Consider the following 57,671-nt stretch of genomic DNA (forward strand, 5'->3'; position numbering starts at 1 on the left):
AGAATCTCAAACAGCCTTTTTTGAAAAGCCCTACCAGGTCACGCCCCAATCAGATCGCATGGGATGCAGATTGAAAGGGAAACCCATTCACTTAAAGCAAAAGCTTGAATTGATTTCAGAAGCTGTTGCCTTTGGCTCTGTTCAAATCCCTCCTGACGGCCAGCCAATTATACTGCTGGCAGATCGCCAAACAACAGGCGGATACCCAAGAATTGGAGAAGTGGCAACAGTAGATCTACCGCTCATTGCGCAGGCGATGCCTGGTGCGAACCTGTATTTTGAGCAAATCGACCATCATGAAGCAGAACAAGCACTATTCAAGCAAGAAGCGGAAATAAGGGAACTGACCGCAAGAGTAAAGCTGGAAGCATTTTCGTTTTAGAAAAGGTGAGGAACATGCAAAACACAAATAAAACCGTTGTGAAATCAATGGAAATTTTGCGGCTTTTTATCACACACGAACAATTAACGTTAAATGAGATGATTGAGCGAGCCCAAATGCCAAAAACATCTGTACACCGAATGGCGAGCTCATTAGCGGATATGGGGTTATTAGAAAAGCATGATTCAGGTGTTTACCGGTTAGGATTGATGTTCCTTGAATATGGTCAGCTTGTAGCCGACCGCCTTGATATTCGGAGGATTGCGAAGCCCTTTATGGAAAGCTTGCGAGATGAAGTGGGAGAAGCCGTACAGCTCATTATTCGTGAAGGAGACGAAGCCATTTACGTAGAAAAAATCGAAGGTACGCAGCCTGTACGGCTCTACACCGCCGTCGGCAGGCGATCTCCACTATATGCTGGAGCCTGTGCGAGAAGTATTCTGTCCTTTTTGCCAGAGAAAGAGAGACTGGCCTATATTGACTCGATCGAGCTAGGGAAAATCGGAATTGGAACCATTACAGATAAAGAAGTCCTGCGGAACATACTCGAAGAATCAAATAAACGGGGCTATACGTTAAGCTATTCAGAGCTTGAAAACTATACAGCTGCTATTGGAGCGCCTATTTTCAATCATCTCGGAGAAGTGGCCGCAGGCATTAGCATTGCAGGGTTTGAAGCAGGATATCAAAAGGAACGCCTGCCTTACTTAATTGAGCAGGTCAAAAAAGCCGCCAGCGGTATTTCGAGAGAACTAGGTTTTTCATCTAAACAAATAAAAAGCCAATGACCGTCAAGATCATTGGCTTTTCTGTATGATTGATTAGAAAGTTTTTCCTAAAGCTTTTGCACGTTCAATGGCATCTGCTTTAATTTGTTCTGCTTTCGCAGGCTCAGCATTGTGACCTTCAACAATAAGACCTTCGAAAGAAGGAATTCCGAAGAAGCTCGCAATTGTTCCAAGGTAACGGTGGCCTGCTTCAAGCTCAGCAGCAGGACCTTCAGAGTAGTATCCGCCACGTGCTTGGATGTGTAGCGCTTTTTTGTCTGTTAATAAACCAACAGGACCTTGCTCTGTATATTTGAATGTTTTACCAGCTACAGCAACAGAGTCGATGTATGCTTTAAGAACTGGTGGGAATGAGAAGTTCCAAAGTGGTGAAACAAATACATATTTGTCAGCAGAAACGAATTGATCGCTTAATTCGTTTAGGCGAGCAACTTTTGCTTGCTCTTCAGCTGAAAGTGTATCGAAGCCAGCACCAGATTGTAGCTTGCCCCAGCCAGCGAATACATCTGCGTCAATGTGAGGAATGTTTTCTTTGTACAAATCAATATGTACAATCTCGTCACTTGGGTTTGCTTCCTTATAAGATTCGATAAATGCTTTAGCAGTAGCCATACTGTAAGAAACTGTTTCATCATGTGGATGTGCAGTGATGTATAAAACTTTTGCCATAATTCATTCAATCCTTTCTGTTTCAGTGATTTTTTTTAGCGTATCCCAAAGATACACTGAATATGTGGCATCTTTAATCATATTGGAATGCTATGAAAAAGATGTAACAAGCACAGTTACATGAAAACTGATATTTTCATTGTAATCACAATGTAGTTTGAAGTCAAGGTATAAAGTCTCGAAATCAAGATAAAAAGTTTGTAAATTTTTCTGGAACACGTTGAAACAAGGATTTAAGCATAAAAAGCCTACTCCTATTGAACAAAAAATCGATCGAGATCGCAAGTAAAGAGTTTGTAAAGGCGTCTCATCCTGTGGATTTGAAAAAAAGATGAATGCTCCTAAGCCATCTGCTACAAGCATCTATTCTCATTTTTCGTATATATAAGAGAAGGCAGGAGAGAGTGAGGGATAAGAGTGGGACGATCCTATGTTGCGATTGGAGATTCCTTAACGGTTGGGGTGGGGGCACGTTTATTTGGCGGAGGCTTTGCCGAGCGGTTAAGGGCGATGCTTGAAAAAAAGCTGCATACGCCGGTCGAGCTGTCCGTTTTTGCGAAATCAGGGTTAACGACGGAGGAAATCTTACAGCTCTTCAAGCGGTCTGATGTGAGACGTGCTATTGCAAAAGCGGACATCATCACCATTACAGGCTGCGGGAATGATCTTGTTCAAGCTGTTCAGCAGTATGAAGAAGGTGGAGATGAAAAGAAACTGCTGCAAGCGTCCATGCATTGTCAGTCGAATTTTAGCAAGATGATTCAAGAAATCGCTCAGATCAAAAAAGGGCAGCATCAGCCATACTGCGTGTATTTATTGAATTTATATAATCCTTTTCCACAAATACCGATAGCCGAGCGATGGCTGCAGCAGTACAACCATCATCTTCGATTGCTGGCAGCTAGTCCGCATGTAGAAGTTGTGGATGTTTACCACGCATTTGAAGGACATGAAAGAGCTTACTTATCGATTGATCAATTCCATCCGAACCATAAAGGATATGAAGCAATGGCAGAAGCATTGTTTCAACAATCCTCTAAACAGCTGTAATCCGGTGGGATTGCAGTTTTTTTCATTCTTTTAAATGAAGGGCTGTTTCGATATGATAAAAGAAACGAAGACAAAAGAGGTGTATACATGAAGGAGATCAACGCGTATTTTCATGAAATGAAAGGAACAGCTTATGAGGTGGGAAAGCAGCAGGCTGTCTGGCTTAAAGAGAACCCTTTGCTAAAGACACAATATATTCGATCAGAACCGGTGGCAAAAGAGGCTGTGAAGGAAACAAAGCAGCTGCTTCGTCCCTATCTTCCTCAGTTAGATGAAGAGATCGCGGGGTTTTGTGATGAACTGAAATTGGATGAAACTTATTTGACCTTTTACTATTCATCGCATCTTCAGCCAGGCTGCTCCCATTGCGTGATGCAGGGAAAAAAGACGACAGATCAACAAACGGTGTTGCTGCGTAACTATGACTTTTCCCCGATATTTGATGATATGCGCCTTGTGTCTACACATGTAGAAGGCTTGGCCGTTCATACAGGCTCGTCACTGCTGTTGTTTGGCAGGTCTGACGGGATGAATGAGCATGGGCTTTCTGTGACATTCTCTGCATGCGGGCCGCCAATTGGCAATGAACCCGGCTTAAAGCCTCCAGCCGTTGCTGGTTTGCAAGTATATCATGTGATTCGATCTGTTTTGGAATACTGTGAAACAGTTGAGGAAGCCATTCGTTCTATACAGGAAATGCCTGTTGCCTCAAATGTGCACCTCATGCTTGCCGATCGAAAAGGAGAGGCGGCTGCAATTGAAATGATGGACGGACAAAAAGCTGTTAGAAGACCGGAGCGTGGTTATATTGCAGCAACGAATCATCCGCTTGCTGATCAAACGGTAAAAGGGATGACCAAACACCATTCTGTCGTCAGGTACGAAATGTTAATGGAGGCTTTAGAAGAACAACGATCAAGCGATTCTCTCGTCAAGCTATTTCAGACAGAATATCCAGATGGTCTGACTGTGCACAATTATGAGGAGTTGTTTGGGACAATGCGAACTGTCATGTTCCGGCCGGAGGAAGGGACGATGGATTATTGCTTTGGCTCTCCAGTATACAACCGAACTTATTCATTAAGAGCTGGGGGCACACTGCCCTTCCGTGAACAAAAGGTTCAATTTCATCAAAAGGAGTATGGACCATCATTTTGGAAAAACGTATGACCGGGACATGGTCTTTCATTTTTGTCACAGTCAATGTGCCAAAGTCAGATGAACTAAAGATTGCATCGCTTGTTGAAAGCGTTTTATATTAAAGTGTGACAATAGACCTATGTAAGCAGAAGGAGGCATTTCATGTACATAACGGCACGAGAACAGAAAGTGATCAAATATATGATTCAGCAAAATCGTTATGTCACCATTCGTGAGATAGCCGATTCTGTCCAGGTGAGTACAAGAACCATCCATAGAGAAATCAAATCTATTAAACCTATTTTAAAGAATTACCACCTTTCGCTAGACAAACAGCCGGGGAAAGGCTTGAAGGCGGTTGGCGAACAGGAGGATAAACAGCGGCTTCTTGCTCATATTTCAAATGAGGATCAAATCGAATATAGTTCTGATGAACGGAAGCTCTTAATCCTGTGTGCGCTGCTTGAAGCGAAGGAACCGGTTAAATTATATACACTCGCAGCCGACCTGCAGGTAACAAATGCGACCATCAGCTACGATTTAGATGAGCTGACGGACTGGATCGCTCCTTACGGCTTGCAGCTTATTCGAAAGCGCGGGTACGGCATTGAATTAAAAGGGCCTGAGGAAGCAAAACGAAAAATTGTTGGCAATCTCATTGTTGATCGACTCGACATTCAATTATTTTTGGAAACGATTGAAATGAATATCAAACATCGAACGAAGGCGACGGAAAAGGTGTTTGGCGTTGTCAGCAGAGGACAGCTGCTCAAGGTAGAAAGACTGCTCTTTCATTTGAAAAATCGACTGTCGCTCTCATTGTCTGATAGTGCATATATTGCACTTGTCGTTCACTTAACGTATGCCATCGAACGCATTCAGCTTGGCGAAACCATTCGCATGGAAGAAGAAGAGCTGCTTGAACTAAAGCGGACGAAAGAGTTTCAATCATCACAGCGAATCGCAAGAGCACTTGAACGAATGTTTAATGTAGAGATTCCTGAAGCAGAGGTCGGATATATGACCATCCACCTGCGCAGTGCAAATCGCAGCTTTCAGGCAGAATATCGCATTGATGAGATTGAGCTTGATATAGCACTGAGAACGAAAAAGCTCATTGATTTTATTTCAAATAAAACGGGCTATCATTTAAATGAAAATGATTCATTGTACGAGGGACTCGTGTCTCATCTCGAACCTGCGATGAACCGTTTAAAGGAAAAGATGAGAATTTATAACCCGCTCACACAGCAAATTAAAAAAGACTACTTTTTGCTTTTCATGGCGATTGAAGAAGGAGTCGAGCGTTTCTTTCCGGAGATTGAATTTCCAGAGGATGAAATTGCCTTTATTGTGCTGCACTTTGGCTCAGTGCTTGAAATCAAAAAAGAAGAAACAAAGATTCATGCATTGGTCGTTTGCTCAAGCGGAATCGGTTCCTCTAAAATGCTCGCATCACGGTTGAAAAAAGAGCTGCCAGAGATCGCTAAATTCGATTTATCTTCCTTGATGGAGCTAAAGGAAATTGATGCCGCGAGCTATGACATGATTGTATCGACGGTTCCTATTCCCTATGATCATATCGATTACATCATGGTCAGTCCGCTTTTAAACGAGGATGACGCCTTGCGTGTGAAGGCTCATATTAAACGAAAGATTCCTTATATGATAGAGAAAAAAAGAACGAAAGAATCTGTAACAGAACCCGTGCAAGAAACCATTGATATGATGGCGGTTACAGAGCAGGTGACGAACTATATGTCTGTGATTCGCGGCATTTTGTCTCATTTTACAATCGAAAATAAGAAGACGCTGCCGCATCATGAGGCAACAATCAGACAGCTGCTTCGTCAGATTGAAAGTGAAGGATATGTAAAACATGCGGACAATGTCACAACTAGCTTACTTGAACGTGAACAGCAAGGCGGTTTAGGCATTCCAGGTACTACGTTTGCTCTTTTTCACTTAAAGCATGAACTCATCAAAGAGCCAATCTTTCATATCTATGATCTTGATGAGGCATACGAGGTCAAAAGCATGGATGGCGGTCAGCAGATGATGTCACGCATGCTTATGATGCTGGCGCCGCTAGAGCTTGGCAAGGAAGGCTCTGAAATGTTTAGTCTGATCAGTTCATCCATCATTGAAAGTGAAGAGAGCATGGCGCTGTATGGACATGGGGCAAAGGAAGAGATTGAACAAAAATTACATCAGCTTTTCTATCAATTTGTAAAAGAGGCAAAGTGGTAAGAAAAAGGCCGAGAGTTTATTCGCTTCTCGGCTTTTTTGCTGTGACACAGACAACGAGGGTTGGACGAATTTCCTCGTACTGAACAGAAAAATGGTCAAACCCCGCAAACTGTAAGTCATTCAGTATGTTTTCACCCATCTCTTTTGTTCGATTGGCGTCAGCCCCTTTTTCTCTTGGCTGCATCACAATGCGATTTTTCCGCCCGGCTTTAAGGTGTGATAAAGATTGAGTAAGCCGGTCTTTGGGTCATCCCAAATCGTGTAATTGTTAACAGAAAGCACTTTGTCATACTGCTCTCCCGGCAGACGTGTTTTCTCAATTTTCCCAACATACAGCCGGACCTGTTCGCCTTTTGAACGTTTGCTGACGCGGGACTGTGCTTGCTCCTGCATGGTCGAGGAAGCATCCAGCCCATCAATGTGAAGATGAAGATCTTCGTAATGCTTAAGCATATGTTTCATGCTATAGCCGGGGCCATAGCCTATCTCTAAAATATGTTCACCATCATCAAGCTCTAAATGGCGGATCGCCCACTGATTCAATGCTCTATTTTCATTTGCCATAATGAAGCCTGCGATCCTTCCAAGCCAGCCTTTTGGTCTGCTAAAGGTTTTCGAAAGGGTTGACAGCATATGAGAACGCTCCTTTTTGATGATCATGTAACCGATTTTTCCTATGTTGAAACATGACCACCTGTTTTTCAAAACGCATTCGTACAGCATAGGGATGTTTGAGTGGAAAAATGCAGTGGTAATGAAAGGATACATCAACAAATCAAGGAGGAGCTTACACATGAATTTACGTGAATATTTAACAAATGGCATTCCGCGTCAAACACAGGATCAGCAGCCAGGCAGTGAAAGGGAAATGAATCCTGCGCCGATCTTTGAGGACGAATCATATCAAGGGTCTGGCAAGCTCAAAGGGAAAGTAGCACTGATTACAGGCGGAGATAGTGGAATTGGACGTGCTGTATCTGTTGCCTATGCAAAAGAAGGAGCACATGTCGCCATTGTGTACTTAAATGAACATGAGGATGCAGAGGATACGAAAAAGCGTGTAGAGCAGGAAGGCGTCAAATGCTTGACGATTGCAGGAGATGTCGGAGACGAAGCCTTTTGCGAGGAAGCGGTAGAAAAAACGGTTGAAGCTTTTGGTCAATTAGATATATTAGTGAATAATGCGGCTGAACAGCATCCGAAAGAACGTATTCAAGATATCTCTAGTGAACAGCTTCACCAAACCTTTAGAACCAACTTCTATTCCTATTTTTATTTTACGAAGAAGGCACTTGATTACTTAAAACCGGGAAGTTCAATTATTAATACAACATCCATTAATCCATATCGAGGTAACGCAGTGCTCATCGATTATACAGCGACGAAAGGGGCCATCAACGGCTTTACTCGTTCTATGGCACAGTCGCTTGTGAAAGATGGGATTCGGGTGAACGGTGTAGCGCCTGGTCCAATTTGGACGCCGCTCATTCCATCTACATTTGACGAAGACAGTGTGGAAAGCTTCGGGGCAGAAACCCCAATGGGAAGACCAGGACAGCCTGTTGAGCATGTCGGCTGCTTCGTGCTGCTTGCCTCTGACGAATCGTCTTATATGACGGGCCAGACACTTCACGTCAATGGCGGTTCCTTTATGAATACATGATCAACAGCGCCACCGCCCAGCTTTGATTGGGCGGTGTGTTTAGTATTTCTTGCGATTTTTCTGCACAGATGTGACAGACCATACGATAATGCCCACAACAGCTGCTGCAATGACAAGTGAAACCAAATGAAACATCGTTTCATGATGCATGTTCGACTTCTCCCTTCATTGAACCTGTTTTCTATAGCATCAGCTAGAAGCTCTCTTTTTATGAAAAACACATTTCTTTGTTTAATGAATGGATTGTCGTGGAAACCTATGAGTACGGATGAAATTTTGAAGGAGTGAAGATATATGTCACAGGAAGAGTTAAAGCAAAAGGTTCTAAACCTATTAGATGAGCAAAAGGTCGGAACACTAGCGACTGTTGAACAGAATCAGCCGCATACCCGCTACATGACTTTTTTCCATGAAGGGCTGACGCTATATACACCAACGAGCAAAGAAACACATAAAGCAGACGAAATTGAAAAAAACCCGAATGTTCATATTCTCATTGGATATACAGGCGAAGGATTCGGTGATACCTATGTAGAAATTGCAGGCACCGCTACATTAACAGATGATCCAGAGCTGGTCGACCGCCTTTGGTCAAATGAGATGGAGAAATGGTTTAAAGGCAAAGGCGATCCAAACCTAGTGATTCTGAAGATTGAACCAACCTCCATCCGTTATATGAATGAAGGAAGCGGTACACCAGCAGAATTATCGCTGTAACACTTGCGTATTTTAGGGGAACGTGATATAGTTTTATATTAAGTGTTGAAATAAGCAAATAAATAAAGAAAGTAAACTTTCTTTTTTCTATGACATAATGAGAAGCAATAGAGCTTCTACTTGATAAGAACGAGACGCTGTCAAAGCGAACAAACTTATTCTTTTCCTTCTGCACCGCCCCCCTATAAAAAGCGGAAGAATGGAAAAAAGACGTTTTGATTTACAATTCACACTGGCGCGGCTTCGGAGCCGTAAGGACGAATGAGAGGTAGGGCTTTCGTTGTCTTGTTATCCAGAACTTCCATGGCGTTTACTTTCAAACGTAGGTTCACTCGGAACACATATGACACACTGATATGATCGAATCTTGATTCATAAACTCCGTGACGGAGATCACAAATTGATTATTTATTTGCATGAAAAGAGTAAGAAGCAGGCTGCCATCTATTTGGCAGCCTTTTTAAGTGGGTCAAACAATAGGATCCCGAGACCGATGATCCCGAGGAAAGGAAAGATGAAGGTAGAAAAAATACGCATAGCGTCCCCGCCAAAAGGATTCGCCATCAAAAATAGAACAGCCAACAAACAGGTGATAGCAGTCAATAGGACATGCTTCATCATCACTCACTTCTTCCTTTCTTCTGATTCCGCCAAATCCGCTCAATAAAAAAGAACATCACCGCAAACAAAATAGAAAAGATGAGCATGTCCAGTAGTGTCACGCCTTTATCTGGGTGCACAATACCAAACCAAATCAATTGTAGAACAAAAGAGACAGCAAAATAAAGAATGGGTTCTTTCATCATTTTCCTCTTTTCACTTATTTTTTTGACCTTGTAGCCACAGCATCCAAATGAAGAAGGAACCAATGGCACATGAGAGCAAGGTGACGGGCGGCAAGGTGTGCCAGCGAGTCAGCCCCTTTACAAAGCACATATAAAAAAAGAAAATGGAAATGGATACGAGCAGCCATTGCTTGAACCAACGGGGAACACGCAGCCATGCTACTAGAATGATAGATGATAGCTTATCCAATGGAATAACTCCTTTTTTGAATCTGATTGGATTTTATCGCAAAAAACCAAATCTGTAAAATATGGATTTTGTGTAGCTGAATGGTATTCCTCTGGCGCTTGAAACATTCTCGGTGCACTCACGTATAAGGTAAAGGAACCTCATGAATGGCAATTGAAAAAAATACCATTGATTTCAATTGCCATTCATGAACAAAAACCTGTACTGCTGGATGTGACTGTTTCAAACGGAGAGCAGTCCATCGCAAAAACGGTCAGTCAATTCATCCGTGATCATATGCAGATCGCAGCAGGAACTCAAATCACGATTCAAACAAAGAAAGAAGATCTGGATAGAGAAATGTCCCTGTTACAAGAGAAACAAGGAAGTGCAAAAGTGACCAATGTTGCCTTTGCTGGGGTGATCGGCCATCTCCCGTTAGCGATTATTCAGGTGGAGAGAAATGGCATGCTGTATGAAGTGAAACAGCCAATCGATCCAATCACTAGCGTTTTGCCCGGTGATGAACTATGGGTGGCGTATCACGAAATGACGCGTCAAGCAACCATTGTGAAATATGCATCGATTTAAAAAAGCGTTCCTTTACAGGAGCGCTTTTTCGATTAAGACTTTGTATCAAATTGGCGAAGCACCTTATCATAGGCGAAGTTGCCAAAAGGGATGAATGCCGCAAAAAAACCGGCGATGGACCATTTTAAATGCCAGCGAACTTTAAATGTCACATATGCCAAAACGAGCATATAGATCACAAACAATCCGCCATGAAGAGAGCCCACAATGGTGACTGCCATCGGAATATCCGCAAAATATTTTAGAGGCATGGCAATTAAAAGAAGGGTTAAAAGAGACATACCCTCAATAAAACCCGCCTGTCTCAGACGGCTAATACTTGTATGCATATACAAATCCTCCTGTATAAAAGCTAGTTTCTCATCTTCTAATATAAACGAAAGATGTCTGAACATGCTAAAATCTACGAAAAATTCAAAATATGTTCAAGTAATGCTTAAAAAATGGGAAAAATGAAGAAGCGGTTAACCTTTGGTTGTTTCAGAGAGTACTTGCTTTAAGTGCGCCACATCATGTAATAAGTGGTCTGTCATCGTTTGAACGGCTTCCGTGGAACGGCGCTCTTTGATCTCATCGAAAATGGCTGCATGCTCCCTTTGAATTGTCTCAGCACGCGTCCCGCCGCTAAAATGGAAGATGCGGCAAAAATGAATGAGTGCATTCACGTGATTCAATTGTTTACATAAGCGGTCATTGTGACTGGATAGAATGATTTTTTGGTGAAAGGTTTCGTGTAACTGGACGATGTCTTTAGATGGCCGCTGCTGCTTTATCGCTTCGTCTGCCTGCGTGAGAACCTGCTCAATTCCATCAATCTCTTTTTGTGTGGCTTCCTTGCAAGCAAGCTGAACAGCAAGTGTTTCTAAGGCCATCCGAATTTGATAAAGTTCTTCAACATCTCTTTCCGTTAACGTATAGACGGAGTAGCCTGATTTATGATGAGCGATTAATAGCTCGTCCTTTTCTAAAAGCCTCATCGCCTCTCTGACCGGCGATCGGCTTACTCCAAATTGCTTGGCAAGCTGTGTTTCATTGATGCGCTCACCTGGCTGGAATTGCCCGTCAAATATCATTTGCTTCAGCTGTTCATAAAATTGCATGTGATACGGTGTTGATTTTTCAATCTCGAATGAATTCATCCCATCATTCCCTCTTTACTCATGATCTTTTGTCTCATGTTATCCAAGTTCCTGCCCCTAAGCAAGCCCGCATCAAAAAGTCAATATCGTACAATCGAAGAGAAAAACGGTGTGCTACACTAATGATCAGTTCAGTGAAAAGAGGGGAACGAAATGAAAACACAAGAAGAACGAACTGTGCACTTTGACCAAGACTTGCAAATAGAAGCGTATCGCTTTCATGGCATCATGCAAAAATTCCCAAATCATTTTCATACATACTATGTGATTGGATTTATTGAAAGCGGTCAAAGACGTTTAATCTGCCAAAATCAAGAATACATCATTGAAAAGGGAGATATTCTTCTTTTCAATCCATATGATAATCACGCATGTGAACAAATTGATCACAAGACGTTAGATTATCGCTGCTTAAATATTGAAGCAGACGTGATGGAGAAGATGTTTCAGCACAAGCCGCATTTTAAAGCCCCTGTGTTTTCACAAAGTGACCTGACAAAGCCGTTATATGAGCTTCATCAAATGATCACAGAAGAAGCTCCTGCTTTGAATAAACAGGAAACCTTCTATTTTTTCATGAAGCAGCTGATCGGAGCCTATGCTGATATGCCAGAGAAAAAAGCGTCAGCATCGCATACTAATGAACAGAAAGTCCAAGACGTACAGGAATATATCGAGGCGCACCTCACGGAAAATATATCGTTAGACGAATTAGGTGAGCTTGTGTCAATGAACAAATACTCACTGCTTCGAGCTTTTACAAAGTTCAGAGGGACCACGCCTTATCGTTATTTACAGACAGTCAGAGTGAACTATGCGAAGGAACTTCTCGCCCAAGGATTGAAGCCTGTAGATGCGGCTGTCTCCGCTGGATTTTCTGACCAAAGTCATTTGAGTCATTTCTTTTCAGAATTTATTGGGCTCACGCCAGGACAATATCAGCAAATCTTTGCAAAGCAGGTAACAGCTGATGAAAAATAAACAGCTGCTTGGTCATCTAGCGGCCATGTTTACCATTTTTTTATGGGGATCTACCTTTATATCAACCAAAATATTATTAACGGCTTTTTCTCCGACAGAGATTTTATTTCTTCGTTTTTTCATTGGGTATCTTGCCCTTATGATTATCTATCCGGTGACCATGAAGGTACGCCATAAAAAGCATGAAGGGATGTTTGCGCTTGCAGGGCTGTGCGGGGTGGTCTTGTACTATTTTTTAGAAAATGTTGCACTTACTTATACGTTTGCTTCAAATGCGGGTGTCATCAGCTCGGTTGTGCCATTCTTCTCTTTTTTATTGGCTTATTTTTTGTTAAAAGATGAGCCGTTGCATATCCAATTTTTCATTGGCTTTTTCATCGCTATGATGGGGATTGTTCTGATTAGCTTTAACGGGATGACGACGTTCCAATTGAATCCACTCGGTGATGTTCTAGCATTAACTGCTACGATTGTCTGGGCCTTCTATTCTATTTTATCGAAGATGATCAACCAATATGGCTACCATATCATTCAGGTGACAAGGCGTGTCTTTTTTTACGGATTGCTATGGATGATCCCGCTGCTATGGCATTTTAAGATTCGTTTAGACTGGGAGCGATTGACGAATCCATCGCTTGCCTTTCACTTGCTATTTTTAGGTCTTTTCGCCTCCGCGGTTTGTTTCCTGACATGGAGCTTTTCGGTGAAAACGCTGGGTGTGGTGAAATCAAGTGTGTACATTTATGGGGTTCCCATTATCACGATGGTCATTTCAATGATCGTTCTAAAAGAGAGATTGACCCTCTTGTCAGTGCTTGGAACTGCACTGACGTTAGGAGGCTTGCTTCTTTCAGATAAAAAAGACAAGGGGAAAAAGAAACAGAAAGCCCCGATGCTTTTGCAGGATAAAAAGGCGCTTTAATCAAAAAAGCGCTTTTTGTCCATTGAAAGAACATGTACTCTCTAGTAAACTCAACTTAACTAGTCGACGGTCGACCAATCATAAGGGGGAAAAATCAATGAAGCATTTTTCAATTGCAGTGATACCAGGTGATGGGATCGGGAAAGAAGTAGTACCTGAAGCAGTACGAGTATTGAAAGCGATATCAGAAGTGCATGGCAGCCTGTCTTTTTCCTTTCAGGATTTTCCTTGGAGCTGTGAATATTATTTAGAGCATGGCGAAATGATGCCGAAGGATGGATTGGATCAACTGAAGGCCTTTGACAGCATTTTTTTAGGGGCTGTCGGAGATGCCAACTTAGTGCCTGATCATGTCTCACTTTGGGGATTGCTCATTAAAATTAGACGAGAATTTGAGCAGGTGATTAACGTCAGACCTGCAAAACAGCTGAGCGGCATTCGCTCACCACTTGCCCAGCCAAAGGATTTCGATCTTCTTGTTGTGAGAGAAAATGGTGAAGGTGAATACAGTGAAATTGGGGGCCGCATCTATCAAGGGGAAGATCAGCTCGCCATTCAAAATGCTGTTTTCTCTAGAAAAGGGACAGAGCGTGCCATGCGCTTTGCTTTTCAACTAGCAGAAAAGAGACGAAAGCATGTAACAAGCGCAACAAAATCCAATGGCATCGTCCATACAATGCCATTTTGGGATGAAGTGTTTCAAGCCGTATCAAAGGAATACCCAGAGGTGGCAGCAGACTCGCAGCATATTGATGCGCTCTCAGCCTTCTTTGTGACAAGACCTGAAAAATTCGATGTCATTGTGGCCAGTAATTTATTTGGCGATATTTTGACTGATCTTGGTGCAGCCATTATGGGAAGTATTGGCGTGGCGCCAGCTGCCAACATCAATGTGAATGGCAAATATCCATCCATGTTTGAGCCGGTACACGGATCAGCTCCAGACATTGCGGGAAAAGGGATCGCCAACCCAATCGGTCAAATTTGGACCGCTAAACTTATGCTTGATCATTTCGGAGAGGAAGAGCTGGGCGCACACCTCCTCGAAACCATCGAATCGGTCACAGCAGACGGCTTTTTAACCGCAGATATTGGCGGAGCCTATCAAACAAAAGAGGTCACAAACGAAATCATCAAACGATTGAAGAAATAACTCGTCATTAGAACCGCGTCTCCACGTCTGCTATAATAAAAGGATGGATAGAAGAAAGAGATGTGAAATCTAGTGTCAAAAACAGTTGTATTAGCAGAGAAACCTTCAGTAGGGCGTGACCTTGCGCGTGTGCTGAAGTGTCATAAAAAAGGAAATGGCTATTTAGAAGGAGATCAATACATTGTGACGTGGGCGCTTGGCCATTTGGTGACACTGGCTGATCCAGAGGGCTATGGAAAAGAATTTCAATCCTGGCGTTTAGAGGATTTACCGATCATTCCAGAGCCGCTCAAGCTTGTGGTGATGAAAAAGACAGGCAAACAGTTCCAAGCGGTAAAGGCGCAGCTTGCGAGAAAAGATGTAAAAGACATTGTCATCGCAACAGATGCTGGACGCGAGGGGGAGCTTGTCGCAAGATGGATTCTTGAAAAAGCGCATGTGAAAAAGCCGTTAAAACGACTATGGATCTCATCTGTCACGGACAAAGCGATTCAAGAAGGATTCAAACGATTAAAAGACGGCAGAGAATATGATAACCTGTATCGCTCAGCGGTCGCACGTGCAGAGGCAGATTGGATTGTAGGGATCAACGCGACAAGAGCGCTGACGACCAAGTTCAATGCACAGCTCTCCTGCGGACGGGTGCAAACACCAACCGTTGCCATGATCGCAAAGCGAGAGGAAGACATTCAGCAATTTCAGCCGAAGCCGTTCTTTGGGCTGACTGCACAAGTAGACGGACTCACGTTGACATGGCAGGATGCCAAAACAAAGCAAAACCGCACATTCCAGGAGGATCTGATCAAGGAGCGCTTGGCAGGCTGCAAAGGAAAACCGGCAGTGATTGACGCGTTGAAAAAAGCAGCCAAAAAGGCCTTTGCTCCAGGGTTATATGACCTGACAGAATTGCAGCGTGATGCCCACAAACGCTATGGCTTTTCGGCAAAAGAAACATTGTCTACTCTTCAGCGGCTGTATGAGCAGCATAAGCTCGTCACTTACCCGCGTACAGATTCCCGTTTTATTTCAGCGGATATCATTCCCACATTAAAGGATCGGTTAAAAGGAATGAACGTCAGACCATATGCGCAGCATGTGAACCGTATTTTACAATCAGGTATTAAAGCGCACAAAGGCTTCGTCAACGATGCCAAAGTGTCGGATCACCATGCGATCATTCCAACCGAGGAAGAGCTGTATCCTGGTGCATTAAGTGATAAAGAGCGTAAATTATATGACCTGATTGCCAAACGATTCCTTGCGGTTCTTATGAACCCTTTTGAGTACGAGGAAACAACGGTTATCGCAAAGATAGGCAGTGAAACATTCACAGCAAAAGGGAAAATCGTTCAATCAGCTGGCTGGAAAGCCGTGTACGATGATTCCTATGAAGACGAGGAATCAGCCGAAGCAGATCAGCATCTGCCGCTACTCTCAGAAGGCCAGTCCCTTGAAGTACGACTTCTGAAAGAAACAAAAGGAGAAACGAAGCCTCCTGCCCGTTTTAATGAAGCGACCCTTTTATCTGCTATGGAGAATCCAGCGGCATTTATGCAGAACCAGGAAAAGGACTTAGTGAAAACCCTTGGTGAAACCGGTGGTCTAGGGACGGTAGCAACAAGAGCTGATATCATTGAAAAGCTCTTTAATAGCTTTTTAATTGAGAAAAAAGGCAAAGACATCTTCATCACATCGAAAGGGAAACAGCTGCTCTCTTTAGTGCCTGAAGACTTGAAGTCTCCTGCTTTAACAGCAGAATGGGAACAAAAGCTTTCGAAAATTGCGAAAGGCCAATTGAAAGCTTCTCAATTCATGAGTGAAATGAAGTCATATGCAAAACAAGCTGTATCTGAAATCAAACAGACGAACCAAACCTTTAGGCATGACAACGTTACTGGAACCCATTGTCCGGATTGCGGAAAACTTATGCTGAAAGTGAACGGAAAAAATGGCACAATGCTTGTCTGTCAGGACAGAGAATGCGGACACAGAAAAAACGTGGCGAAGAAAACAAATGCACGCTGCCCGAACTGTCATAAAAAACTCGAGCTGCGCGGAGAAGGCGATGGCAAAATCTTTGCTTGTGTGTGCGGTCATAGAGAAAAGCTGTCTGTTTTCGAAAAACGCAAATCACAATCCAATCAAAAACGAGCTAGTAAGCATGATGTATCTAAATATATGAAGAAACAAAAGAAAGTGGAAGAGCCGATCAATAACGCACTAGCTGAACAATTAAAGAAATTAAAATTAGATCAATAGTTGTGTAAAAACCCATGCGAGGCCGCATGGGTTTTTCAGTGCAATCAAGCATATCGGCATATTTTTTTTCTGAAAATGGGAATGCATATGCGAAAAGACTCGTAATTTGGTATAAAATATTTATTTGAATTTAAACAGAAACGCTCTATAATAAATCGTTAGATGCTAAGAGAACTGGGAGTTGAAAGGGGGACACGAATGGATACACCCATACATCGTACGGCTATCGTTATATTCATTGTCATTCTACTAGGCGGATGTACCTGGAACCAGGAGAAAGAGCCAGCTCATCCAGAATCAGCACAGCCTGTATTGCCAGGAGAATATTTCATCAATCACCACTTAATGACAGATCAGGGCATGATCCGCACCTCTTTTGCAGAGCAGAACCTCTATTTATCTGAATCGCTTGGACTTTGGATGGATTATCTTGTTCTAAAAAAAGATCAAGCCTCTTTTGATCAACAGGTAGACGTTCTGCACACTCAATTCTTACTAGATCATGATCTCCTCAGCTGGCAAATTGAATCTCATCAAAAAAGTAAGGTCAATGCTTTAGTCGATGATTTACGTGTAGTGGCAGCACTTCAAAAGGCAGATCAATTGTGGCAGAAGTCAGCATATGAGACCACAGCGAAAGAAATCGCACAAGCGTTAAAAGACAACAACATGTTCAAGGGCATACTCACCGATTATTATGATGCATCGACAAAGCAAACTTCACACACAATCACACTCTCATATATGGACCCAAAAGCAATCAAAGAATTGGTATCCCTCCAAATATTCACGAAACAAACGATGAGCAACCAATTGGCCATTCTAAAAAATGCACCGAGACAAAAAGGATTCTTTCCTAAATCCTATGACATAGCGAAAAAAGCCTACTCATTTGATCGAGAAATCAACTTGATTGATCAACTTTATACGGCTCTCCATGCCGAACGTGCACAGGTTGATACATCTGCGATCATGAAATGGCTGAAAACAAATTTTCAAGAAGAAGGAAAATTGTACGGACGATATGAACTAAGCACTTTGAAGCCAGCTGTGACGTATGAATCGCCCTCGGTATATGCACTGGTGATCTTATATGCTCTCAATCAAAACGAGCTGGATTTTGCAAAAGATGTCTATTACCGAATGAAAGAATTACAAATCCAAGATCCTCTTAAGCCCTATTACGGAGGATACATGAACGAAAAAGACACACACTCTTTTGATAACTTATTGCCTCTTATTGCAGAAAGGGAGCTTCTAAATGAATCGGTTATTCAGTAACACGTATCGCTTGTATTATTCTCTGCTCCTCACGTTTGCAGGTCTTATTTTGTTTATGGGCTACTTAAACGTACATGATGCGGAGAGTTTCATGATCATCGCGCTGACATTTGTCGTGTTAGGATGCGGCATTTTATTTGGTATTTTACCAGCATTAACTTTTACCTTACTTATTTTGTTTTTTATAGGAAGCGTCATGTTCTTTTCAGAGCTTAGACTCACGAATCTGCTCTTTTCCAATCAAACATTGCAAGATGTTGTGATCTGGGGTGTGGCACTTCTCTTTTTCGCTATTTCAGCAGGGAACATGCATGAGCGTATCAAGACGATGCGTCACACCATTGAACAACAAAAGCAGGCCATCAAACAATTTGTGGCGATTGACTCAACAACAGGATTTGACAATGCAGAGCGGATGAAGCTGGAGTTGTCCGAGGAAATGAAACGGGCAGAACGATACAAACAGCCATTTGTCTTTATCCTTCTTCATATGCACTACGCAGCGGAATTCAAATCATTATATGGAGAAAAAGAAATGCAGCACCTTTTTCAGCAATTGAGTATCAAGATCCGCGAGAGTGTGAGAGAAACCGATAAGAAATTTCGAATATCTGAAGAACGAATGGGTCTGATGCTCACCCACACACCTGAAGAAAACGTCTCTGTCGTCCTTGATAAGCTAAAGGATAAACTGCAAACGCATGTCTTACTGAACGGTCGTGGAGTGACCCTGACATTCCATGTCTGTCATTTAACAAGCAGCTCGGACTATCGAACACCAGAGCAATTTTTAGAAGAACTAGAAAACGAGATGATAATGAATGAACTTTAATCCTTTGATGAAATGCGGTTTGTTGATTGCTCTTTTTTCGATGCTCTCGTTCAAACATATAGCTTTAGCCGATGCTCTTGTCACGCAGCCGGATACCCTCATTATTTATTCGACAGAATCGGGGGAAGCGACTCCAGCTGTTCATATGCTTGATTTACTCGTCGGTCATTTTTCCAAACAAACGACAGTTTTATCAGATGAACAAACCGCTGAAAAAAAGCTCAATGAATTTCAGCAAGTCATCTATATCGGTGAAGTAAAGAAAACCTTACCAAAACAAACCATTCGTGCGATCAACGAATCAAAACGTCTAATGGCCATTGGATACAATGCGGAACAGCTTCGCACGTTCTCCAAGCTCACTTTTCAAAAACAAGATCACACCAGTCAAATCAAACATACACATGATCAGACCTACCGTCAGCTGGAGAGAGGTATTACAGCACTAACGGTTCAAGGGGCAGATCTGCGAAGTGAATTTCTATTGAAGAAAAATCAAGCTGCTCTGCCATTTGTGGTTCAAACAAAAGAAAGTGCGGCATATATCGGAATTTTAGATGTAGTGCAGCACAACAAGCTTCTTGCAAAAGTGCTAGAAACACTCCTGCCGTCTTCTGATCAAATGACGACAAAATACTTACGGCTGGGGAATATCAGTCCAGCCACTGACGAGAAGAAGCTGCTTGAACTTGGACAATACGTATCCGCCCGGCATATTCCTTTTCTGATAGCGGTGACCCCAGTATGGATTGATTCGGCAACAGGTGATGAAGTGACACTGAGTGAACGGCCTCAGCTTGTGCATGCGTTAAAACAATTGCAAAGCAATGGAGCTAGCGTGATCCTTCATGGATTCAGCCGTACGTACCGAACCGAGGAATCTGGTCAAGGCTTTGAGTTTTGGGATGCAAAGTACGATCAGGCCATTACTTCAAATGAACCGAATGAAGCCGAAAAGAAGCTGAGTAAAAGCCATTTTCCGAATGAAAAAGACTTCGATGCTTATACCAAATCCGCTCTGCACCAAGAAGTCATCTATACAGAGGAAAAGCTGACAAAAGGCATTGAGCTTCTAACGCAGCAAGGACTATATCCACTTGCATTCGAGGTGCCGCATGATGCCATATCTCAACAAGGCTATCAAGTGATTTCTCGGCATGTTTCAAGTCTTTTTGGGCAGGTGCAGCTTTCGGACCGCACATCGAAAACAAGTGGTGCACCGCCATTTATGACGACACCAGCCATGCTCCATGGCATGACCTTATATCCTGAACAGCGTGTAGATACAGCGTCTGACCAAGAGAATTCAAACGTTCTGACGGAACAAACGATTCAATCCATGCAGCATCTTCAATCTGCCACGATTGGGATGTCCTATGATGTGGAATCGGGGGTAGATGGTTTACAGGATCTGATGACACAGATGGAGGCGATCCCTTCTAGTGAATGGCTGGATTTAAAGAAAACAAAACAGACTGTCCAAACCGCACATGTACAGATCAAAACTTCAGGTAATGGACATATTCAAGTACAGCAATCCAACATAGCAGAAACAAAAACTGTCAAGAGAAGCGGTATGGAAAATATGCTGCGAATTCTCACAGTGGTGGTGCTGCTATTTATTGTGGCATTTGCTTTTTACACATTGTATTTAAGGCTGACAATGAAAAAACGAATTTTTAAGGAGAGAAAATCAGGTGGCTGATGTTTTATTTTATCTTTCATTAATACTGATTTGGATCATGCTCCTATACCATATGTTTCTGATGCAGGGCGGCTTTCAGCACTATCTAACCTACGAAAAAGAGCTGCCTAAATGGACGAAACAAGGGAAAGAGCTGCCGACAGTCAGCATCCTTATTCCTGCTCATAATGAAGAGGTGGTCATTCGGCAAACGTTAAAAGCCATGGTTCAACTATCCTATCCAAAACATCTTCTTGAAATCATTGTAATTAATGACAATTCCTCTGATCGCACAGGAGACATCGTACAATCATTCAGTGAGCAATATGATCATGTCCATATGATTGAAACGAAGCCGCCATTTGCAGGAAAGGGGAAATCCTCTGCGCTGAATGAAGGCTTGAAGGCTTCTACAGGAGAAATGATTTGTGTATATGATGCAGATAACACGCCTGAACAAAAGGCTGTCTATCATTTAGTTCTTGGGTTATTGAATGATCCAAAAGCTGGCGCTGTTGTCGGGAAATTCAGGGTCATCAATGCAGCCAAAAACCTGCTTACCAAATTTATTAATATTGAGACCATCTGCTTTCAATGGATGGCGCAGGGCGGGAGATGGAAGTGGTTTGGCATTGCGACAATACCAGGCACAAACTTCGCGATCCGCCGGCACATCTTGGAAGAGCTTGGAGGCTGGGATGTGCATGCTTTGGCCGAGGACACCGAATTAACGATCCGTGTATATAACCTTGGATATATAATTCGATTTTTCCCTGCTGCGATCACCTGGGAACAAGAGCCTGAGACATGGAAGGTCTGGTGGCGGCAGCGAACGCGCTGGGCTAGAGGCAATCAATATGTCGTACTTAAATTTTTAAGGCAGTTTATGAAGCTGAAACGAAAACGAATGATTTTCGATTTATTTTATTTTTTCTTTACGTATTTCTTGTTTTTCTTCGGTGTGCTGCTTTCAAATGGCATATTTATCGTGAACTTATTTGTTGACCTTCACTTATCTGTAGGGGCTGTCGCACTGATTCTATGGGGATTAGCCTTCTTCCTCTTTCTAACAGAAGTGATGATTACATTGAGTATTGAGAAAACAGAGCTGACCAAACAGAACATTCTCATTGTGGCTCTCATGTACTTCACCTATTCTCAAGTATGGATTGCGCTTGTTGTGTACTCCTTATGTGTAGAGGCAAAGAGCCGAGTATTGAAACAAGAAGTGAAATGGTACAAAACTGAGCGTTACGATCAACAACAAAAGAAAAGCGGGTGACAAATTGAAATCGGTAAAATGGATAATTTTTATATTGGCATTATCCCTTGCCATTCAGCCTTTTTTCATGGCAGGTCAAGCAATGGCGCAATCAGATCAAGTGCAGGTGAAAGATGATTGGGTACGTTCATCAAAAGGAAGTAAAGCAGAAACGCAGCATCTAACAGAAGATGTGGTGACCTTATACGGACAAGAAGACCGCACTGAATTTTCCTATCAAGTTGAGAAAGAAAAAGTAGAGTCTAGCACTCTTACATTGAATATAGAGGCTTCACCATTACTCATTTCACCATCCTCATTCACTGTTATGGTTGATGGAGAGATTGAAAAGACCATCCCTGTATCAGGGAAAAACCAAAAGAAATCGATTCAAATCAAATTAAACAAAGCGCAATTGAAAAAAGGATCTCATCGGATTCAGCTCGCATTTTACGGTGTCTTAAAAGAAGGTGTGTGTATCAATCAAGAGACACCTGCCAATTGGCTGAAGGTATATCCTGAAAGTAAGCTGGCATTCAAAGGCATTCAAACGAAAGACCTCACATTAGACAGCTTCCCATCACCTTTCATTCAAACAGGTGATCAGAAAGAGCAAACAAATATTGTGCTTCCAAATACACCAGATGAGGCTGAATTAGAAGCAGCCATCAAGGTATACCGTACGTTGAAAAACAAAGACCGCCTAGCGGACATCAAACTCATTCAGGAGAAGGACAGCAAGCAAATCGCGCATCCAACCATTGCTATTGGGGCGAAAAGAAGCTGGGATGGAAGGATCAAATCGATTGAACAAACTGCGAAAATCAAAACAGAAAGTAATCATCTCACGTTAGCGGTAAGAACCCTGACAGCAAAGAAAAAAGAACAGCCCGTCTTATTTGTCACAGCTGACCAGCCAAGAACAATTGCTGAAAAAATCAATGTTCTCACTCAACCAGAACTGACAGGTCAACTTACTGGTACGGACTTAATGCTTCAAAAGGTCGCAGCTAAAACCTCTAAGCCATCTCACCATATCCGTTTAAAAGATTTTGGCGGAGATGATGTCACTGTTGGGACCAAAAAGACGGCTTCTGATCACTACTATTATCCGAGAGCATTGATTGCTAACCGAAAATCAGGCGCCAAGCTAAATCTGTCATTTAAAAAATCTGATGCAGCGAACAAAGCAGAACGCCTAACTGTTATGATCAATGACGAACCGCACGACGTACCATTAACAAAACTAGGAAACAAAGATGAGAATGGATTCTATCATGTGTCTATTCCAGTCGATTCACACGTACTTCAAAAAAATGAATATATTGATTTGCAATTTGTCACAACTGGTTTTAAAAACATGGAATCCTGCAGACATACGGATGAAGAAGGCTGGATTTTCATTGACAAGAACAGTTCTCTTCAAATTCCAGAAGGAACAACTAGTGATACACCGGATTTAGCTGTATGGCCGCTTCCTTTCACTTCAAAGGCTCAGCAAGAAAAAACATTGATCATCATGCCGGATCAAATCAACCGTGAAACGATCAATCAAATGGCGATGCTCACAGAATCATTTAGTCAGCCAGCAGCTGCTCAATATCATTTGATCAAAGCCTCTAATGTGACAAACGAACAATTGAAGAATCACTCTCTCATTTTCATCGGGGGCATTCAAACGTTCTCTCTTTTAAAAGAAAAAGCGAATGATCTGATCGTTCCGACGAAAAAGGAACAATATGATGTATCCTCTTTTGGCATGATCAACGAAACAACTGCTCGTATTGTATGGACGCAGCCATCTGTTTGGAATAAAGAACAGACAATGATAGTCTTTTCAGGAATGAATGCAGCTGAAGCTGATGTGTCAAATGAAGTGATTCATTTCCTCCAAACAAATACAGAGACCGCAACAGTTGCGATAGAGAGCAAAAACAAAGACATGTTCTCTAATCATCAAACGATCAGCAGCACATCAAGCAATCTGAAAATAGGTGAAAAACAAAGCAGCAGTGAGTCTTGGATCTACTTTGTATGTATAGCTGCGCTCATCATTTTTGTGCTAGTGATGATTATCTATTTCTTACGAAAAAACCGCAAAAAGACTGAGTCATAAACGATCAAAAGACCTTGAAAAAATCTCTTTACTTTGGTGTCGAACGGGAGTATGATCTCTTTTATAAAAGACCAATCGCTGAATCATTTCGATGAGCGGGGGAACCAATTGTGGTATAAAAACCACGTGGGGTGAATCCTTTTCAGGTAGGGCAAAGTCTCATGCGCCCGAATCCGTCAGCTAACCTCGTAAGCGTTAAAGAGAGCAAAGACCAACCTGTGATCTAAACAATAGGCACAGGGGCATTCTATTGCCTCTGTGTCTTTTTGGTGATCGATCTTTTGTAACTTAAATCGTTTGACACTAAAGGAGCGGGCATCACATGTACAGTTTGATGAAGCGTATTTTAATTGGTAGACCATTAAAATCACAGGCAGCAGGAGAACAAAAACTATCAAAAATCAAAGCTTTGGCATTATTGTCATCAGACGCATTGTCATCAGTTGCATACGGTACAGAACAAATCTTGATTGTTCTATCAGTCGTCAGTGCGGCAGCGTTTTGGTACTCACTCCCGATTGCAGGTTGTGTATTCATTCTTTTAATGGCGTTAATTCTATCTTACCGCCAGATTATCTATGCTTATCCAGAAGGCGGCGGGGCATATGTCGTCTCTAGCAGGAACTTAGGTGAAAAACCAGGGCTGATCGCTGGTGGATCATTGCTGGTAGATTATATTTTGACTGTAGCAGTGAGCATTTCAGCGGGTACCGATGCCATTACATCAGCTTTTCCAGCACTATATCCATATCACGTCTTGATTTCAATTGTATTGGTCATAGTGATTATGGTGCTCAACCTTCGTGGGTTGACGGAATCGGCATCTATTCTGGCTTATCCTGTATACCTGTTTGTATTTTCACTTCTCATTTTAATTGGAGTCGGCGGCTTTAAACTATTAACAGGGCAAGTGCCGCCAGCACCTGAGCATACAGCATTTGGCACACATGTGTCAGGCATTACATTATTTCTTTTATTAAAAGCATTTTCGTCTGGCTGTTCTGCTCTGACTGGAGTAGAAGCCATTTCAAATACGATTCCATCCTTTAGAAAACCAGCTGCACAAAATGCAGCGAGAACATTACTGATGATGGGGGGATTACTGGCCGTTCTCTTTTTAGGTGTGACACTGCTTGCATTTGGTTTTGGCATCTCGCCAAAGCCAGAAGAAACGGTTGTGTCACAAATTGCATCAGACACATTTGGACGTACGTTTTTCTATTATGTTATTCAGGCTGTCACGGCGTTAATTTTGATATTAGCGGCAAATACCGGCTTTTCAGCCTTTCCTTTATTGGCTGTCAACTTAGCAAAAGATAAATATATGCCGCGCATGTTTACAGTAAGAGGAGATCGACTTGGTTACTCCAATGGCATTATCTTTTTAGGCGTAGCCTCCATGCTGCTTATTTGGCTGTTTGATGGGAAAACTGAACACCTGATTCCGTTATATGCTGTTGGTGTATTTATTCCATTTACCTTGTCTCAGACCGGTATGTGTGTCAAATGGATTCGTGAAAAACCACAGGGCTGGAAAATGAAAATGCCAATTAATATACTGGGAGCACTTATTTCTTTCACGGTTCTCATGATTCTCATTTTGACCAAGTTCCACCTTGTATGGCCAGTTTTTATTTTCATGCCAATCGTTCTATTTATGTTTCATTCCATCAAAAAGCATTACCTGTCTGTAGGAGAACAACTACGTTTATTGAATGAAACAGAGCCTGTTGAGATCAAAGGAAATGTGGTCATCGTACCAATAGCAGGTGTAACACGTGTCGTCGAACAATCTGTTCAATATGCAAAATCCTTATCAGAGCAGGTCATAGCGGTTCACGTCTCCTTTGATAAAGAGAAAGACAAGAGGATTGAAGCAGATTGGGAAAAGCTGAATAGTGATGTGCGTCTTGTGATTTTACATTCGTCTTATCGAAGTCTCATTCACCCTCTTGATAAATTTCTTGAAACGATTGAGGCAAAAGCAAATGCGCATCAATACAAAGTGATGGTGCTCGTGCCTCAATTTATCCCGAAAAAAAGATGGCATACCATCTTGCATAATCAATCTGCTTTTTTATTAAGATTCCGTTTGTTATGGAAGCGGGATATTATTGTCGCCACCCTTCCATATCATTTTAAAAAGTAACAGGAGCAAGTTGAAACGTTTGACCAAAAGGGTGCGGTGGTATGGAGTAAGAAAAAAGGAGTTTTCTCACATGCCGCAAAGAACCGCAGGAAAAGAAGTAACAGCGCTACTGGAAGAGTGGGGCGTGAAACATATTTATGGAATGCCCGGCGACAGTATAAACGAATTGATTGAAGAACTAAGGCATGAATCAAGCCAAATACAATTCATACAAACGAGACATGAAGAAGTGGCAGCACTTTCAGCAGCAGCTGATGCCAAACTAACTGGTAAACTCGGTGTTTGCTTATCAATTGCTGGACCAGGTGCTGTCCACTTATTAAATGGACTATATGATGCAAAAGCAGATGGTGCCCCCGTTTTAGCGATTGCAGGGCAGGTTGCTTCGACCGAAGTAGGCAGAGACGCATTTCAAGAAATCAAATTAGAGCGGATGTTTGACGACGTAGCTGTTTTCAATCAGCAGGTACAAACAGCAGAGGCTATGCCAGACTTATTAAATCAAGCCATCAAAGCAGCTTATACTCATAAAGGCGTGGCGGTTCTCACTGTATCAGATGATTTATTTTCTCAAAAAATTAAGCGTAAACCTGTTTATACATCTCCTCTTTATGTAGAGGGGGAGGTGAGGCCAAAGAAAGATCAACTGTTAAAGGCTGCTCAGCTCATTAACAATGCGAAGAAGCCAGTCATCTTAGCAGGTAAAGGATTAAGAAATGCGAAAGAAGAGCTTCTTTCATTTGCAGAAAAGGCTGCTGCACCTATCGTAATCACACTTCCTGCAAAAGGAATTGTTCCAGACAGGCATCCGTACTTCTTAGGAAACCTAGGTCAAATTGGAACGAAGCCGGCATATGAAGCGATGGAAGAATGTGATCTCTTAATCATGCTTGGAACCTCCTTCCCATATAGGGACTACTTACCGGAGGATATACCTGCTATTCAATTGGACATAAAGCCAGATCAAATTGGTAAAAGGTATCCGGTAGAAGTGGGAATAGTAAGTGACAGCAAAAGTGGTTTGCATGAATTGACCTCCTATATTGAATACAAAGAGCAGCGTGGTTTTCTTGAAGCTTGCACAGAGCATATGATGAAGTGGCGAGAAGAAATGGATAAGGAAAAATCCGTTGCAACATCACCACTTAAACCGCAGCAAGTCATCGCTAGATTAGAAGAAGCAGTCGAAGACGATGCCATTCTTTCAGTTGATGTCGGTAATGTGACTGTATGGATGGCACGTCATTTCGAAATGAAAAAACAAGATTTTATTATTTCAAGTTGGCTTGCAACAATGGGCTGTGGTTTACCTGGGGCGATTTCAGCTAAGTTAAACGAACCGAACCGCCAAGCCATTGCTGTCTGTGGTGACGGAGGCTTCACAATGGTCATGCAAGACTTCGTCACAGCTGTAAAGTATAACCTGCCGATCGTTGTCGTGATCTTAAACAACAACAACCTTGGAATGATTGAATATGAACAACAGGTAAAGGGAAACATCAATTACGGTATAGCGCTAGAAGATATTGACTTTGCAAAATTTGCAGAAGCATGTGGCGGCAAAGGAATCTCAGTGTCATCACATGAAGAACTTGCACCAGCCTTTGATACAGCACTTCAATCGGATAAACCAGTCATTATTGATGTCGCTGTAACCAATGAACCGCCATTACCTGGGAAAATTACGTATACACAAGCAGCAGGCTTTAGTAAGTACTTATTGAAAAAATTCTTTGAAAAAGGTGAACTGGATATCCCTCCACTCAAGAAAAGTCTAAAACGCTTTTTCTAAACACACCGTAGTCGGTCCTCTGAAAAGGGGGCTGACTTTTTTTGTGATGAATAAGCAAAATCATTTCAATTGTCACTTGTTTTATTTTCTCTAAAAATATTAGGTAATTATTTTTGTAACTTATAGCCTATTTTTCCAATTAGCTGAGAAAGGTAAAATAGACTTTATGATCAATAATGGAGGGAGTGGCTTTTTCTGGGCAAGATACTTGATGCAAAAGCACTAACAAGTGCCATGGATACAAGAGCAAAACATTATCAGGCACTCCGTGAAGAAATGACTGATTTGAAAAAAGCCTTACAGGGCGTGGCAAACCTTGGTGATGATTTCACTGGAAAAGGCGCCGATAACATTAAAAGCTTTTATAAAGAACTAGCTGGAAATGTAGACATGTTTATCACCTTCATTGATAAGCAAAAAGCCTTTCATGAAGGTGTTTCTGGTACACTTGATGATACGAGCTTTGGCGGCGATACCTTTGTGGAGGAACACTTTTTAGATAACGCTGTTCACATGGGAATCAAAAATGCCAAAAGCATTGTAAAAGATCAAAAAAAGGCACTTAAAACCATTTTTCAAGACATTGATGACCTCATTTCTTTGGAGGTATTTGATAGCAAAACCATTGATGAAAAGATCGAAGATGCAGAAGACGAACGGAAAAAGACGGTTAAAGATTTGATAGAGCTTGATCAAAATTTAAAAGATGAATATGCTTTGTCAGAGACAGAACAGAAGGCTACAATGGCATTGTACGCAGAAATGATGAATGCGACAAATGACGGAAAATCCATTTCGCCTATGAATTTTGACAAGAAAGCGTATCAAAATAGTGAAATTTACAAGGCAAAAAGCGATATTGAGAAGCAAACTACTGAATATCTTAAAATTAAAGAAGAACAAGAAGAAGCCCGCGAGATCGCGAAGGAACAAGAAGCCCTCGCCAACCGTCCTTGGTATGAGAAAGCACTTGATTATGGCGGAAATATCGTCAATGAACTGACAGGCGTAAACGATGCAAAACGTGCCGCCACCGGTGTAGACCCGATCACAGGAGAACAGCTCACCGCAGGCCAGCGAGTCGCCGCAGGCGGTATGGCCGCAGCAGGCTACATCCCAATCGTCGGCTGGGCAGGCCGTATTTTTAAAGGGGGTAAAGCCGTCTATAAAACCACCCAAGCCACATCAGCCGCAGTCAGAGCAGTCGACATTTACAAGACATCACAAAAGGCCTTTGACGCCTTAAAAACATCCCAAAAAGGCTTATATGGCCTCACCGCAACCAACGGCTTCAGCGAAGCGATTACGGGTCGTGACATGTTTGGAAACAAGGTCTCGAAAGAACAGCAGGAAGCAAGTATGAACGCTGCACTTGGAATGCTTTTACCGTTTGGAGCGAAAGGGTTTCATGGGAAGATGTGGGTTAAGAGTACAAATAATGCTTTGAGTAATAAAAAAGTAGCGGTAGGAGAAGAGATTATTACTCAAAGGGTACAGAAAGTAGAATTTGATTTAACTGCAAAAATTACACCTTATAAATCTTTAAATAGGAGTCAGCAGAAAAAAATAAAAGAAAAGATTGAAAATCGTACAGTCACAAAGGAAGAATACAAAAGATATCAATGGGATAGAAGATTTTCAAAAAGAAGGGCAACGGGGGTTACTGAATTCTGGAAGCAAGAGAAGAAAAGAATTTTAGATGGAGAATCTACAACAAGGAATTGGACTATTGAACAAAAACAAGAGATTTTAAAAAGTAAAAAACCTCAATATAATGGGAAATCAATAATTGGACATCATACTTATAATGCTATGAATTATCCACATATTTGTAATAGGGGAGAATTAATTTATCCTGTTACTAGTAGAGAACATTTAAAGGGTTGGCATGGAGGGAGCTATAGCAAAAATGCCCCTGGTAGACCTGTTAATCCAAACTATTTAGAGGAATTTTAGCAAGGAGGAAAGATAGATGAGTAAATTAGCAATTAAAATCAGTCCTCAAGGTCCAACTAATAAACTTGTAGTACCGTTAAGAAAGTACACTGGTTTAGGGATTACAGAGATAAAAGATAAGATGGAAAACAAAGATTTCTTTGCTGAAACGGATGCAAATGATATTGATAATATGGAAATTTTAAAAGAGTTAGTTGATCATTTATTGAATCTAGGTGCAGTTGTGAAAATATATGATAGTGATGAATATGGTGAAGGAATATTTGATTATCAAGAAATTCCTTACGAAGAATTTATAAATAATATTGATCGATTAAAAGAAATAATGGAAGAATTACAGGATTACGATGATGCTATGTCTGAAGAATGAAGTTTGAGCAATGAATATTTCATTAATGCACACTATGAATAGTTAAAGGAACTTTTAATTTCAAAACCTTTTGTAATTAGAGCTTAAACGACATTAAATCATGTTCTCGAACAAACGAAAGTGAATATGGGGATTTTATTTTAGTGGCAGATGATTCTCGTTTTAGATTGTGCGTAGAGCGAACAGAATTTTATGAGTGAGATATTTGGGGGCAAAAATAGTAAATATGAAAGTTATAAACTGTAAGGAGTTTACATGCGGATGATATATTGACAAAGAAGTTCATTATAGAAAGTGGTACCGAGTTTGAAGAATTTCTAGAGTATGGAGGTCCCTACGAACTAGCGATTGTAGAATATACCCAAGATGGTAAAGAAAAACTATTTACGGGCTTAGCTTATGATAAATATGAAAACGGAAATATTCAAAGTTATTTCTATGTAGAGCAAGGTGTTAAGCAGGGAAAGTATGTTGAATTTTACTCAAATGGAAATGTGAAAGAGCAAAAGGCAGAACCCAGTGAATCAGATTTAACATATGCTGAAAAGTTCAATGATTGATTAATGTTCAAATGAATTATTTGTTAAGAAACTTTAAAATGAAAAAAAGTACTATTATCAAAAAAGCAGGTAGAAATCATTTCAGATCAAAAAGGAGAATCAACCATGCTATGGATTTTCACACAAAACCAGCAAAGCCTGGTCCAAGTCAATGAAGTCACAGTACAGGGGAAAAAAATTGAAGGGATCATGGGAAATGATTCTTGGACAAAGATACTCGGCAAGTATGACTCAAATGATCGAGCAGCAGAGATCCTTCAAGACATTGTGAAGACGATTGAAGAAAATCAAGGTGCATCTATTACATACCGAATGCCACATCAATAATAAAGAAACCACCTTTCCATCGTGAAAGGGTGGTTTTTGTTTATGATGGTGTTTTTGTAAAGGCCAAGAATAAAGGAATGCCTGTGCCGACAAGTGTTGTGGCAAAAAGGAACATACCGCAAATGAATAGAAAATGACTGGCTGAAAAGACGAGTGCCAGAATCAGAAAAACGATGCTGAGTCCTGCCATGCTGTATGATGGGACAAAACGGCGTTTGTATGTGGATTTCTTTGTTAAAAATGAGAAGAAAATGCCAAATAATAAAGGGACAATCCATAAGTAAAATAAAATAATAAGAGACATACATCATACCTCGATTTTTCCTTCTATTTTATCAGATGCCGATCACAACGGATACCATAAAGCTTCACTTTGTAAAATCATTCATGTAATTGACACAATTAAGTGGACTGATTCATCGAATGCGCTTTTTGTTCCATATATTCAGGCTGTAAAAGTGCGTACACACAATGATCGGTAAAGCGGTCGCCCAGCCATTCACATTGTCTTAAAATGCCTTCAAGAGAGAAGGATAATCGCTCTGCGATGCGTCTGCTCTTCTGATTATCGACAGCGGCCCTGATTTCAATGCGGTGCAGTCCGCACTCTTCAAATAAATATTGAATGACGGCTTTACACGCTTTTGTCATGATGCCTTTTCCTTGGTAGCCTTCTCCGAGCCAATAGCCAATGGAAACGGTTCGGTTGATCCAATGAATCTGGTGGGTGCCAATGATGCCGACGAGTTCTCCATGTGACCATATGCCGGCTTGAAAGCCGTTGTTCTGCAAGGCTTGCTGCATTGCACCTTGAATAAACGCCATGCTGTCTTCTTCTGTTTGCGTTGTATCCACCCAAAGCATCCATTCACGTAAGTGCTCTCTTGACCGCTGGATGAGCAGATACAAACTTCTTGCGTCTCTAGGCTCAAGCAGCCGCATGGATAGATCTTGATCCTGATAAAAAAACATGTGACCACATCCTCTCAGGGAAAATTCTACCATAACCAAATGGAAAGAAAAAGACAGCATCATCACTGTCTTTTACATAAACGTATTCACAATTAAAAAGAGATTAAGTGCTACAACAAGAGCTGCTATCACCCAAGATATTCCTGTCACCCAGCGTGCATTCGTCAATTCGCCCATAATTCGTTTTTTACTTGTAAACAAAATGAGCGGAATTAAAGCAAAGGCTATACCAAAAGATAGTACCACCTGACTCATCACAAGCGCAGATGTTGGGTTCACCCCAGATGCGATGATCGCAATAGGGGGAATGATGGTAATCAGCCGGCGTACATACAGCGGGATGCGGTATTGAATAAATCCCTGCATAATAATATCGCCTGACAGTGTACCGACAGAAGAGCTGGAAAGCCCGGCTACAAGCAGACCTACACCAAATAAGATGGCTGATACAGGACCTGCGAGTGTACCAAAATGCTGAAACGCAACATCCAGATCCTCAACAAAGAGACCATTTTTATAAAATAAAGCGGCTGCTACAATCAACATGCTGGCATTGATGGCCCCAGCGACTAGCATGGCAATAAGGATGTCTAAAAACTCAAAGCGAAAAATTTGTTTTTTCTCTTTTTCTGTTCTGCCGACGACTCGTCTTTGGGTTAAAGCTGAATGTAAATAAATTGCGTGCGGCATCACAGTGGCACCTAAAATGCCAGCTGCAAGCAGCACACTATCTGTTCCATCAAACCTCGGAATGAAAAGTCCGCCTGCAACACTTGCGATATCTGGCTTTGCGACAAAGGTTTGCACAGCAAAAGCGATCACTACAACGAACAGCATACCAGTGATGCCTGCTTCTAATGCTCGATATCCCCGTCTTTGCAGCTCTAAAATCGCAAATGATCCGATGGCTGCAATAATTGATGCTTCAAGCAGGGGGATACGAAAGAGTAAGTATAAACCAAGTGCAGCCCCGATAAACTCAGCTAAATCTGTGGCAATTATCACGAGCTCACCCTGAATCCATAAACCGATGGAGACGGGCTTTGGAAACTCTTCACGTGCGATTTCAGGTAAATTTTTACCTGTCGCTATTCCAAGCTTTGCGGACAAGGATTGGATAAGCAAAGCCATGAGATTCGATATGAGAATGACCCATAAGAGAAGATACCCGTATTTTGAGCCAGCAGCAATGTTGGTGGCGAAATTCCCTGGGTCAATATAAGCAATAGCTGCGATAAAAGCAGGGCCGAGAAAAGGAAGGAGCCTTCTAAATCCTTTGACCTTTCCTTCAAGTGCACGCTCAGCAGCCGCTGACATGTGTGCCTGTGCCTCGATGTATTTGTTTGTCATATGTCATCACCTAGATTCTAAAAAGTTTTGCTTGGGCACAAAAAGTTTCCTTGATGCAATTTTTAATCATCATATGCCCATCTTCATGAAAAGTCAACTATCTGAACTAATAGGTTTGTTTATCATATGTAAGTGAAAAAAATAGATGCAATGTCAATCAATACATAAAAAAACACCGCCTCTTAGGCGGTGCCAGCGTGTAGACAAACCCTCGCATTCGTTGTCAGTCCTGCGCGCCGGTGCTCACGAATGTCAATTCGCTCCGCTCCGCTCCGGTACTCGTCCTTCCTAGACTGCAAAGGTTTTCATTCACGCTGAAAAGAAGACAAAGAGCTAAAATCAAGATCATTTTAGCCCTTTGCTTCCTCTGTTTTCGTTTTTTTTAAGAAACCCTTGATCCAACACTGCGGAAGATCAGGCTTAAAATAATAACAAAAATAGCTGCTCCTAAGATCGCTGGAATGATCGCAAAGCCTGCAATACTAGGACCCCACGTTCCAAGTAATCCATGACCAATCCAAGCGCCTGCAAGCCCGGCAATCATTGAACCGATCCATCCTCCTGGTACACTACCTCCAGCGAGTGCACTGCCGATGAGGCCAATGACAATCGCCACAACTAATGAAATAAGAAATCCTAACATGTTGATCACTCCTCTTTTGATTGTTTATTAAGCAATAACCGTTTTGAAAGGGTTTAAAACCTCTCGGAACCGCTTCGATGTTTGATACGTATGATGGACAAGGATTGTGTATAATAACAGACAAATACTTCAACGGCATCTAAGGAGGAAATGGTATGGAGGAAAGAGATTGGCTAAAAGCGCAATTAAAGGAGATTGAAAAATGGGAGAAAGAACAGCAGAAGGCGTGGTTTTGGGAGAAACTCAGCCGGCTTCCATTTCAAATGCTGGACAAGCTGACTCCTGCCTTTATTCAGAAAAAAATTGGTGTTCTACTTGATGAAATGGGGCATTACATCCAATCAGGCGGCGCCTATTTGACATCAGAAAAAGGCATCATCCATCAATTTCAAAAGAAATGTGCTGACGAATCGATTCAGTGCATAGAAGATATTGAAAAAGCCCCTCTTGAAGTCATGGATGCCATTAGTGAACATATGGGGAAAAACAGAACGAATCTCGCCACGATGCAAGGTGCGACAACAGGTGTCGGCGGCATGTTTACATTAGCGGCAGATATTCCTGCGGTGCTGGGCCTCTCCTTAAAAACATTACAGGATATTGCCGTCACCTATGGCTATGATCCTAAAAACAAGGAAGAACGGGTATTTATCATTAAATGTTTACAGCTGAACTCTGCTGATGTCGTTGGGAAAAAGTCGATACTAAAAGAGCTGAAGAGCTACCGTGCGTCCGAAGGAAAGCACGAAAACATGATCTCTCAAATTCAAGGATGGCGTGAAGTGGTCTATAATTACCGAGATTCGTTTGGCTGGAAGAAGCTGTTTCAGCTTGTCCCAATTGCGGGGATTTTGTTTGGAGCAGTCTCCAATCGCTCGCAGTTAAAGGGAATTGCCGAAACAGGCATGATGCAATATCGAAAGCGCAGAATTTTAACAAGATTACAAGAGCTCACGCAGCAAGAACAGAGTGAGTCGGGTGCATAAAGAAAATCCCTTTTCTCAAAGGGATTTTTTATTTGGTCTTATCATCTTCTTCTTGAAAAGCTTGGATAGGAGAATGGTCATAACGTGCCCGCAGCTCGCGGATCTGTTTGATCAGTGTGGAACCGATTGTTTTTTCGGCTTCATCATACAAAGGATCAAGGGCTTTCACCCATTTTTGCCTCTCTGCTGGCGTTAATTCGTGGATCGCAATCGGAGATTCCCGTTTAATGTCCTCCAGCTGATCATTATTCATCTGTTCTGCATGTTTCTCGTTCCAAGCCGTTGTTTCTTCCATCGCTTCAAGTAAAATTCTTTTCGTTTCCGGTGTCTGGCGGTCAAAGAAGACTTGATCTGTTAAGACAACATACCCTAAATACCCGTGATTACTGATCGTCATATAGTCTTGTATATGATAAAATTTTTTTGAATAAATATTTGAAATTGTATTTTCTTCACCGTCTACTTTTTTTGTTTCTAACAGCTGAAATGTCGAATTAAACGATTCCTGATAGGGCTTTGCGCCAAGAAGTTTGAATTGTTTTTCAATCATGTCGCTTTGCATAATGCGGAGAGATTGATTTTTTAAATCACCAGGCTGTTTGATTGGCCCTTTATTAGAGGTAATTTGCTTAAAGCCATTTGTCCAGTAGGCCATTCCTTTTAGACCATCTTTTTGCAGCGTGCCGAACAATTTCTGTCCAATCGCACCGTGTAAGCCTTCTTGAACAGCATCATAATTAGGAAAAGCAAAGGGAAGATCAAGTGCCAGCCACTCAGGGGACAGCATGCCGAGCTTCGAGGTAGACGGAGCAATAAATTGTACTTGATTCTCTTTGAGTGCATTAATCTCTTCAATATCAGAATAAAGGCTCCCGTTTGAGAAAATTTGAATGCTGATCTTTCCATCGGATTTCTCATGCACGAGCTCAGCAAATTTCTTTGCGGCAAGTCCTTTTGGTGTATTGTCTGCCACGACATGGCTAAATTTGAACACAAGCTGGTCCTTCAGCCCTGTCTGTTCATCATCGAATATAGATGCTGATTTTGGCATCATATGATAAAAACCAAAGTATAAAGCGGTTACAAAACCGATGATAAGCAATAGCGTATAAGCGAGTAAATTCTTCATGCGTCAGATCCCCCTTATGTCAAGCATACTTGACAGAGGAAGAATTCGTAAAGATACAGGTGAAAAAATGATGAGAAATCGATTGAAATTACAACAACTATCTATTAGGTGGAAGCTCACCATTTTGACATATTTCGTTGTCATTTTCGCCCTTTTAATCGGAGGGATTGTCCTTGTCGGGGGAATCCAGCAAACGGAGGAACGCGAGCTGCGAAAAAGACTCATGAACACAGCGAGAACAGTGGCTGAGATGAATGAGGTGAAGCAGGCGTTAGCGGATCAGACAAAGGAACGTTCTCGATTACAGCATGCGATCGAAGAGATTCGGATTATTCAAGACGCTGACTACATTGTTGTCATGGATATGGATCATGTGAGATTAACGCATCCAGTGAAAACAAGAATTGGCCACCGCTCAGAGGGGACAGATGAAGAACCGGCTTTTGCAGAGCATATTTATTTCTCAGAAGCAGAGGGAGAGCTGGGGACAGCCATCAGAGCTTTTTATCCAGTGAAGGATGAAAAGTTTAACCAGACAGGGGTTGTCCTTGTAGGAAGAACGCTGCCAAGTATGGCAGATATATTAGGAGAAATGAAGCGGGATATCCTCATGATCCTGCTGCTGACGCTCAGCTTTGGGCTTGTGGGTTCCTTTTTGCTCGCCCGTCATATTAAACAGCAAATGTTTAAGCTGGAGCCGCATGAGATTGTCAGAATGCTAGAGGAACGCACCGCCACCTTTCACTCCATCAATGAAGGAGTCATCGCCATCGATAATCAGCATATGATTACCATTTTTAATGAGAAGGCGAAGCAAATTTTTGGAGTGACAGGTGATGCAGTAGGCCGGAATATTTGGGAGGTGCTGCCTGACACAAGGCTTCCTGAAATCATTGATCGCGCAGAACCAGTCTACAATGAAGAGATTCATATGAGCGGAAAGCGGATTATGAGCAGCCGGATTCCGATTGTGATGAAAAAGAAGATTATCGGAGCAGTCGCCATTTTTCAGGACCGGACAGAGGCTGCTAAATTAGCAGAGGAACTAACTGGGGTCAAGAACTTCGTTGACGGCCTGCGGGTGCAGAATCATGAGCATATGAATAAGCTTCATACGATTGCGGGATTGATTCAGCTTGGCAAAGCCGATCAGGCGCTCGACCTTGCGTTTCAAACGACAGAAGAACAGGAACATGTGACGGATTTTCTTCACCGCGTCATTCAGCACGATGCCGTCGCAGGTTTATTGATGAGCAAGATTAGAAGGGGCAAGGAGCTTGGCATCAAAGTCGAAGTGGATGAAAATAGCTGTCTGCGCGATTTTCCAGAGCGGCTAGATCAGCATGATATGACGAAGCTGCTTGGCAATCTGATTGAGAACGCCTTTGCCTCGTATGATACTGTAGAAAGAGAAACGAAACTCATTTCGATTAGTATTGATCAAACGGAGGATGTTCTCGCGATTTTGATTGAAGACCATGGCTCCGGGATAGAAGAGGAAATGATTCCTCATATCTTCGATAAAGGCTTCACATACGGCAAAGAAGGCGGAACAGGCTATGGCCTGTATATTGTCAAAACGATGATCGACAAAGGGATGGGGAACGTAGAAGTCACATCAAGCATCGGCATTGGTACCACCTTCTCAATCGAATTCCCAATGACAGTAGAGGAGAGAGACAGATGACTCAGATTAAGGTGCTATTAATTGAAGATGACCCGATGGTGCAAGAAGTGAATAAAGAGTTCATTATGAGTGTTCCTGGCTTTCAAGTAGCGGCTGTAGCAGGGAATGGCGAACAGGGCATCCAGCTGATCAAAGAGATTCGTCCAGACCTCGTGGTACTTGATGTCTATATGCCGAAGAAGGATGGCGTCAAAACGCTGCAAGACATCAGAAAGCTAAAGATACAGGTGGATGTGATTGTGATTTCTGCAGCGAAGGACAAAGAGACAATTGGCGTCATGCTTCAAAATGGTGCGCGGGATTATATTATTAAACCGTTCAAATTTGAACGAATGAAAGAATCGCTTGAAAGCTATAAAGCATTTAAATCGAAAATTCGCACCGCAGCAGAATTTTCTCAGGAGATGCTGGATGATATCATACGAAAGCCTGCCGTTAAGCAGGAAGATACATGGCTCCCTAAGGGGCTGAATGTGCATACGATGAACGAAATTAAAGCCTATATGCGTTTGCAAGAAGGCGCACTATCCGCTGAGGAAGTTGCCAATGCGCTTGGCATTGCCCGTGTCACGGCACGCCGGTATTTAGACTTCCTTGTCAAAGAAGGTGAGCTGAAATTAGATATGCAATATGGCGGGATAGGTCGGCCTGTAAATAAATATATCGTACATTCCGACTAAGAGACCAAAAAGACCAAAATGTACGATATGTTCATAAGCTTCACAGCCTTTGATGAAATCGCTATCATTTACCTACAGATAACAGTTAAGCGTTTACATCGAAGGGTGAGGGAGTTGATTTTTTATGAAGAGGCTTTTGAAGAACCTGACATTTCAGGTCATTGCAGCTGTCATGATCGGGATCATTGTCGGAATGGTTTGGCCAAACGTCGGGAAAGAAATGAAGCCGCTTGGTGACACATTTATTAATGCGGTCAAAATGGTGATCGCACCAATCATTTTCTTAACCATCGTTCTTGGTATTGCCAAGATGGGGGATATGAAAAAGGTCGGGAAAGTTGGGGGAAAAGCATTTATTTATTTTGAAGTCGTGACAACGCTTGCTCTGGTCATCGGTCTTTTTGTTGTCAATTTCATGAAGCCGGGAGCAGGTCTTGACTATAGTAAGCTTGAAAAAGGGGATGTTTCACAGTATACCCAAAATGGGGGGCAGGGTATCGACTGGATGGAGTTTGTGACACACATTGTGCCTTCTAACATGGTAGATGCCTTTGCGAAGGGAGATATTTTACAGGTCTTATTCTTCTCTATTTTATTCGGTGTTGCGCTTGCTGCACTTGGTGAGAAGGGAAAAGGAATCATCGAATGGCTCGATAAGCTGTCACTTGTCTTCTTCAAAATCATTGGATATATCATGCGTGCCGCGCCACTCGGTGCATTTGGGGCAATGGCCTATACGATCGGACACTTTGGTTTGGCTTCGATTAAACCGCTGGCGAGTCTGATGCTCTCCGTTTATATGACCATGTTCCTGTTCATCTTCGTTGTGCTGAACATCATTTGTAAAATGTATGGGTTCAGCCTGTTCGGTTATCTACGATTTATCAAGGATGAAATTTTAATTGTCCTTGGCACAAGTTCTTCAGAATCAGTGCTGCCAAGAATGATGGATAAAATGGAACGATATGGCTGTTCTAAGTCGGTTGTTGGACTTGTCATTCCAACAGGTTATTCCTTTAACTTAGACGGAACTTCAATATACTTATCGATGGCCGTGGTCTTCTTAGCACAAGTTTTTGGTGTGGACTTATCCATCGGTCAGCAGATCACGATTATCCTTGTTCTGATGCTCACATCAAAGGGAGCAGCTGGGGTAACAGGAAGCGGATTTATCGTGCTGGCATCTACACTTGCTGCACTTCAGGTCATTCCGCTTGAAGGGCTTGCACTGCTGCTTGGTGTTGACCGATTCATGAGTGAAGGAAGAGCCATTACAAACCTGATTGGAAATGGAATTGCAACCATTGTTGTAGCGAAAAGTGAAGGTGAATTTGACGAAGCGAAGAGTAAAACAGCGCTTCAGGAAATGCGAAATATCAAGCAAGCCGTTTAGTATAAAAAACAACCAAAAACCGAAACCTTATGTTCTACATGGGGTTCGGTTTTTTCTTGTGATGAAAAGAAAAAACCGAAAAGCTTGATAAAATTAGAACGAATCGTAAGACCTCAATGACCTTTTGTTATATAATTTACAGAAAGATCCGATATAATGTATATCAGATACGATGAAAAATAGACTTTAGTCCTGGCAGGTGTGGAACGTAATGGCAGCATTTTTAAAATTGTTCGAAAAACCCGGTGTTAAGCGGTTTTCAGTATTTGTAGTATTAGCCACAGTATTGTATCTATTAAGAGGAATGATGAATTTAATTCTCCTGACCTTCATATTCACCTTTTTGATGAATCGGTTAGAAGGGGTCATTAGGGGCTTTTTAAATCACTTCCTAAAAATAGGACAGAAATCGGTCATTACCCTTTTGTATATTCTCCTGGCTGGTGGATTGACGTTTGGCGGATTCGTTTTTGTGCCAATCATCGCCAAACAGGTGGAGCAGTTATTTCATTTAGGAAAGAAAATTGCAGATCATCCACAAGATTTACCCTTCTTTGACGTCATCACCAACGTATTCGGAGATTTCAAAATATCAGCTTACTTTGAGAAAGGGTTTAATTTCCTCTATACATACTTAACAGATTTCAGCACGTTCAGTATCCAGGTCATTATGTCCTTAATATTAAGCATGTTCTTCCTGTTTGAAAAGGAACGCCTCATCCAATTCATGAACAAGTTCAAAACGAGTAAAATCTCCGTGTTCTATCATGAAATTGCTTTCTTTGGACGTAAATTCTCCAGAACGTTTGGAAAGGTACTCGAAGCACAGTTTATCATTGCCACCGTTAACTGTGTCTTAACGACAATTGCGCTTGGGATTATGGGTTTTCCGCAGTTATTTGGATTAGCGGTCATGGTCTTTTTGCTAGGCTTAATTCCTGTAGCGGGTGTGGTCATCTCTCTCATTCCATTGAGCATCATTGCGTATACACTTGGAGGCGGAATGTATGTCCTTTATATTGTGCTGGTCATCGTCATCATCCATGCAATCGAAGCCTATTTCTTAAATCCGAAGCTCATGTCGGCTAAAACAGAACTCCCTATTTTCTTCACATTTATTGTGCTGATTTTCTCTGAACACTATATTGGCATTTGGGGACTCATTATCGGTATCCCAATCTTTGTGTTTATTTTAGACATTTTGGAGGTCACAAATAAGGAAGAAAGTAATTAAAAAGTTCATATGAACCTGTTTACAATTTTCTAAAAATAAGGTATAAATAGTATGAAAATATCATAATAACCACACGCTTAATCCTTCTAAAGGAATGGGGGACCCATGTTTTTGGGGTGAATTTTTCTTTCATTAGAAAAAAGGACATCTCTTCGTCCTAACCCGTCAGCTAACCTCATCAGCGTGAAGAGAGTAAACGGTGGTATATGTAAGAACACGCAGACCCACGAGAAAACTCTCTCGTGGGTCTTTTTGACGAGGAAGGGGAGATTTTATTGAAGCTGGCTACAAAAATTATCATTGCCCTCATTGTAGGTGCAATCACGGGACTTTTGCTTAACATTTTTGCTCCAAATGTATTCAAAATGTTAGATCCTTATCTGTTCACACCTCTAGGTCAAATCTTCTTGAATCTTATCAAAATGTTAGTTGTGCCAATCGTGTTCTTTTCCATCACACTTGGCGTGGCAGGCCTTGGTGATCCGAAAAAGCTTGGCAGAATTGGCGCAAAAAGCATCTCATACTTTTTACTGACAACAACATTCGCTATTATCATTGCAATGTCTTTAGCGTTATTAATTAAACCTGGTTCCTTTGGTTCTTTCGATACAAAGGGGGCAGAATATACACCTCAAGAAGCACCATCTACGGCTGACACATTATTAAACATCATTCCAACAAATCCAGTTCAATCTCTAGTTGAAGGTAACATGCTGCAAATCATTGTGTTCTGTGTTTTCTTAGGTCTAGGCATTGCAGTACTAGGTAAAAAAACAGAAGGGTTACTCAAAATATTAGAACAAGGCAATGAACTCATGATGTACCTTGTGGGAGTAGTCATGAAATTTGCTCCATACGGAACATTTGGCTTAATTGTAACGGCGATTGGGAGCCAAGGTCTTGATGCAATTAAAGCCATGGGGCTGTACTTTTCAGTGGTTCTAGTAGCGCTATTTGTTCATTTCTTTCTCACCTATGGTTCAACTTTGGCTTTATTTGCAAAACGAAATCCTTTTACATTCTTTAAAGATTTTTCACCTGCGATGGTCGTGGCGTTTAGTACGTCAAGCAGTAGTGCAGTTCTTCCTGTTTCAATGGAAACTGCTCAAAAAAAGCTGAAAGTACCAGAGCCAATATCTAGCTTTGTGCAGCCATTAGGCGCGACAATCAATATGGATGGGACGGCGATTATGCAAGGGGTCGCAACCATCTTTATTGCTCAAGTGTTTGGGATTGAATTGACACTCATGCAAATGATCACAGTTATATTAACCGCCGTATTAGCCAGTATCGGGACAGCCGGCGTACCGGGAGTTGGCTTAATTATGCTGGCCATGGTACTGAATTCTGTGGGGCTTCCTGTTGAAGGCATTGCGCTCATCCTTGGTATTGACCGCTTATTAGATATGGCGAGAACCGTTGTTAATATTACAGGTGACGCAGCATGTGCGGTGATTGTGACAGAAACTGAGAAAAAACATGAGAAGGACGCATCATCACCTAATTTATCAATGTAATGTTCAAAAGGGCTGACTTGGATCAGCCCTTTTTTTCGTGGAACGGCTTGTTTTGCGTGATATACTTTTAACAGAATGAGCGGCCTTACTTGCCGCCATAGGCTTTACATCAGAAGGAGGAACCACTTTGCAGTCTGCTGTTCTAAAAGTAGAGAAAGTCGATAAACAAATTGGCCGACATATGATTTTGCAAGATATTTCTATGGAGATTGGGCAAGGAGAGATTGTCGGTTTACTTGGACCAAATGGGTCTGGAAAAACGACCTTGATTCGGCTGATCGTGGGCTTGATGAGAAAAAACAATGGCCGAATCATGATCAATGGATATTCTCAGGATAATGAATTTCTAAAGGCGATGTCATCTGTTGGTGCCATCATAGAAAATCCTGAGTTCTATCCGTATTTAACAGGCTTTGAAAACCTTGAATTGTATGGGGCGATGCACGATGGAGTTTCCGAGGGCCGCATTCATGAAGTGGTGAAAAGAGTTCGTCTGGAGCACGCCATTCATCAGAAGGTCAAGACGTATTCATTGGGGATGAAACAAAGGCTTGGGATTGCACAAGCCATTTTGCATCAGCCCAATCTGCTCATTTTAGACGAACCGACAAATGGGCTTGATCCCGCAGGAATGAAGGAATTCCGCGAGCACTTGCAAACGCTCGTACAAGAAGAAGGAACCTCCGTGTTATTTGCCACGCATTTATTGCATGAGGTAGAAGAGCTATGTGACCGCATGATCATCATTCAAAAAGGACGGATCAGAGCGAGTGCGAATCTCCGGGACATGGAGGGCAAAGAGCAGGTGCTGATGAATATTCAGCCAGTAGAAAAGGCCGCTTCATGGCTCGACACAAATGGATATACATATGAACGAAATGGAGAGCAGGTGCTGCTTCAACTGAACAAAGATCGTGTATCAGAGCTTAACAAGCAGCTCGTGTTGGCAGGGTTTGATGTACTAGAAATGACGCCTCAAAAACAATCCATTGAAGAGGCCTTTATGAAATGGACGGAAGGCGGGACAGCAGATGCTTCAACTGATCAAGAATGAGCATAAAAAAATTATGAGGCAAAAGATCACATTCATTGCACTTGGATTGATCGTTGTCTTTCAAATGACGATGGCTTTAGCGTTGAAACGAGTCATATCCAGCCTTGGTGGACAAGACACGGTCGCGAACTATTTTGCTTATTCCACAAACGTCGTGTTTATTTTACAAGTGCTCGCTGTTGTCATTGGCGCGACACTGATCTCCACAGAGTTTCAAAAAAGGACGATCAAGTTCTTATTCATCCGGCCAAAGACAAGGCTGCATATTTTTCTGTCAAAATATATGACACTTGTTCTCTCGGTCATTTACCTGTTTGTTTTTTATTACGTATTAGCTTTTCTATTTGGCCTTATTTTCTTTGGTACTGAATTTGATGAGAGTACGGGAAGATTATTTCAGCATACGCTTGCAGTCATCGGTTCACAGTGGGTGGAAGTGATCATGATGGCAAGCTTCGCTTTTATGTGTTCCAGTTTGTTTAGGAACAGCCTGATTGCGCTTGTCACTTCATTCTTTGTTTTATATGCGGCAAAATCACTTGTGCCTATCATGTCTCTTTTTGAAAATCAGTGGGGGAAAATCCTGCTTTTCGCCAATACGGACTTTACTCAATACAGCTTTCAAGGACCGCCACCCTTTGATGGAATGAGTCTTTTGTTTTCTCTATTCATTGTAGGGGCGCATTTTGTTTTCTTTGTTGGAACGGCTTGGTTCCTTTTTTGGAAGCGTGACGTAAATGTGTAAAAATTGTGTCAAATAACAAGAAAAATTCATGACATCTTTGTGAAAACGAGTCTGTATTTCACGATAACCGGCTGATTTTGTCTTATAATAGGGAGGAGTCATGGAGGTGGCACTATCGTGAAGAATTTCATTACGGCTTTACCAATTTTGTTGCTGCTGTCGTTTTCGTTTGTGTCTTTTGCCTTCCAGTTTGATCATCTTGTTTATTTCAGACTAGCGCTAGGGATCTTTTCATTAGCCGGTCTTTTCTTTCTGTATACACTTAAAAGAAACATGAAATGGTTCATGGTTTATTTATATGCGAGCTGGATCATTCTTGCTGCCGTTACGACATTTGAGGAACCTGTATTTTCTCAATTCTTTTTCGGTGGTTTAACGATGACTATGGGCTATCTCACGTATATGCTCATTTACTTAGGAATGAAGCAGGACCGTGTAGCGAAATCACATTAAAAACAAAAGCCGATAAAATCTGTTATTCGATTTTATCGGCTTTTTTTATTTCTGTTGAGGTAAATAAAAGAGCAGCCAGCTTTTGACTGCTCATCTTGTATTTATGATTCACGTCCAGCAGCTGCAAGCTGCTTCTGATGCTTTTTGTCGATGGTTTCGTATATACTTTCCATCATTTTAGGATCGCGCATGATCGCCTTCTTGTTCTCTTCAATCAATTGCTGGTATGTTTTGATCTTCTTCTTAGACATGTGACTCATCGCTCCTTTATAAAAATGGACATTTATAAGATTTCACATAGATGAAATTGATAATCATTTTCAATTAGCTAACAACTTCATTATACAAAGTCAAATGTCAGAAGTAAAGATTCAATTCAGAAAATTCACGTAACCGACATATTCCCATCCATATCGACTTTGAATTCTTTCCCAGGAAATAATTCGCTGTCAATTCTTGTCGTGACATCATAAAAACATCTTTTTCTTCATTGAAACGTTTTGGACATACATCTCGTCTTATGTAGAGATTTGATATAAGAGGATATAGAAGAAATGAAAAAGACACCAGCAAGAGTTTGCTGATGTCCTTCATTATCATCAGTTATGAAACGTGTTTTTGAAGAAACTCTGTCACTTCTTCAGGTGATTTTGCGTTTGCACTGTGTAAATGACCTGTTTTTTCACCATTTTTGAAAATTAACAGGCTTGGAATTCCCATGACCTGATACGTTTCCGCTAATTCAGGGAAGTCATCTTTGTTTATTTCAAACCATTCATGGTGAGCATAAGCCTCTAAAATGTCTGGAATGAACATGTCCATTCTTGTGCAATCAGGACACCATGTCGCAAAGAATTTAACGATGACTTCTTTGTCTGATTGAATGATTTCATTGAATTGTTCAGTACTTGTGATTTTTTTCAATTTGTCACAACTCCTTTTCAATGTCATTTTAATATAAAATAAAGGCGAATGACATACAAATGCTCGGGGGGCGCATACAACCTTTACAAATCATTTCAATTCCGTAACAACAAAAATTAATTAGAGCATTTTCGCTTGAAAGTGATAAGATAGTAAAGATGAATTTTAGTGGGGGGAGTATCCATTGAAAATAAGTTTAGGATTGGTTTACGGCGGAAAGTCAGCCGAACATAATGTATCACTGCAAACAGCCCTTGCAGTAACAAAAGCACTTAACACTGAAAAGTTCGATATACATCCAATTTATATTACAGAAGAGGGCGAATGGCTAAGAGGAGAAAAACTCACTGAACCAGTATCAAACGTTAAAATGCTTCAATTTGAACAAAACGCAAAGACGTTTTTACCAACTTCTTTAAATGAGAGCATGTTTCCACAGCCTGCATCACCTGATGAGAAGATTGATGTCGTCTTTCCATTGCTGCACGGACCAAATGGTGAAGATGGAACGATGCAAGGTTTACTTGAACTACTAAATATCCCGTATGTCGGTAACGGCGTTCTCGCTTCTGCTGCGGGTATGGATAAAGTCATGATGAAAGATGTTTTTGCGCAAGCAGGACTTGAACAAGCAAAGCACCTTTCCTTCAATAAAAAAGACTATGAGAAAACAACATCAGACAGCTTAGAACAGGTGGAGCAAGTACTAGGCTATCCTTGCTTTGTGAAACCTGCCAACATGGGATCAAGTGTTGGAATTAGTAAATGCCGCAGCAAAGAAGAGCTTCAAGCAGCATTTGATTTGGCTTTCCAATATGATCGTCGTGTTGTCGTGGAAGAAGGCGTCATTGGAAGAGAAATTGAAATTGGTGTATTAGGAAATGACGAGCCGAAATGCTCTGTTGTTGGTGAAATTGCACCTAAAACAGATTTTTATGACTACAAAGCAAAATATGAAGATGGCGATACAGACTTGATCATTCCTGCTAGTGTTTCAGAGGAGGAATACAAGACGATTCACGATATGGCGATTAAAGCATTTAAAGCCATTGATGGATCTGGTCTCGTACGTGCAGACTTCTTCCTAACAGAGGATGGCAAAGTGCTGATCAATGAAGTGAATACAATGCCTGGATTCACACCATTCAGTATGTTCCCGCTGCTTTGGAAACATACTGGCGTAGAGTATCCTGAGTTGATTGAAAAGCTGGTGTCACTTGCAATTGAACGTCATCAAGAAAAACAAACCATTAAAACAACTTTTTAATGTGAGCAACAAGCAGACACTATCCTACAGGTAGTGTCTCAGATTGTTGACAAAGGGCTAAAATGAACTTTATTTTAGCCCTTTGTCTTCTTTTCAGCGTGATAGAAAACCTTTGCAGTCTAGGAAGGACGAGTACCGGAGCGGAGCGAATTTGACATTCGTGAGCACCAGCACGCAGGACTGACACCGAATGCGAGGGTTTGTCTACACGCTGAGACACTATCCCACAGGTAGTGTCTCTTTTCCTTCAAACATAAAATGAGAAAGAGAGGCGAAAATCATGATCAAACGTACAGTGAAACAAATTGCCCAAATGGCTGGTGGAGCATTATCTAATCAAGCTTTTGGCGAAGAGCAAATTCACGGAGTGACAACAGATACACGAAAAGTATCAAAAGGCGCACTGTTTATCCCGCTTATTGGAGAACATTTTAACGGTCACACATTTGCTTCAAAAGCATTGGAGCTTGGAGCTGCCGCTATTCTTTGGAATCAAAAAGAGGCCAATCCACCAGAAGGCGTCCCAGTCATTCTTGTAGAAGATACACTGGCTGCACTGCAACAGCTGGCAAAATCATACTTAAAAGAAGAAAATCCTCGTGTTGTCGGTATTACAGGAAGTAATGGAAAAACAACAACGAAAGACATGATTCATTCAGTATTACAAACGGCGTATCAAGTCCATAAAACAGATGGCAATTTTAATAATCATATCGGTCTTCCGCTCACCATTCTCGAGATGCCAAAAGGAACAGAGATCGCTGTCTTGGAGATGGGCATGAGCGCAAAAGGTGAGATTGAGTTTTTGTCAAGCCTCGCTGAGCCTGATGCAGCAGTCATCACCAATGTCGGAGAATCTCATATGCAAGATCTAGGATCAAGAGAAGCAATTGCCGACGCAAAATGTGAGATCACAAAAGGGTTAAAAGAGAATGGCGTCTTTTATTATTTAGGAGATGAGCCCTTGCTTCGTGAAAGAGCGAATGCACTGACTCACAACGTGAAAACCTTTGGAGAAGCAGAGGACTGTGATATCAGGGTCAATCACATCAATCAGCTTGCAGAAGGAACTGAATTTCAAGTCGAAGGGTACGCTCAGGCGTTTCTCATTCCTGTATTAGGGAAACATAATGTGAAGAATGCCCTTGCTGCTATTGCCATTGGCCAGCATTTTGGGCTGAATGAAAGACAAATAGCCCAAGGGTTGATGCAAACAAAATTGACAGGGATGCGTCTTGAGCTGTTTACAACAGATAAAGGAATCACGGTCATAAACGATGCGTATAATGCGAGTCCTACTTCCATGAAAGCGGCGATTGATCTTGTAGGGGATATGGACGGTTTCGCCAATCGCATTCTAGTGCTTGGTGATATGCTTGAAATGGGAAGTGAAGAAGAAACGTATCATTACGAACTAGGCCGATACATCAAGCCTGAGTTTATCGATCATGTCATGACGTATGGACGTCTAGGTGCACTCATTGCTGAAGGAGCGAAGAAAGCATTTGGAGACGCGCGCGTGTTCTCATATATGGACAAAGAGGAACTGAAGAAAAAACTAGCTGAAGTGGCAGGACCTGACGATGTTGTTCTTGTCAAAGCCTCACGCGGCATGAGATTGGAAGAAGTCATTACTGCACTATAAAAGTTAGCGGCAAAGAAGGTGACTGAATGATTGGATGTCTATGTATACACGGTTTTACGGGAGCCCCTTATGAGGTAGAACCGCTGGCGCAGTATTTAAAGCAGACGACAGATTGGACCGTGCAGTCTATCACGCTTCCGGGGCATGGGGAGGAACTTCAATTAAAAGGCATTCTTTATCAAGAATGGATTGCGACAGCTGAACTAGAACTTTTATCCCTCTACCGAACATGTGACACCATTTATTTGGTCGGCTTTTCAATGGGCGGGATGATTGCCTCTTACTTAGCTGCGAAGTATCCGGTTGCCCGCCTTGTCCTTTTAAGTGCCGCGGCAAAATATGTGAACCCAAAACAGATGATCCAAGACACAAGACAGATGGTGAAGGAATCTTTGTCTGGGTTGATTGATACGAACCCCTTGTATGATCGGTATCGTCATAAGCTAACGAGCACGCCGCTATCAGCTGCTGTAGAATTTATGAAGCTGGTAAAACAAACGAAGAGCTCCCTTGAGAAACTTCATCTGCCCGTCTTAATTGTTCAAGGGGAAAGCGATGGGATTGTTCCCGCTTCTAGTGCAGAATTTATTTATCATAAAATCCCGTCTCATCAGAAAGAAATGTATTATTTACCTGACTGTAAACACCATGTTTGTCACGAGCCATGTGCACAGCAATTGTTTGAGAAAGTAGAACAATTTCTAAAAAAAGCAATTTAATATATAGAAAAGCGAAAATGTGGCTAAACTAATATAAATTGAATCCCACTTGTTAAAATCTGCAACATTTTTGTCGAATCAGTGACAGGCCTATGTTACAATAGCAAAGAAAAGGTGGTCGATTCGGTTGTTTCAATATGACAGAAAAACCTTTATCCCGCAGTCTAATTCGAGTAATGGGGAAGTATCAGAAAGAACCATATTTCAATATCGTCAGGACGGGAATATTTTAACGGGCATATATTAAGGCGGCAGTATTGTATCTGGCGGACTTGTAGGAACAGTGAAAGAGGATGGAACACTTCATTTTAGATACCACCATGTGAGCAAGGATGGCAGCATGAGAAGCGGGACCTGCGATCCTACACCTAAGCAGCTGGATAACGGAAAAATTCAACTGTTAGAAAAGTGGAGATGGATGGACGGAGATCAAAGTGAAGGTGAATCTGTCATTGTGGAGTAGTAGATATATCCATTTCTGTCTTGTTGAAAAACAAATAGTGTAATGGTAAGATATAATGTAGGGTAATTCGGGCTTTGTATATAATGGACCTGTCCTTTCAGAAAAGGGCAGTTTTTAATGATCATTCACGAGATTACTGAAACAGCAATTAGAAGGAGTTTGAATAATTTGACTATAACGTTTCAAGATTTTCAATTAAGCGAAAGTCTCATGAAAGCTATTAACCGCATGGGATTTGAAGAAGCAACACCGATTCAAGCAGAAACGATTCCTCTCGGTCTTCAGAATAAAGATGTCATCGGACAAGCACAAACAGGAACAGGAAAAACAGCAGCATTTGGTATTCCTCTGGTTGAAAAAATCGACCCAGCGTCTCCTAATATCCAAGCGATTATCATTGCGCCAACAAGAGAATTAGCTATTCAAGTATCTGAAGAGCTATACAAAATCGGCCAAGACAAGCGTGCACGCGTTCTTCCGATTTACGGTGGACAAGATATCAGCCGCCAAATCCGTTCGCTCAAGAAGAACCCTCATATCATCGTAGGGACTCCAGGACGTTTACTCGATCACATTAACCGTCGTACAATGCGTCTTCAAAATGTTGAAACAGTTGTGCTTGATGAAGCAGATGAAATGCTAAACATGGGTTTCATTGAAGACATTGAATCGATCCTTTCAAATGTACCAAGTGAACACCAAACACTTTTATTCTCTGCGACAATGCCTGCACCAATTAAGCGCATTGCAGAACGTTTCATGACAAACCCAGAGCATGTGAAAGTAAAAGCAAAAGAAATGACAGTATCTAACATCCAACAGTTCTACTTGGATATTCACGAACGTAAGAAATTTGATACATTGACACGTCTTCTTGACATTCAATCACCTGAGCTTTCAATTGTCTTCGGTCGTACGAAACGCCGTGTTGACGAATTGACAGAAGCGCTTAACCTAAGAGGTTATACAGCTGAAGGAATTCATGGTGACCTGACTCAAGCGAAACGTATGGTTGCGCTTCGCAAATTCAAAGAAGGTTCAATCGATGTGCTTGTGGCAACAGACGTTGCAGCACGTGGACTTGATATCTCTGGCGTGACACACGTGTATAACTTCGACGTGCCACAAGATCCGGAAAGCTATGTACACCGTATTGGACGTACAGGCCGTGCTGGACGTACAGGTATGGCGGTGACGTTTATCACACCACGTGAAAAAGATATGCTTCGTGCGATTGAGCAAACGACAAAACGTAAAATGGATCGTATGAAAGAACCAACTCTAGATGAAGCAATTGAAGGACAACAGCAAGTAACAGTTGACCGTCTACGCACGATCATCAGTGAAAACAACTTAAACTTCTACATGACAGCTGCTGCTGAATTGCTAGAAGATAATGATTCTGTCACAGTGGTTGCGGCTGCCATCAAAATGATGACAAAAGAGCCAGATGCAACGCCTGTTCGTTTGACAGATGAAGCACCAATGATTTCAAAACGCAATCGCAACAACCGCAGCTCTTCTAAACGTAGAGACGGCGGCGGAGGAGGCGGCTATCGTGGGAAAAGCCGTTCATCTTACGGTGATAAAAAGCGTTCATCAAATGATCGCAATCGTTCTTCTAGCGATCGTCGTCAAAAGAAATCTTATAACAACTAACATACAAGAGCGAATCCTTTGCAGGGTTCGCTTTTTTTAACAGGCTGATTGAAACTTTTTAGGCTCTGTTTCGTAATATATTGATAGAAAAATAAGAGAATGGGGGAAGAATGTGAGAAAACAGCCGCAACGTCAAATTAGCTTAAATGGATTAAAGGTATGGCGTCTTCAAAATGGAATTATCTCATTGATTTTCTTACTCATCATCATTGGGGTATTTATTGCTAGTTATTATTTTCAATGGCCATATTGGATTGGGGCCATCCTCGTCGGATTGTGGATCTTACAGATCATTTTCGGAATTTGGCTCATACCAAAAATCCGTCATCACATCTGGCGCTACGAAGTATTTGAAAATGAAATTGAAATACAGCATGGGCTGATTCGCGTTACACGCGTGATTGTGCCGATGGTGCGTGTCCAGCATGTCGATACATCCCAAGGACCGCTTTTAAGGCGCTATCGCTTGGCATCTGTTCAAATTTCGACTGCTGCCACTGTTCATGATATTCCAGCGTTAGAATTAGAAGAGGCAGATGAGCTTCGTGATTACATATCTCGTTTAGCAAGGGTGACGGAAGATGATGTCTGAACCAAAACGTGTACATCCAATCTCGATGTTCATTGATTTTATATCAGATGCCGTATCCATGATTAAAAACTTCATTATCCCTTTTTTCGTGCTTATTTTTGTGAACTCGAATTCAAGTATTCGCTTTTATGCGTTTATCATTCTTGGTGTGCTTCTTTTATGGAAAGCTGTTTCAACCGTTTTAGAATGGAGACGATTCACCTACCGGATGGAAGACGATGAATTTCGTGTGGAATCAGGTGTAATCACGAAAAAGAAAAAATATATCTCGTTAGAACGAATTCAAACGGTCAATACAAGTGAAGGCATCTTCCAGCGGATTTTCGGTTTGGTGCGAGTTCAAATCGAAACGGCAGGCGGGACGGATGGCCCAGAAGTGAGCCTGACGGCAATTACAAAAGCAGAAGCAGAACAATTGAAACAGTCGATTTTCAACCGGAAGAAAAGCTTGCAGCAAGAAGAAATGACGGATGAAACTGGTGATATACCGCATGATCATCTAACTGCCCAAAAACCTGTGGAGGAAGAAATCAACGTCTCCTATCGTATGGGTGTACCAGAGCTGCTTTTAACGGCTACGACTTCAAGCGGCATCGGTGTGATTATATCGGGTTGTCTAGCCATTTACACACAAATAGATGAAATTCTTCCTTTAGACGGGTTCGTCAAGCAGTTCTCCTTCTTAAGTCATGCAAGTGTTGAAATCTACGCGATTCTAATTTTTCTAGCCGTATTGATTGCTTGGATACTCAGTGTTGGAGTGACGGCGCTCCAATACGCTAATTTTGCTGCCAAACGAAAAGGAAATGACATCATCATTACAAGAGGACTCATTGAAAGACATCAAATGACCATTCCGCTTGCGAGAATTCAAGCAGTGAAAATCAAAGAAAACATTCTCCGTGAGCCTTTTGGGTTTGCTACTGTGATGCTTGTTAGTGCAGGAGGTTCTATTACAGAAAAAGAAACCTCTTCGGTCTTATTCCCACTGATTCGAAAGAAAAAAATCAATGAATTGTTGTCTCAATTTACAGATCATTATCACCTGACACCAGAAGCTGAGCTGAAAAAGGTGCCAAAGCGTTCACTCAAACGCTACCTGATCTCTTTCGGATTTGTTCCATTGCTCGTTGGTGTGATCCTTTCAGTACGTTTTCCGCCGTGGGGGTATTTGGCATTCATTCCGTTGCCAATTGCTTTGTTCTTTGGATACTTAGCCTATAAACAATCAGGTTATACGATCAAAGACCCATTGATTCAGCTGACGACAAGAGGCATCAGCAAAACCACCGGAATTGTATTGAGAAAACGAATGCAAAACTATACGGTGACCCAATCTTATTTCCAAAAGAAAGGCCGAGTGGCGAGTATTCACACCTTTGTGAAATCCTCTGCACTGCTTGATTCCTTTGGTGTGCATCACCTTGAAGAGAAAGATGCTGCACGTGTATTTGATTGGTATTCCTATGAAAAAAATTAAATCTTCTTAAACTAAAAAATGTCGATCAGCTCCTTGTCAAAAGGGATGATCGACATTTTTTATGAGATTAGTAGCGTCTTTTTTTGGAGTGGAAGAATAGGGTGATAGGTGCTAGGATCATGCCGCCTATCAATCCAAATAAGTGAGCCATAATATTGATATTCGAATTGACGAACGTCATGATGACAGAGACACCAAGAATCGTTAAGATTACCTGAGAATTGCCGCGATCCATCATGTGCGGTTTAAATAGGACAAGATACAGATAAACGCCAAACAAACCAAAAATAGCACCAGAAGCGCCGACATGTACATACTCTAAAGGCTCCACCCAATAGGTTCCGAGATTTCCAATGAACCCTGCCCCAAGATAAATGATGAGAAACCGAACCTTACCAAGCAAATACTCAAGCGCTGGTGCAAATAGGAACAAGGACATAGAATTGAACAAAATGTGTGTCAGACTTCCATGGAGAAAAATAGGGGTAACGAGCCGCCACCATTCTCCTGCTGCTACACCATAGTTGAAACCGACGAGATGGTCCTGCCCAAGCTGTATAATAGGGAAAGGAATAGCAAATAAAAGCCACAGACCTATTTGCAATGCAAGGATCGCTGTTACGATTGGATACGATCTAATAAATTGTTGAAAGCTCTCCGTTCGAATAAACATAACAAACCCCTTTTGACTAGATAATGGTAAGTTTATAGTAACACGTTTATGAAGCGAACATCCAAATTAGTACGAGTATCATAGGAGGTACCCCGTGATCAAAGGAATTGGCATTGATATTGTAGAAATCGACCGGTTGTCACGAGTGCTCAGCAGACAGCCCCGTTTACCAGAACGAATATTGACTTTAAGTGAACAGGACGTCTTTTACGCGCTAAGTGAAAAGAGACAGCTGGAGTTTTTAGCAGGACGTTTTGCGGCAAAGGAAGCTTTTGCTAAAGCATACGGTACGGGAATCGGTCAGCATTTAAGCTTTCATGACATCGAGATACAAAAAGATGATCATGGAAAACCTTTTCTCAAAAGCGAGAAAACGAAGGAAGACCAGGTTCATGTGTCCATTACGCACACAAAAGAATATGCTGCTGCGCAAGTTTTAATCGAAAGGTTGTCAAGCTAGTCTGCATATTGTTTGTCCCCCCTTCATATATTGGGTAGTGCGATAAGGAAGGGCGAGTTGCTAACAGGCTTTGATGGTTCGCGGTACGCAGTTAACTCTTTAGGCGTACTGTTAAAGCCAAACAAGCGGTTTCTTCCTTTTAACACAATTAACGAAGGGGTTGAAAAGGGTGAGAAAAAGCTTTGTTTTGCTTGTAACGGGGATCCTTTTTGTACTGATTCTCTCCGCATGCGGTCAAAAATCTCAGCAGGATATCGTTGGAGATTTAAACAAAAAGGCAGAGGAAATGACATCATACAAAGCCAAAGCAAAAATGACCATCGAGACAGGGAATGATCCGCAGGAGTATCAGGTGGAAATTTGGTACAAGAAGCCGGAGCTTTACCGTGTCTATTTAGAAAATCCGAAAAAGGATCAGAGTCAAGTCATTTTAAGAAATGGCAATGGTGTGTTTGTGCTGACACCTTCATTGAACAAAAGCTTCCGTTTCCATAGTGATTGGCCGAATAATAGCAGCCAGGTCTATTTATTTGAATCGCTAGTGAAAGACATTAAAAATGACAGTGCAGCTCAGTTCAAAGCGAAAGAGTCAAAGTATATTTTCGAAACAAAAACCAATTATCAGCACAACCAAATGCTGCCTACCCAAGAGATTACCTTTCATAAAAAAACAATGGCGCCTGCCAGTGTGAAAGTGCTGGATAGCGACAAAAAGCCAATGGTGAAAGTGGAATTCTCTCACTTTGAATTCAATAAATCCTTTGACAAAGATGCATTTGATGAGAAGAAAAACATGACACTCTCCCAAATGGATGTCGCCACAAGTGCAGACCCATCTGACAGTTTCGCAGTGAAAACACCAGTTGATATGCCAGAGGGCGTGAAGAAGATGGAAGAGAAAGAAATGACAACAGATGCTGGGAAACGTTATGTGATTACGTATGGCGGAAAGAAATCCTTCACACTCATTCAGGAAAAAGCGAGAGTGGCAGAAGCATCTACGCCTGTGACGATGAACGGCGAGCCAGTCGATCTTGGCATGACAGTGGGTGTTCTAACGGATCAATCTCTTTCATGGACATCTGACGGAGTCGACTACTTAATTTCCTCAAGTGATTTATCGAAGGAAGAGCTGTTAATGGTCGCAAACAGTGTCGAAGGCCAGTCAGCCAAATAAACGAATATCTCAGGCGAGAGCCTTGAAAATGAAACATCAGCCCTATGCAAGGGCTGATTTTCTTTGATTTGTTTCACATTATTCTTGATTTTTAGTATCATAATGAAGTATTGAATCATTCAATAGGGAAGTGTGACTGATGGACACAAATGCCTTTTATAGAGACACATGGGCAGAAATTGATTTAACAGCAATCAAGCATAATGTTTCACATATGAAAGATCATATTGGTCAAAAAGTTCAATTAATGGCTGTTGTAAAAGCCAATGCGTATGGACATGGAGATATAGAAGTGGCAAGAGCCGCACTCAAAGCAGGAGCAGACTTGTTAGCCGTTGCCTTTTTGGATGAGGCCATTTCTTTAAGAAATAAAGGCATCAAAGCACCGATTCTTGTACTCGGCGCAGTACCGCCAGAGTATGTCAAAGTCGCCGTGAGATACAACGTCATCATGACTGCTTACTCAATCGAGTGGCTGAGAGATGTAATCAAAGTAGTGAAAGGACAGATTGGACAACCCATTCGTTTTCATTTGAAAATTGACAGCGGAATGAATCGTTTAGGTGTTAAAACCTTAGCGCAAGTGAGCGAAGTGAAAGAGCTTGCCTGCGATCATTCTTATTTACAGCTGGAAGGTGTATTTACTCACTTTGCGACAGCAGATGAAAAGGATGAGGACTACTTTGATATGCAGATGGACACCTTTCAAACATTGCTTCAGCCGCTTCATACGGACAAACTGCTCGTTCATTGCGCCAACAGTGCAGCAGGTCTAAGGTTTAAAGAAGTATTGTTTAATATGGTCCGTTTCGGCATCAGTATGTACGGGCTGTCACCGTCAGAGGAAATCAAAGATGAATTGCCTTTCAAGCTGGAAGAAGCCATGTCTCTTCATACAAAGCTAGCGCATGTGAAGCTTATTCAAAAGGGTGAGAGTGTCAGCTACGGAGCGACCTATACAGCCAATCAAGATACATGGATTGGCACGGTTCCGATTGGCTATGCAGACGGCTGGATCAGGAAGCTGGCAGGAACGGAAGTGCTCGTTGGCGGAAAGCGCCGGAAGATTGCTGGAAGGGTATGTATGGATCAATTCATGGTTGAATTGAAAGAGAACATTTCAGCAGGCGAACCAGTCGTTTTGATTGGTTCACAAGGCGAAGAAAAGGTATCAGTCGATGAAATTGCCAAAAGGCTTGAAACCATTAACTATGAAGTCACTTGCTCGATTGGCCACCGGGTCCCAAGAGTATATATAGAGGACGGCAAAAGGGTTCATGTGCGTAATCCGCTGCTTCAAGGCGGGCCAAGCTTTTTATAAGTAGCTATTAGGGGAACGATGTCCAAACCGACATCGTTCTCTTTTATTCTACAGAGAAGGAATAAATATCCTCCCTTTTTTAGAGATTTTGGAAATACCGTATGATTTTCGAAAAAAAGCGTATAATGGGAAAGAGGGACTCCATTATCATTTTGAATTACGGGTGGCCGACCGCTTCATGTTCTAATAAGAAATCATGAAAACAGCTTTGCTTGTGCATTGAATAATGGTATGATTAGTCTTGGAATGGATCGAAACGGTATCCGTAAGTTTTGTGGAGGTGTATGTTTTTTGTCTGAATCCAGCGCAACAAACGAAATGAAGATTCGACTGCCCGAGGCTTTGATGTCTGAAATCGAACGAGTAGCAGAGCAGGATAAGGTAACAAGAAATGAATTGATC

Annotated in this window: 59 protein-coding genes, 1 pseudogene and 2 riboswitches (2 of these 62 cut by a window edge); of the genes and pseudogenes, 44 read left to right on the forward strand and 16 right to left on the reverse strand. The window is 41.8% G+C overall.

Going from position 1 to position 57,671, the window contains the following annotated elements; translation table 11 throughout:
- Both ACYH0L_RS02235 and ACYH0L_RS02240 read left to right on the forward strand, forming a co-directional pair.
- Nucleotides 1-382, forward strand: the 3' end of a protein-coding gene (locus ACYH0L_RS02235; RefSeq protein WP_230031298.1) for a 5-oxoprolinase subunit C family protein. Its footprint begins 635 nt before the window's first position; only the last 382 of its 1,017 coding nucleotides appear in the window; its start codon lies off the left edge, out of view; its stop codon occupies nt 380-382.
- A gap of 14 nt (nt 383-396) precedes the next feature.
- Nucleotides 397-1,170, forward strand: a complete 774-nt coding sequence (locus ACYH0L_RS02240; protein WP_256499307.1) for an IclR family transcriptional regulator — start codon at nt 397-399, stop codon at nt 1,168-1,170.
- Nucleotides 1,171-1,203: 33 nt separating this feature from the next.
- Here ACYH0L_RS02240 and ACYH0L_RS02245 read toward each other — a convergent pair whose 3' ends face one another.
- Nucleotides 1,204-1,839, reverse strand: a complete 636-nt coding sequence (locus tag ACYH0L_RS02245; protein ID WP_099726026.1) for an FMN-dependent NADH-azoreductase — start codon at nt 1,837-1,839, stop codon at nt 1,204-1,206.
- A gap of 417 nt (nt 1,840-2,256) precedes the next feature.
- On the opposite strand from ACYH0L_RS02245, the gene ACYH0L_RS02250 reads away from it, so the two are divergent.
- From ACYH0L_RS02250 to ACYH0L_RS02260, 3 genes are all read left to right on the forward strand, one after another.
- Nucleotides 2,257-2,889, forward strand: a complete 633-nt coding sequence (locus tag ACYH0L_RS02250) for a GDSL-type esterase/lipase family protein (RefSeq protein WP_230031299.1) — start codon at nt 2,257-2,259, stop codon at nt 2,887-2,889.
- An 87-nt stretch (nt 2,890-2,976) separates the two neighbouring features.
- On the forward strand, nt 2,977-4,059 hold the full coding sequence (locus ACYH0L_RS02255) for a C45 family autoproteolytic acyltransferase/hydrolase (RefSeq protein ID WP_410610280.1): 1,083 nt from the start codon (nt 2,977-2,979) through the stop codon (nt 4,057-4,059).
- Nucleotides 4,060-4,191: 132 nt separating this feature from the next.
- The gene (locus ACYH0L_RS02260; RefSeq protein WP_482354319.1) at nt 4,192-6,279 is read left to right on the forward strand and encodes a BglG family transcription antiterminator; all 2,088 of its coding nucleotides are present in this window, start codon (nt 4,192-4,194) and stop codon (nt 6,277-6,279) included.
- 16 nt (nt 6,280-6,295) lie between these two features.
- Here the strand turns inward: ACYH0L_RS02260 and ACYH0L_RS02265 are convergent, their stop codons facing one another.
- Entirely contained in the window at nt 6,296-6,466 is a 171-nt protein-coding gene (locus ACYH0L_RS02265; RefSeq protein ID WP_482354320.1) for a hypothetical protein, read from the reverse strand.
- The gene (locus ACYH0L_RS02270) at nt 6,463-6,939 is read right to left on the reverse strand and encodes a class I SAM-dependent methyltransferase (RefSeq protein ID WP_482354321.1); all 477 of its coding nucleotides are present in this window, start codon (nt 6,937-6,939) and stop codon (nt 6,463-6,465) included. Before ACYH0L_RS02270 ends, ACYH0L_RS02265 begins: the two co-directional genes overlap by 4 nt.
- Nucleotides 6,940-7,072: 133 nt before the next feature.
- On the opposite strand from ACYH0L_RS02270, the gene ACYH0L_RS02275 reads away from it, so the two are divergent.
- A complete protein-coding gene (locus ACYH0L_RS02275; protein ID WP_230031303.1) occupies nt 7,073-7,942 on the forward strand; it encodes an SDR family oxidoreductase in 870 nt (289 codons plus the stop codon).
- 294 nt (nt 7,943-8,236) lie between these two features.
- Nucleotides 8,237-8,659, forward strand: coding sequence for a pyridoxamine 5'-phosphate oxidase family protein (locus tag ACYH0L_RS02280; protein WP_099726021.1), 423 nt, complete (start codon nt 8,237-8,239; stop codon nt 8,657-8,659).
- A 444-nt stretch (nt 8,660-9,103) separates the two neighbouring features.
- Here ACYH0L_RS02280 and ACYH0L_RS02285 read toward each other — a convergent pair whose 3' ends face one another.
- Genes ACYH0L_RS02285 through ACYH0L_RS02295 form a run of 3 tightly spaced genes read right to left on the reverse strand, consistent with a single transcriptional unit; the run spans nt 9,104 to nt 9,694 of the window.
- Nucleotides 9,104-9,280, reverse strand: coding sequence for a hypothetical protein (locus ACYH0L_RS02285; RefSeq protein WP_180275457.1), 177 nt, complete (start codon nt 9,278-9,280; stop codon nt 9,104-9,106).
- A complete protein-coding gene (locus ACYH0L_RS02290) occupies nt 9,280-9,462 on the reverse strand; it encodes a FeoB-associated Cys-rich membrane protein (RefSeq protein ID WP_099726019.1) in 183 nt (60 codons plus the stop codon). Before ACYH0L_RS02290 ends, ACYH0L_RS02285 begins: the two co-directional genes overlap by 1 nt.
- A 13-nt stretch (nt 9,463-9,475) precedes the next feature.
- Nucleotides 9,476-9,694: a hypothetical protein gene (locus ACYH0L_RS02295; protein ID WP_099726018.1), complete on the reverse strand. Its 219-nt coding sequence runs from the start codon at nt 9,692-9,694 to the stop codon at nt 9,476-9,478.
- 153 nt (nt 9,695-9,847) lie between these two features.
- Between ACYH0L_RS02295 and ACYH0L_RS02300 the strand changes: the two genes are divergently transcribed.
- Nucleotides 9,848-10,264, forward strand: coding sequence for a hypothetical protein (locus tag ACYH0L_RS02300; protein ID WP_482354322.1), 417 nt, complete (start codon nt 9,848-9,850; stop codon nt 10,262-10,264).
- A 32-nt stretch (nt 10,265-10,296) separates the two neighbouring features.
- Here ACYH0L_RS02300 and ACYH0L_RS02305 read toward each other — a convergent pair whose 3' ends face one another.
- Together ACYH0L_RS02305 and ACYH0L_RS02310 are read right to left on the reverse strand one after the other, a co-directional pair.
- Complete coding sequence (locus ACYH0L_RS02305) at nt 10,297-10,593, reverse strand: DUF3817 domain-containing protein (protein WP_099726017.1); 297 nt, start codon at nt 10,591-10,593, stop codon at nt 10,297-10,299.
- 135 nt (nt 10,594-10,728) lie between these two features.
- A complete protein-coding gene (locus ACYH0L_RS02310; RefSeq protein ID WP_249704754.1) occupies nt 10,729-11,403 on the reverse strand; it encodes a GntR family transcriptional regulator in 675 nt (224 codons plus the stop codon).
- A 153-nt stretch (nt 11,404-11,556) separates the two neighbouring features.
- Between ACYH0L_RS02310 and ACYH0L_RS02315 the strand changes: the two genes are divergently transcribed.
- From ACYH0L_RS02315 to ACYH0L_RS02390, 16 genes are all read left to right on the forward strand, one after another.
- Nucleotides 11,557-12,384, forward strand: a complete 828-nt coding sequence (locus ACYH0L_RS02315) for a helix-turn-helix domain-containing protein (RefSeq protein WP_099726015.1) — start codon at nt 11,557-11,559, stop codon at nt 12,382-12,384.
- Nucleotides 12,374-13,306, forward strand: coding sequence for a DMT family transporter (locus ACYH0L_RS02320; RefSeq protein ID WP_099726014.1), 933 nt, complete (start codon nt 12,374-12,376; stop codon nt 13,304-13,306). The genes ACYH0L_RS02315 and ACYH0L_RS02320 overlap by 11 nt, the downstream gene beginning before the upstream one ends.
- 97 nt (nt 13,307-13,403) lie before the next feature.
- On the forward strand, nt 13,404-14,459 hold the full coding sequence (locus ACYH0L_RS02325) for a tartrate dehydrogenase (protein ID WP_099726013.1): 1,056 nt from the start codon (nt 13,404-13,406) through the stop codon (nt 14,457-14,459).
- A 72-nt stretch (nt 14,460-14,531) separates the two neighbouring features.
- Nucleotides 14,532-16,718, forward strand: coding sequence for a DNA topoisomerase III (locus ACYH0L_RS02330; RefSeq protein WP_482354323.1), 2,187 nt, complete (start codon nt 14,532-14,534; stop codon nt 16,716-16,718).
- 198 nt (nt 16,719-16,916) lie between these two features.
- A complete protein-coding gene (locus ACYH0L_RS02335; protein ID WP_099726011.1) occupies nt 16,917-17,999 on the forward strand; it encodes a glycosyl hydrolase family 8 in 1,083 nt (360 codons plus the stop codon).
- Complete coding sequence (locus ACYH0L_RS02340) at nt 17,980-18,831, forward strand: diguanylate cyclase domain-containing protein (RefSeq protein WP_099726010.1); 852 nt, start codon at nt 17,980-17,982, stop codon at nt 18,829-18,831. The genes ACYH0L_RS02335 and ACYH0L_RS02340 overlap by 20 nt, the downstream gene beginning before the upstream one ends.
- On the forward strand, nt 18,821-20,536 hold the full coding sequence (locus tag ACYH0L_RS02345; protein WP_482354324.1) for a DUF2334 domain-containing protein: 1,716 nt from the start codon (nt 18,821-18,823) through the stop codon (nt 20,534-20,536). Before ACYH0L_RS02340 ends, ACYH0L_RS02345 begins: the two co-directional genes overlap by 11 nt.
- A 37-nt stretch (nt 20,537-20,573) precedes the next feature.
- A complete protein-coding gene (locus ACYH0L_RS02350; RefSeq protein ID WP_283775085.1) occupies nt 20,574-21,797 on the forward strand; it encodes a glycosyltransferase family 2 protein in 1,224 nt (407 codons plus the stop codon).
- 4 nt (nt 21,798-21,801) lie between these two features.
- Nucleotides 21,802-23,892, forward strand: a complete 2,091-nt coding sequence (locus ACYH0L_RS02355) for a cellulose biosynthesis cyclic di-GMP-binding regulatory protein BcsB (protein ID WP_482354325.1) — start codon at nt 21,802-21,804, stop codon at nt 23,890-23,892.
- A 66-nt stretch (nt 23,893-23,958) separates the two neighbouring features.
- Nucleotides 23,959-24,102, forward strand: a riboswitch (cyclic di-AMP (ydaO/yuaA leader).
- Between the two features lie 112 nt (nt 24,103-24,214).
- Nucleotides 24,215-26,041 carry an APC family permease gene (locus tag ACYH0L_RS02360; RefSeq protein WP_230031312.1) on the forward strand — a complete coding sequence of 609 codons (1,827 nt, stop codon included), beginning with the start codon at nt 24,215-24,217 and terminating at the stop codon, nt 26,039-26,041.
- Nucleotides 26,042-26,111: 70 nt separating this feature from the next.
- Nucleotides 26,112-27,833 carry a pyruvate oxidase gene (locus ACYH0L_RS02365; RefSeq protein WP_256499319.1) on the forward strand — a complete coding sequence of 574 codons (1,722 nt, stop codon included), beginning with the start codon at nt 26,112-26,114 and terminating at the stop codon, nt 27,831-27,833.
- Nucleotides 27,834-28,067: 234 nt separating this feature from the next.
- The gene (locus ACYH0L_RS02370; protein WP_482354326.1) at nt 28,068-29,789 is read left to right on the forward strand and encodes a T7SS effector LXG polymorphic toxin; all 1,722 of its coding nucleotides are present in this window, start codon (nt 28,068-28,070) and stop codon (nt 29,787-29,789) included.
- A 16-nt stretch (nt 29,790-29,805) separates the two neighbouring features.
- Nucleotides 29,806-30,159, forward strand: coding sequence for a hypothetical protein (locus ACYH0L_RS02375; protein ID WP_099728444.1), 354 nt, complete (start codon nt 29,806-29,808; stop codon nt 30,157-30,159).
- A 92-nt stretch (nt 30,160-30,251) separates the two neighbouring features.
- Nucleotides 30,252-30,359: a YxiF family protein gene (locus ACYH0L_RS02380; RefSeq protein WP_419180196.1), complete on the forward strand. Its 108-nt coding sequence runs from the start codon at nt 30,252-30,254 to the stop codon at nt 30,357-30,359.
- Between the two features lie 69 nt (nt 30,360-30,428).
- Nucleotides 30,429-30,719, forward strand: coding sequence for a toxin-antitoxin system YwqK family antitoxin (locus ACYH0L_RS02385; protein ID WP_257213891.1), 291 nt, complete (start codon nt 30,429-30,431; stop codon nt 30,717-30,719).
- Between the two features lie 105 nt (nt 30,720-30,824).
- Nucleotides 30,825-31,046, forward strand: a complete 222-nt coding sequence (locus tag ACYH0L_RS02390; RefSeq protein WP_099728442.1) for a hypothetical protein — start codon at nt 30,825-30,827, stop codon at nt 31,044-31,046.
- Between the two features lie 40 nt (nt 31,047-31,086).
- Here the strand turns inward: ACYH0L_RS02390 and ACYH0L_RS02395 are convergent, their stop codons facing one another.
- From ACYH0L_RS02395 to ACYH0L_RS02410, 4 genes are all read right to left on the reverse strand, one after another.
- Nucleotides 31,087-31,350, reverse strand: a complete 264-nt coding sequence (locus tag ACYH0L_RS02395) for a response regulator (RefSeq protein WP_099728441.1) — start codon at nt 31,348-31,350, stop codon at nt 31,087-31,089.
- A 98-nt stretch (nt 31,351-31,448) separates the two neighbouring features.
- Nucleotides 31,449-32,018 (reverse strand): GNAT family N-acetyltransferase, encoded by a 570-nt coding sequence (locus ACYH0L_RS02400; RefSeq protein ID WP_099728440.1) that lies wholly within the window; start codon nt 32,016-32,018, stop codon nt 31,449-31,451.
- A 72-nt stretch (nt 32,019-32,090) separates the two neighbouring features.
- Nucleotides 32,091-33,368 carry an Nramp family divalent metal transporter gene (locus tag ACYH0L_RS02405; RefSeq protein WP_099728439.1) on the reverse strand — a complete coding sequence of 426 codons (1,278 nt, stop codon included), beginning with the start codon at nt 33,366-33,368 and terminating at the stop codon, nt 32,091-32,093.
- Nucleotides 33,369-33,750: 382 nt separating this feature from the next.
- Nucleotides 33,751-34,011: a GlsB/YeaQ/YmgE family stress response membrane protein gene (locus ACYH0L_RS02410; protein WP_099728438.1), complete on the reverse strand. Its 261-nt coding sequence runs from the start codon at nt 34,009-34,011 to the stop codon at nt 33,751-33,753.
- A 155-nt stretch (nt 34,012-34,166) separates the two neighbouring features.
- Between ACYH0L_RS02410 and ACYH0L_RS02415 the strand changes: the two genes are divergently transcribed.
- The gene (locus tag ACYH0L_RS02415; protein ID WP_249705345.1) at nt 34,167-34,997 is read left to right on the forward strand and encodes an EcsC family protein; all 831 of its coding nucleotides are present in this window, start codon (nt 34,167-34,169) and stop codon (nt 34,995-34,997) included.
- 28 nt (nt 34,998-35,025) lie between these two features.
- On the opposite strand, the gene ACYH0L_RS02420 is transcribed toward ACYH0L_RS02415, so the two are convergent.
- Nucleotides 35,026-36,126 carry a DctP family TRAP transporter solute-binding subunit gene (locus tag ACYH0L_RS02420; protein WP_099728436.1) on the reverse strand — a complete coding sequence of 367 codons (1,101 nt, stop codon included), beginning with the start codon at nt 36,124-36,126 and terminating at the stop codon, nt 35,026-35,028.
- Between the two features lie 67 nt (nt 36,127-36,193).
- Between ACYH0L_RS02420 and ACYH0L_RS02425 the strand changes: the two genes are divergently transcribed.
- From ACYH0L_RS02425 to ACYH0L_RS02460, 8 genes are all read left to right on the forward strand, one after another.
- A complete protein-coding gene (locus tag ACYH0L_RS02425; RefSeq protein ID WP_370461133.1) occupies nt 36,194-37,813 on the forward strand; it encodes an ATP-binding protein in 1,620 nt (539 codons plus the stop codon).
- Nucleotides 37,810-38,493, forward strand: coding sequence for a response regulator (locus tag ACYH0L_RS02430; protein ID WP_099728434.1), 684 nt, complete (start codon nt 37,810-37,812; stop codon nt 38,491-38,493). Before ACYH0L_RS02425 ends, ACYH0L_RS02430 begins: the two co-directional genes overlap by 4 nt.
- 124 nt (nt 38,494-38,617) lie before the next feature.
- Complete coding sequence (gene dctP / locus ACYH0L_RS02435; protein WP_230031317.1) at nt 38,618-39,886, forward strand: C4-dicarboxylate transporter DctP; 1,269 nt, start codon at nt 38,618-38,620, stop codon at nt 39,884-39,886.
- Nucleotides 39,887-40,097: 211 nt separating this feature from the next.
- Complete coding sequence (locus tag ACYH0L_RS02440; RefSeq protein WP_099728432.1) at nt 40,098-41,120, forward strand: AI-2E family transporter; 1,023 nt, start codon at nt 40,098-40,100, stop codon at nt 41,118-41,120.
- A 64-nt stretch (nt 41,121-41,184) separates the two neighbouring features.
- Nucleotides 41,185-41,318, forward strand: a riboswitch (cyclic di-AMP (ydaO/yuaA leader).
- 77 nt (nt 41,319-41,395) lie between these two features.
- On the forward strand, nt 41,396-42,637 hold the full coding sequence (locus ACYH0L_RS02445; protein ID WP_180275553.1) for a dicarboxylate/amino acid:cation symporter: 1,242 nt from the start codon (nt 41,396-41,398) through the stop codon (nt 42,635-42,637).
- Nucleotides 42,638-42,764: 127 nt separating this feature from the next.
- Nucleotides 42,765-43,691: an ABC transporter ATP-binding protein gene (locus ACYH0L_RS02450; RefSeq protein ID WP_099728430.1), complete on the forward strand. Its 927-nt coding sequence runs from the start codon at nt 42,765-42,767 to the stop codon at nt 43,689-43,691.
- Nucleotides 43,669-44,436, forward strand: a complete 768-nt coding sequence (locus ACYH0L_RS02455) for an ABC transporter permease (RefSeq protein WP_256499320.1) — start codon at nt 43,669-43,671, stop codon at nt 44,434-44,436. The genes ACYH0L_RS02450 and ACYH0L_RS02455 overlap by 23 nt, the downstream gene beginning before the upstream one ends.
- Before the next feature lie 117 nt (nt 44,437-44,553).
- Nucleotides 44,554-44,889: a hypothetical protein gene (locus ACYH0L_RS02460; RefSeq protein ID WP_008359528.1), complete on the forward strand. Its 336-nt coding sequence runs from the start codon at nt 44,554-44,556 to the stop codon at nt 44,887-44,889.
- Nucleotides 44,890-44,990: 101 nt separating this feature from the next.
- On the opposite strand, the gene fbpB is transcribed toward ACYH0L_RS02460, so the two are convergent.
- A complete protein-coding gene (fbpB, locus tag ACYH0L_RS02465; protein ID WP_003214266.1) occupies nt 44,991-45,140 on the reverse strand; it encodes a Fur-regulated basic protein FbpB in 150 nt (49 codons plus the stop codon).
- 352 nt (nt 45,141-45,492) lie between these two features.
- Nucleotides 45,493-45,813, reverse strand: coding sequence for a thioredoxin family protein (locus ACYH0L_RS02470; RefSeq protein WP_099728428.1), 321 nt, complete (start codon nt 45,811-45,813; stop codon nt 45,493-45,495).
- 184 nt (nt 45,814-45,997) lie between these two features.
- Here ACYH0L_RS02470 and ACYH0L_RS02475 point away from each other — a divergent pair, with 184 nt between their 5' ends.
- The 7 genes and pseudogenes from ACYH0L_RS02475 to ACYH0L_RS02505 all read left to right on the forward strand — a co-directional run bounded on the left by ACYH0L_RS02475 (nt 45,998) and on the right by ACYH0L_RS02505 (nt 53,638).
- Nucleotides 45,998-47,080, forward strand: a complete 1,083-nt coding sequence (locus tag ACYH0L_RS02475; protein ID WP_099728427.1) for a D-alanine--D-alanine ligase — start codon at nt 45,998-46,000, stop codon at nt 47,078-47,080.
- 280 nt (nt 47,081-47,360) lie between these two features.
- The gene (locus tag ACYH0L_RS02480) at nt 47,361-48,725 is read left to right on the forward strand and encodes a UDP-N-acetylmuramoyl-tripeptide--D-alanyl-D-alanine ligase (protein WP_482354327.1); all 1,365 of its coding nucleotides are present in this window, start codon (nt 47,361-47,363) and stop codon (nt 48,723-48,725) included.
- 26 nt (nt 48,726-48,751) lie between these two features.
- Entirely contained in the window at nt 48,752-49,444 is a 693-nt protein-coding gene (locus ACYH0L_RS02485) for an alpha/beta hydrolase (protein ID WP_099728424.1), read from the forward strand.
- Nucleotides 49,445-49,571: 127 nt separating this feature from the next.
- Nucleotides 49,572-49,907, forward strand: a pseudogene (locus ACYH0L_RS02490) (avidin-fold protein).
- Nucleotides 49,908-50,075: 168 nt separating this feature from the next.
- Nucleotides 50,076-51,566 carry a degradosome RNA helicase CshA gene (cshA, locus tag ACYH0L_RS02495; RefSeq protein ID WP_142353667.1) on the forward strand — a complete coding sequence of 497 codons (1,491 nt, stop codon included), beginning with the start codon at nt 50,076-50,078 and terminating at the stop codon, nt 51,564-51,566.
- 112 nt (nt 51,567-51,678) lie between these two features.
- Nucleotides 51,679-52,158 (forward strand): PH domain-containing protein, encoded by a 480-nt coding sequence (locus ACYH0L_RS02500; protein ID WP_099728422.1) that lies wholly within the window; start codon nt 51,679-51,681, stop codon nt 52,156-52,158.
- Nucleotides 52,148-53,638, forward strand: a complete 1,491-nt coding sequence (locus tag ACYH0L_RS02505) for a PH domain-containing protein (protein WP_327925425.1) — start codon at nt 52,148-52,150, stop codon at nt 53,636-53,638. Before ACYH0L_RS02500 ends, ACYH0L_RS02505 begins: the two co-directional genes overlap by 11 nt.
- Nucleotides 53,639-53,705: 67 nt before the next feature.
- On the opposite strand, the gene ACYH0L_RS02510 is transcribed toward ACYH0L_RS02505, so the two are convergent.
- The gene (locus tag ACYH0L_RS02510) at nt 53,706-54,311 is read right to left on the reverse strand and encodes a rhomboid family intramembrane serine protease (RefSeq protein ID WP_099728420.1); all 606 of its coding nucleotides are present in this window, start codon (nt 54,309-54,311) and stop codon (nt 53,706-53,708) included.
- Between the two features lie 94 nt (nt 54,312-54,405).
- On the opposite strand from ACYH0L_RS02510, the gene acpS reads away from it, so the two are divergent.
- The 4 genes from acpS to ACYH0L_RS02530 form a co-directional block, all read left to right on the forward strand.
- Nucleotides 54,406-54,771 carry a holo-ACP synthase gene (gene acpS / locus ACYH0L_RS02515; protein ID WP_482354328.1) on the forward strand — a complete coding sequence of 122 codons (366 nt, stop codon included), beginning with the start codon at nt 54,406-54,408 and terminating at the stop codon, nt 54,769-54,771.
- Nucleotides 54,772-54,931: 160 nt separating this feature from the next.
- Entirely contained in the window at nt 54,932-55,948 is a 1,017-nt protein-coding gene (locus ACYH0L_RS02520) for a LolA family protein (protein ID WP_099728418.1), read from the forward strand.
- A gap of 139 nt (nt 55,949-56,087) precedes the next feature.
- Entirely contained in the window at nt 56,088-57,269 is a 1,182-nt protein-coding gene (gene alr, locus ACYH0L_RS02525) for an alanine racemase (RefSeq protein WP_099728417.1), read from the forward strand.
- A 291-nt stretch (nt 57,270-57,560) separates the two neighbouring features.
- Nucleotides 57,561-57,671, forward strand: the start of a protein-coding gene (locus ACYH0L_RS02530) for a hypothetical protein (RefSeq protein WP_003214273.1). Its footprint extends 171 nt past the window's final position; 111 of the gene's 282 nt are visible here — the first part of the coding sequence; it begins with the start codon at nt 57,561-57,563; the stop codon falls past the right edge of the window.

This window comes from Bacillus sp. MC1252 (assembly GCF_056838025.1).

Coding starts and splice junctions, on each gene's coding strand:
- ACYH0L_RS02240 (WP_256499307.1), top strand. CDS start 397: ATGCAAAACACAAATAAAACCGTTGTGAAATCAATGGAAATTTTGCGG.
- ACYH0L_RS02245 (WP_099726026.1), bottom strand. CDS start 1,839: ATGGCAAAAGTTTTATACATCACTGCACATCCACATGATGAAACAGTT.
- ACYH0L_RS02255 (WP_410610280.1), top strand. CDS start 2,977: ATGAAGGAGATCAACGCGTATTTTCATGAAATGAAAGGAACAGCTTAT.
- ACYH0L_RS02260 (WP_482354319.1), top strand. CDS start 4,192: ATGTACATAACGGCACGAGAACAGAAAGTGATCAAATATATGATTCAG.
- ACYH0L_RS02270 (WP_482354321.1), bottom strand. CDS start 6,939: ATGATCATCAAAAAGGAGCGTTCTCATATGCTGTCAACCCTTTCGAAA.
- ACYH0L_RS02275 (WP_230031303.1), top strand. CDS start 7,073: ATGAATTTACGTGAATATTTAACAAATGGCATTCCGCGTCAAACACAG.
- ACYH0L_RS02280 (WP_099726021.1), top strand. CDS start 8,237: ATGTCACAGGAAGAGTTAAAGCAAAAGGTTCTAAACCTATTAGATGAG.
- ACYH0L_RS02285 (WP_180275457.1), bottom strand. CDS start 9,280: ATGATGAAGCATGTCCTATTGACTGCTATCACCTGTTTGTTGGCTGTT.
- ACYH0L_RS02290 (WP_099726019.1), bottom strand. CDS start 9,462: ATGAAAGAACCCATTCTTTATTTTGCTGTCTCTTTTGTTCTACAATTG.
- ACYH0L_RS02305 (WP_099726017.1), bottom strand. CDS start 10,593: ATGCATACAAGTATTAGCCGTCTGAGACAGGCGGGTTTTATTGAGGGT.
- ACYH0L_RS02310 (WP_249704754.1), bottom strand. CDS start 11,403: ATGAATTCATTCGAGATTGAAAAATCAACACCGTATCACATGCAATTT.
- ACYH0L_RS02315 (WP_099726015.1), top strand. CDS start 11,557: ATGAAAACACAAGAAGAACGAACTGTGCACTTTGACCAAGACTTGCAA.
- ACYH0L_RS02320 (WP_099726014.1), top strand. CDS start 12,374: ATGAAAAATAAACAGCTGCTTGGTCATCTAGCGGCCATGTTTACCATT.
- ACYH0L_RS02325 (WP_099726013.1), top strand. CDS start 13,404: ATGAAGCATTTTTCAATTGCAGTGATACCAGGTGATGGGATCGGGAAA.
- ACYH0L_RS02335 (WP_099726011.1), top strand. CDS start 16,917: ATGGATACACCCATACATCGTACGGCTATCGTTATATTCATTGTCATT.
- ACYH0L_RS02340 (WP_099726010.1), top strand. CDS start 17,980: ATGAATCGGTTATTCAGTAACACGTATCGCTTGTATTATTCTCTGCTC.
- ACYH0L_RS02345 (WP_482354324.1), top strand. CDS start 18,821: ATGAACTTTAATCCTTTGATGAAATGCGGTTTGTTGATTGCTCTTTTT.
- ACYH0L_RS02350 (WP_283775085.1), top strand. CDS start 20,574: ATGCTCCTATACCATATGTTTCTGATGCAGGGCGGCTTTCAGCACTAT.
- ACYH0L_RS02360 (WP_230031312.1), top strand. CDS start 24,215: ATGTACAGTTTGATGAAGCGTATTTTAATTGGTAGACCATTAAAATCA.
- ACYH0L_RS02365 (WP_256499319.1), top strand. CDS start 26,112: ATGCCGCAAAGAACCGCAGGAAAAGAAGTAACAGCGCTACTGGAAGAG.
- ACYH0L_RS02370 (WP_482354326.1), top strand. CDS start 28,068: ATGGATACAAGAGCAAAACATTATCAGGCACTCCGTGAAGAAATGACT.
- ACYH0L_RS02375 (WP_099728444.1), top strand. CDS start 29,806: ATGAGTAAATTAGCAATTAAAATCAGTCCTCAAGGTCCAACTAATAAA.
- ACYH0L_RS02390 (WP_099728442.1), top strand. CDS start 30,825: ATGCTATGGATTTTCACACAAAACCAGCAAAGCCTGGTCCAAGTCAAT.
- ACYH0L_RS02395 (WP_099728441.1), bottom strand. CDS start 31,350: ATGTCTCTTATTATTTTATTTTACTTATGGATTGTCCCTTTATTATTT.
- ACYH0L_RS02400 (WP_099728440.1), bottom strand. CDS start 32,018: ATGTTTTTTTATCAGGATCAAGATCTATCCATGCGGCTGCTTGAGCCT.
- ACYH0L_RS02405 (WP_099728439.1), bottom strand. CDS start 33,368: ATGACAAACAAATACATCGAGGCACAGGCACACATGTCAGCGGCTGCT.
- ACYH0L_RS02410 (WP_099728438.1), bottom strand. CDS start 34,011: ATGTTAGGATTTCTTATTTCATTAGTTGTGGCGATTGTCATTGGCCTC.
- ACYH0L_RS02415 (WP_249705345.1), top strand. CDS start 34,167: ATGGAGGAAAGAGATTGGCTAAAAGCGCAATTAAAGGAGATTGAAAAA.
- ACYH0L_RS02420 (WP_099728436.1), bottom strand. CDS start 36,126: ATGAAGAATTTACTCGCTTATACGCTATTGCTTATCATCGGTTTTGTA.
- ACYH0L_RS02425 (WP_370461133.1), top strand. CDS start 36,194: ATGATGAGAAATCGATTGAAATTACAACAACTATCTATTAGGTGGAAG.
- ACYH0L_RS02430 (WP_099728434.1), top strand. CDS start 37,810: ATGACTCAGATTAAGGTGCTATTAATTGAAGATGACCCGATGGTGCAA.
- dctP (WP_230031317.1), top strand. CDS start 38,618: ATGAAGAGGCTTTTGAAGAACCTGACATTTCAGGTCATTGCAGCTGTC.
- ACYH0L_RS02440 (WP_099728432.1), top strand. CDS start 40,098: ATGGCAGCATTTTTAAAATTGTTCGAAAAACCCGGTGTTAAGCGGTTT.
- ACYH0L_RS02455 (WP_256499320.1), top strand. CDS start 43,669: ATGCTTCAACTGATCAAGAATGAGCATAAAAAAATTATGAGGCAAAAG.
- fbpB (WP_003214266.1), bottom strand. CDS start 45,140: ATGTCTAAGAAGAAGATCAAAACATACCAGCAATTGATTGAAGAGAAC.
- ACYH0L_RS02480 (WP_482354327.1), top strand. CDS start 47,361: ATGATCAAACGTACAGTGAAACAAATTGCCCAAATGGCTGGTGGAGCA.
- ACYH0L_RS02485 (WP_099728424.1), top strand. CDS start 48,752: ATGATTGGATGTCTATGTATACACGGTTTTACGGGAGCCCCTTATGAG.
- ACYH0L_RS02505 (WP_327925425.1), top strand. CDS start 52,148: ATGATGTCTGAACCAAAACGTGTACATCCAATCTCGATGTTCATTGAT.
- ACYH0L_RS02510 (WP_099728420.1), bottom strand. CDS start 54,311: ATGTTTATTCGAACGGAGAGCTTTCAACAATTTATTAGATCGTATCCA.
- alr (WP_099728417.1), top strand. CDS start 56,088: ATGGACACAAATGCCTTTTATAGAGACACATGGGCAGAAATTGATTTA.